The organism is Geofilum sp. OHC36d9 (assembly GCF_052400685.1).
GTDB lineage: Bacteria > Bacteroidota > Bacteroidia > Bacteroidales > Marinilabiliaceae > CAZHHH01.
In genome coordinates, this window is the sequence record NZ_JBQTGJ010000013.1 from 1 (window position 1) to 57671 (window position 57671).

Annotated in this window: 50 protein-coding genes and 2 tRNA genes (1 of these 52 running past the window's edge); 22 read left to right on the plus strand and 30 right to left on the minus strand. The window is 41.0% G+C overall.

The features are described from left to right. Positions 1-406: 406 nt before the first annotated feature. Together hemH and hemF are read right to left on the minus strand one after the other, a co-directional pair. Positions 407-1420 carry a ferrochelatase gene (hemH, locus tag ACT3CD_RS12330; RefSeq protein WP_444645938.1) on the minus strand — a complete coding sequence of 338 codons (1014 nt, stop codon included), beginning with the start codon at positions 1418-1420 and terminating at the stop codon, positions 407-409. A 77-nt stretch (positions 1421-1497) separates the two neighbouring features. Further along, on the minus strand, positions 1498-2403 hold the full coding sequence (gene hemF, locus ACT3CD_RS12335) for an oxygen-dependent coproporphyrinogen oxidase (RefSeq protein ID WP_444645939.1): 906 nt from the start codon (positions 2401-2403) through the stop codon (positions 1498-1500). Positions 2404-2514: 111 nt separating this feature from the next. Between hemF and ACT3CD_RS12340 the strand changes: the two genes are divergently transcribed. Continuing rightward, complete coding sequence (locus tag ACT3CD_RS12340; RefSeq protein ID WP_444645940.1) at positions 2515-3096, plus strand: thioredoxin family protein; 582 nt, start codon at positions 2515-2517, stop codon at positions 3094-3096. Between the two features lie 12 nt (positions 3097-3108). Here ACT3CD_RS12340 and ACT3CD_RS12345 read toward each other — a convergent pair whose 3' ends face one another. Beyond that, positions 3109-3834, minus strand: a complete 726-nt coding sequence (locus ACT3CD_RS12345; RefSeq protein WP_444645941.1) for an SDR family NAD(P)-dependent oxidoreductase — start codon at positions 3832-3834, stop codon at positions 3109-3111. A gap of 741 nt (positions 3835-4575) precedes the next feature. Beyond that, positions 4576-5139 carry a hypothetical protein gene (locus ACT3CD_RS12350; RefSeq protein WP_444645942.1) on the minus strand — a complete coding sequence of 188 codons (564 nt, stop codon included), beginning with the start codon at positions 5137-5139 and terminating at the stop codon, positions 4576-4578. 306 nt (positions 5140-5445) lie between these two features. Between ACT3CD_RS12350 and ACT3CD_RS12355 the strand changes: the two genes are divergently transcribed. Further along, positions 5446-5521: transfer RNA gene (locus ACT3CD_RS12355), tRNA-Gly, on the plus strand. Between the two features lie 273 nt (positions 5522-5794). Here the strand turns inward: ACT3CD_RS12355 and ACT3CD_RS12360 are convergent. From ACT3CD_RS12360 to guaB, 5 genes are all read right to left on the minus strand, one after another. Next, positions 5795-7378, minus strand: a complete 1584-nt coding sequence (locus tag ACT3CD_RS12360) for an OstA-like protein (RefSeq protein WP_444645943.1) — start codon at positions 7376-7378, stop codon at positions 5795-5797. Between the two features lie 40 nt (positions 7379-7418). Beyond that, positions 7419-8780: a peptidylprolyl isomerase gene (locus ACT3CD_RS12365; RefSeq protein WP_444645944.1), complete on the minus strand. Its 1362-nt coding sequence runs from the start codon at positions 8778-8780 to the stop codon at positions 7419-7421. Positions 8781-8811: 31 nt separating this feature from the next. Then, positions 8812-9672, minus strand: a complete 861-nt coding sequence (locus ACT3CD_RS12370; RefSeq protein WP_444645945.1) for a hypothetical protein — start codon at positions 9670-9672, stop codon at positions 8812-8814. Between the two features lie 52 nt (positions 9673-9724). Next, positions 9725-11650, minus strand: coding sequence for a peptidylprolyl isomerase (locus ACT3CD_RS12375; RefSeq protein ID WP_444645946.1), 1926 nt, complete (start codon positions 11648-11650; stop codon positions 9725-9727). Between the two features lie 177 nt (positions 11651-11827). Continuing rightward, a complete protein-coding gene (guaB, locus tag ACT3CD_RS12380; RefSeq protein WP_444645947.1) occupies positions 11828-13297 on the minus strand; it encodes an IMP dehydrogenase in 1470 nt (489 codons plus the stop codon). Positions 13298-13587: 290 nt separating this feature from the next. Between guaB and ACT3CD_RS12385 the strand changes: the two genes are divergently transcribed. Continuing rightward, positions 13588-14397 carry a hypothetical protein gene (locus ACT3CD_RS12385; protein WP_444645948.1) on the plus strand — a complete coding sequence of 270 codons (810 nt, stop codon included), beginning with the start codon at positions 13588-13590 and terminating at the stop codon, positions 14395-14397. Between the two features lie 168 nt (positions 14398-14565). Here the strand turns inward: ACT3CD_RS12385 and ACT3CD_RS12390 are convergent, their stop codons facing one another. After that, positions 14566-14940 carry a DUF3127 domain-containing protein gene (locus tag ACT3CD_RS12390; protein WP_444645949.1) on the minus strand — a complete coding sequence of 125 codons (375 nt, stop codon included), beginning with the start codon at positions 14938-14940 and terminating at the stop codon, positions 14566-14568. A gap of 13 nt (positions 14941-14953) precedes the next feature. Further along, entirely contained in the window at positions 14954-15412 is a 459-nt protein-coding gene (locus tag ACT3CD_RS12395; protein WP_444645950.1) for a peptidylprolyl isomerase, read from the minus strand. Positions 15413-15747: 335 nt separating this feature from the next. On the opposite strand from ACT3CD_RS12395, the gene ACT3CD_RS12400 reads away from it, so the two are divergent. Continuing rightward, positions 15748-16332: a plasmid pRiA4b ORF-3 family protein gene (locus ACT3CD_RS12400; protein WP_444645951.1), complete on the plus strand. Its 585-nt coding sequence runs from the start codon at positions 15748-15750 to the stop codon at positions 16330-16332. Positions 16333-16704: 372 nt separating this feature from the next. Here ACT3CD_RS12400 and ACT3CD_RS12405 read toward each other — a convergent pair whose 3' ends face one another. The 5 genes from ACT3CD_RS12405 to ACT3CD_RS12425 form a co-directional block, all read right to left on the minus strand. Continuing rightward, positions 16705-17517: an FKBP-type peptidyl-prolyl cis-trans isomerase gene (locus ACT3CD_RS12405; protein ID WP_444645952.1), complete on the minus strand. Its 813-nt coding sequence runs from the start codon at positions 17515-17517 to the stop codon at positions 16705-16707. A 37-nt stretch (positions 17518-17554) separates the two neighbouring features. Then, entirely contained in the window at positions 17555-18139 is a 585-nt protein-coding gene (locus ACT3CD_RS12410; RefSeq protein ID WP_444645953.1) for an FKBP-type peptidyl-prolyl cis-trans isomerase, read from the minus strand. Between the two features lie 72 nt (positions 18140-18211). Next, positions 18212-18892, minus strand: a complete 681-nt coding sequence (gene mnmD, locus ACT3CD_RS12415) for a tRNA (5-methylaminomethyl-2-thiouridine)(34)-methyltransferase MnmD (RefSeq protein ID WP_444645954.1) — start codon at positions 18890-18892, stop codon at positions 18212-18214. Between the two features lie 76 nt (positions 18893-18968). Next, a complete protein-coding gene (locus ACT3CD_RS12420; protein WP_444645955.1) occupies positions 18969-20360 on the minus strand; it encodes an MATE family efflux transporter in 1392 nt (463 codons plus the stop codon). Between the two features lie 151 nt (positions 20361-20511). Then, the gene (locus ACT3CD_RS12425) at positions 20512-21072 is read right to left on the minus strand and encodes a hypothetical protein (protein ID WP_444645956.1); all 561 of its coding nucleotides are present in this window, start codon (positions 21070-21072) and stop codon (positions 20512-20514) included. 478 nt (positions 21073-21550) lie between these two features. Here ACT3CD_RS12425 and ACT3CD_RS12430 point away from each other — a divergent pair, with 478 nt between their 5' ends. Next, positions 21551-21901: an RNA recognition motif domain-containing protein gene (locus ACT3CD_RS12430; RefSeq protein ID WP_444645957.1), complete on the plus strand. Its 351-nt coding sequence runs from the start codon at positions 21551-21553 to the stop codon at positions 21899-21901. Between the two features lie 72 nt (positions 21902-21973). On the opposite strand, the gene ACT3CD_RS12435 is transcribed toward ACT3CD_RS12430, so the two are convergent. From ACT3CD_RS12435 to ACT3CD_RS12445, 3 genes are all read right to left on the minus strand, one after another. Next, positions 21974-22201 (minus strand): cation transporter dimerization domain-containing protein, encoded by a 228-nt coding sequence (locus tag ACT3CD_RS12435; RefSeq protein WP_444645958.1) that lies wholly within the window; start codon positions 22199-22201, stop codon positions 21974-21976. 6 nt (positions 22202-22207) lie between these two features. Then, complete coding sequence (locus ACT3CD_RS12440; protein ID WP_444645959.1) at positions 22208-22456, minus strand: cation transporter; 249 nt, start codon at positions 22454-22456, stop codon at positions 22208-22210. 156 nt (positions 22457-22612) lie between these two features. Beyond that, the gene (locus ACT3CD_RS12445; RefSeq protein ID WP_444645960.1) at positions 22613-22819 is read right to left on the minus strand and encodes a cation transporter; all 207 of its coding nucleotides are present in this window, start codon (positions 22817-22819) and stop codon (positions 22613-22615) included. A gap of 816 nt (positions 22820-23635) precedes the next feature. Here ACT3CD_RS12445 and ACT3CD_RS12450 point away from each other — a divergent pair. Beyond that, complete coding sequence (locus ACT3CD_RS12450; RefSeq protein WP_444645961.1) at positions 23636-23851, plus strand: hypothetical protein; 216 nt, start codon at positions 23636-23638, stop codon at positions 23849-23851. 554 nt (positions 23852-24405) lie between these two features. Here ACT3CD_RS12450 and ACT3CD_RS12455 read toward each other — a convergent pair. Next, positions 24406-24478 (minus strand) — tRNA-Gln (locus ACT3CD_RS12455). Positions 24479-25011: 533 nt separating this feature from the next. Here ACT3CD_RS12455 and ACT3CD_RS12460 point away from each other — a divergent pair. After that, a complete protein-coding gene (locus tag ACT3CD_RS12460; RefSeq protein ID WP_444645962.1) occupies positions 25012-25947 on the plus strand; it encodes a mechanosensitive ion channel family protein in 936 nt (311 codons plus the stop codon). A 107-nt stretch (positions 25948-26054) separates the two neighbouring features. Here the strand turns inward: ACT3CD_RS12460 and ACT3CD_RS12465 are convergent, their stop codons facing one another. Next, positions 26055-26426, minus strand: a complete 372-nt coding sequence (locus ACT3CD_RS12465) for a DUF1304 domain-containing protein (protein ID WP_444645963.1) — start codon at positions 26424-26426, stop codon at positions 26055-26057. 509 nt (positions 26427-26935) lie between these two features. On the opposite strand from ACT3CD_RS12465, the gene ACT3CD_RS12470 reads away from it, so the two are divergent. After that, positions 26936-27364 (plus strand): Lcl C-terminal domain-containing protein, encoded by a 429-nt coding sequence (locus tag ACT3CD_RS12470; RefSeq protein ID WP_444645964.1) that lies wholly within the window; start codon positions 26936-26938, stop codon positions 27362-27364. Between the two features lie 30 nt (positions 27365-27394). After that, the gene (locus ACT3CD_RS12475) at positions 27395-28426 is read left to right on the plus strand and encodes an Lcl C-terminal domain-containing protein (protein ID WP_444645965.1); all 1032 of its coding nucleotides are present in this window, start codon (positions 27395-27397) and stop codon (positions 28424-28426) included. Between the two features lie 669 nt (positions 28427-29095). Here ACT3CD_RS12475 and ACT3CD_RS12480 read toward each other — a convergent pair. The 4 genes from ACT3CD_RS12480 to ACT3CD_RS12495 form a co-directional block, all read right to left on the minus strand. Further along, on the minus strand, positions 29096-30313 hold the full coding sequence (locus tag ACT3CD_RS12480; protein ID WP_444645966.1) for a DUF4861 domain-containing protein: 1218 nt from the start codon (positions 30311-30313) through the stop codon (positions 29096-29098). Between the two features lie 171 nt (positions 30314-30484). Then, the gene (locus ACT3CD_RS12485; protein WP_444645967.1) at positions 30485-31291 is read right to left on the minus strand and encodes a gluconate 5-dehydrogenase; all 807 of its coding nucleotides are present in this window, start codon (positions 31289-31291) and stop codon (positions 30485-30487) included. A gap of 406 nt (positions 31292-31697) precedes the next feature. Further along, on the minus strand, positions 31698-32537 hold the full coding sequence (gene kduI / locus ACT3CD_RS12490; RefSeq protein ID WP_444645968.1) for a 5-dehydro-4-deoxy-D-glucuronate isomerase: 840 nt from the start codon (positions 32535-32537) through the stop codon (positions 31698-31700). Positions 32538-32608: 71 nt separating this feature from the next. Next, the gene (locus tag ACT3CD_RS12495; protein ID WP_444645969.1) at positions 32609-33637 is read right to left on the minus strand and encodes a LacI family DNA-binding transcriptional regulator; all 1029 of its coding nucleotides are present in this window, start codon (positions 33635-33637) and stop codon (positions 32609-32611) included. Positions 33638-33943: 306 nt separating this feature from the next. On the opposite strand from ACT3CD_RS12495, the gene uxaC reads away from it, so the two are divergent. The 13 genes from uxaC (at position 33944) to ACT3CD_RS12560 (ending at position 47923) form a co-directional block, all read left to right on the plus strand. Next, positions 33944-35338, plus strand: a complete 1395-nt coding sequence (gene uxaC / locus ACT3CD_RS12500; RefSeq protein WP_444645970.1) for a glucuronate isomerase — start codon at positions 33944-33946, stop codon at positions 35336-35338. 43 nt (positions 35339-35381) lie between these two features. Then, positions 35382-36416, plus strand: a complete 1035-nt coding sequence (locus ACT3CD_RS12505) for a PfkB family carbohydrate kinase (protein ID WP_444645971.1) — start codon at positions 35382-35384, stop codon at positions 36414-36416. A gap of 109 nt (positions 36417-36525) precedes the next feature. Continuing rightward, a complete protein-coding gene (locus ACT3CD_RS12510; RefSeq protein WP_444645972.1) occupies positions 36526-37197 on the plus strand; it encodes a bifunctional 4-hydroxy-2-oxoglutarate aldolase/2-dehydro-3-deoxy-phosphogluconate aldolase in 672 nt (223 codons plus the stop codon). An 83-nt stretch (positions 37198-37280) separates the two neighbouring features. Next, entirely contained in the window at positions 37281-38129 is an 849-nt protein-coding gene (locus tag ACT3CD_RS12515) for an SDR family oxidoreductase (protein WP_444645973.1), read from the plus strand. A 63-nt stretch (positions 38130-38192) separates the two neighbouring features. After that, complete coding sequence (locus ACT3CD_RS12520) at positions 38193-39272, plus strand: sugar kinase (RefSeq protein WP_444645974.1); 1080 nt, start codon at positions 38193-38195, stop codon at positions 39270-39272. 66 nt (positions 39273-39338) lie between these two features. After that, entirely contained in the window at positions 39339-40613 is a 1275-nt protein-coding gene (locus ACT3CD_RS12525; protein WP_444645975.1) for a lactate racemase domain-containing protein, read from the plus strand. Positions 40614-40716: 103 nt separating this feature from the next. Then, positions 40717-42171 carry a decarboxylating NADP(+)-dependent phosphogluconate dehydrogenase gene (gene gnd / locus ACT3CD_RS12530; RefSeq protein ID WP_444645976.1) on the plus strand — a complete coding sequence of 485 codons (1455 nt, stop codon included), beginning with the start codon at positions 40717-40719 and terminating at the stop codon, positions 42169-42171. 19 nt (positions 42172-42190) lie between these two features. Further along, positions 42191-42520, plus strand: a complete 330-nt coding sequence (locus ACT3CD_RS12535) for a hypothetical protein (RefSeq protein ID WP_444645977.1) — start codon at positions 42191-42193, stop codon at positions 42518-42520. 58 nt (positions 42521-42578) lie between these two features. Continuing rightward, the gene (locus tag ACT3CD_RS12540; protein ID WP_444645978.1) at positions 42579-43586 is read left to right on the plus strand and encodes a TRAP transporter substrate-binding protein; all 1008 of its coding nucleotides are present in this window, start codon (positions 42579-42581) and stop codon (positions 43584-43586) included. A gap of 50 nt (positions 43587-43636) precedes the next feature. After that, positions 43637-44119, plus strand: coding sequence for a TRAP transporter small permease (locus ACT3CD_RS12545; RefSeq protein WP_444645979.1), 483 nt, complete (start codon positions 43637-43639; stop codon positions 44117-44119). A gap of 9 nt (positions 44120-44128) precedes the next feature. Then, complete coding sequence (locus ACT3CD_RS12550) at positions 44129-45427, plus strand: TRAP transporter large permease (RefSeq protein WP_444645980.1); 1299 nt, start codon at positions 44129-44131, stop codon at positions 45425-45427. Positions 45428-45603: 176 nt separating this feature from the next. Further along, positions 45604-46650, plus strand: a complete 1047-nt coding sequence (locus ACT3CD_RS12555) for a substrate-binding domain-containing protein (RefSeq protein WP_444645981.1) — start codon at positions 45604-45606, stop codon at positions 46648-46650. 22 nt (positions 46651-46672) lie between these two features. Further along, the gene (locus tag ACT3CD_RS12560; protein ID WP_444645982.1) at positions 46673-47923 is read left to right on the plus strand and encodes a tagaturonate epimerase family protein; all 1251 of its coding nucleotides are present in this window, start codon (positions 46673-46675) and stop codon (positions 47921-47923) included. Between the two features lie 249 nt (positions 47924-48172). Here ACT3CD_RS12560 and ACT3CD_RS12565 read toward each other — a convergent pair whose 3' ends face one another. The 5 genes from ACT3CD_RS12565 to ACT3CD_RS12585 form a co-directional block, all read right to left on the minus strand. Beyond that, positions 48173-49510 (minus strand): pectate lyase family protein, encoded by a 1338-nt coding sequence (locus ACT3CD_RS12565; protein ID WP_444645983.1) that lies wholly within the window; start codon positions 49508-49510, stop codon positions 48173-48175. A gap of 147 nt (positions 49511-49657) precedes the next feature. Continuing rightward, positions 49658-51091, minus strand: coding sequence for a pectate lyase family protein (locus tag ACT3CD_RS12570; RefSeq protein WP_444645984.1), 1434 nt, complete (start codon positions 51089-51091; stop codon positions 49658-49660). Between the two features lie 126 nt (positions 51092-51217). Continuing rightward, the gene (locus tag ACT3CD_RS12575) at positions 51218-52771 is read right to left on the minus strand and encodes a DUF4957 domain-containing protein (RefSeq protein WP_444645985.1); all 1554 of its coding nucleotides are present in this window, start codon (positions 52769-52771) and stop codon (positions 51218-51220) included. Between the two features lie 25 nt (positions 52772-52796). Next, positions 52797-54599 (minus strand): RagB/SusD family nutrient uptake outer membrane protein, encoded by a 1803-nt coding sequence (locus ACT3CD_RS12580; protein WP_444645986.1) that lies wholly within the window; start codon positions 54597-54599, stop codon positions 52797-52799. Between the two features lie 12 nt (positions 54600-54611). Next, a protein-coding gene (locus ACT3CD_RS12585) for a SusC/RagA family TonB-linked outer membrane protein (RefSeq protein ID WP_444645987.1) crosses the window boundary here: on the minus strand, positions 54612-57671 show its 3' portion. The gene runs 135 nt beyond the window's last position; 3060 of the gene's 3195 nt are visible here — the last part of the coding sequence; the start codon falls outside the window, past its right edge; the stop codon is at positions 54612-54614.

The window sequence follows — 57671 nt, forward strand, 5'->3', positions numbered from 1 at the left end:
AAAAAGGACGCCGTGTAGATACCTACATGGCTTCCCAGACAAAAAAGGACGCCGTGTAGATACCTACATGGCTTCCCCGGCGAAAAAGGACGCCGTGTACGTACTGACATTGTTAAAATATTGAAAAATGAAGCTTTGTACGTATGTAAACCTTATCCAACCAAATCAGTTTTTTAATGCTTATTCATACTGTTTATCGGTATGAAGTTTGGCACCAAACGTTGAAAATCCAGAGTTACGTTTTTGATTGATTGGATGAATTGTACGACCTCTTTGAGGTCGCAGGTTTGTAGCCAATATTTGGCTACAAACATCAGTACTCCGGCGGAGTCCGACAATGGTAAACGATCATTTAGAGGACAAACATAACACAGAAGTTGCACTTTTACTACAAACACTTAGTTTGTTACAAGCACAGTTCAGCCACCGCTTGCGCCCACATGTCATTATCGTTTAAACAGGGGACAGTATCATACTTTTTTCCGCCGGCTTCCATGAATGTCTCACGGCCTTCCACATGAATTTCTTCCAATGTTTCAAGGCAGTCGCTCACAAAGGCCGGACTTACCACCAACACTTTTTTAATGCCCTTTTCGGGGAAATGAGTCAGCACATCACTGGTGGCAGGCGACAGCCACTTATCGCGCCCCAACCGGGATTGGAAAGATAGCGTAAAACGATCATCAGACAACCCGAGTTCACGAGCCACCAGGCGGGTGGTTTCGAACACCTGATGCCGGTAGCAGGTAGCGTGTGCCGGCGATGCAACGGAACAGCAATCCTGTCCCTTCAGACAGTGACTGCCGGTTGCGTCACTTTTTAAAATATGCCTTTCGGGCACGCCATGATAACTAAACAACACCTGATCGTACTGCTGGTCTTCCAAATACGGGCGTATGGTTACAGCCAGCGAATGAATATATTTTGAATGGTTGTAATAAGGCGCTGTGGTTTTGAGGCGAAACTTAAAACGACCTTCATTATAAACATTTTCGACATGGGCCACGGCAGTTTCATAACTACTCATGGCATAATGCGGATACAGCGGGAACAAAATCACCTCTTCGGCATCGGGGTGTTCAGATTCAATTCGTTTTAAAACCGACATGGGCGTAGGATCACCATAGCGCATACAAAAATAGACAGGGCGCTGCGCAACCTTTTCTACTTTTTTAGCCAGCTTATTGGTGATAACAATCAAAGGAGAGCCTTCGTCAGTCCATATCGTCCGATATTTAGCGGCACTTTTAGGCGCCCTGAATGGCGATATAATACCCCGCACCAACAAAAAACGACCGATAAAAGGCAAATCAATGACCCGTTCGTCCATCAGAAACTCATTCAAATAACGACGCACATCTTTTACCGACGTCGAATTAGGGGAACCCAAATTGGTTAATAATATTATTTGTTTTGACATCCGACCATTCTATTAAAAAAAATAAAGATAAAATACTTTTCAGGGTTTTATCCACCTACAACCAATAATTCTATGAATCATCGTTTCAAGGCAAGCAATAATTTTTCTTCCGCACTGCCGGGTTCCGGTACAAAATCATAATCCCAACGTACCCTGGGTGGCAGACTCATCAGTATGGACTCTGTTCGGCCATTGGTTTTCAAACCAAACAGAGTCCCTTTATCGTAAAGCAGGTTAAATTCAACATATCTGCCCCGTCTTATCTCCTGCCAGTAACGTTGCTTCTCGCCATAGGCCATCTCCTTTCGTCGTTCAACAATGGGAATGTATGAATCAATAAATTCATGGCCCAATGAAGTAACAAATTCGAACCAGAACGATCCGCTGTGCTCTTTATCAGCACGCAGATAATCGTAAAACAGTCCGCCAATACCCCGTGCTTCGCTGCGGTGCTTGTTATAAAAATAGTCATCACAAACCGCCCTGTAACGGGGATATAAATTCAAGTCCAAACGATCACAAACCGCTTTCTGCGCCAAAATAAAATGCGCTTTATCGTCCTCAAAGAAATAATAAGGCGTCAGGTCGCTGCCACCCCCAAACCAAAAGTCAACCACTTCCCCGTCATTATCGTACAGCTCAAAATACCGATAATTAGCATGGACAGTTGGAACATAAGGATTTACCGGATGCAAAACCAGAGACAGACCGCAGGCAAAAAAATGACTAAAATCCGTCTTCAGGTACTTCATCATCGACTCAGGAAGCATGCCATGTACCGCAGAGGTGTTAACCCCACCTTTTTCAAAAACAGCCCCATTGGCAATAATACGGGTACGTCCCCCGCCACCGCCTTCACGTTGCCATAAATCCTCCTTAAACCGGGCTTTACCGTCTATGGTTTCCAAAGTAACACATATCTTATCCTGTAAATCATTAATAAACGTTTCAAACTCAGTTTTAAACCCTTTCATTACTATCATTTAAAAACCATTAATCTTAATCTATTGTGTACCCCTATGCCTTCTACAACTTTTTTTGGGCAAACTTGTTTACCAATCAGTACTAATTTCCTTCTAAAAAATGGTTTAATTATGGCTTTTACATTAGATCTTAAACAGAAAGCACCCGACTTCAACCTCCCGGCTACCGATGGGAAAAATTATACCTTAAAGGATTTCTCACAAGCAGACTGGCTGGTCATCTTTTTTACATGTAATCACTGTCCGTATGTAATTGGATCGGATGAAATAACACGCGCTACAGCCGAAAAATACAGTTCGAAAGGGGTTTCATTTGTGGGCATCAATTCCAACAGCGCAAATACCTATGCCGAAGACAGCTATGAAAATATGATTAAGCGCATGGAAAAGCATCATTTTCCATGGATATACTTACGCGACGAAAGTCAGGAAGTGGCAATGGCCTACGGGGCATTGCGTACCCCTCATTTTTATGTGTTTAATAAAAACAGAGAACTGATATACACGGGACGCGGCGTTGACAGTCCCCGCGACACCACAAAAATGAAGGAAAACACCCTCGATATTGTTCTGGAAGCGTTAACCTCTGGCAAACCGGCGCCATTTTCAGTCACCAACCCCATTGGCTGTAATGTTAAATGGGATGGTAAAGATCCACATTGGATGCCTGTTGATGCCTGCGATTTAGTATAATACAATGCTCAATTACAAATAAATCATTTTACGGGTCATACCGCCGTCTACGCGTATTTCTTCTCCATTGATAAAATCACTATCGGGTTGACATAAAAATTTCACCACAGCAGCTATATCTTCAGGCTTTCCAACGCGTCCTGATAAGTGCTGCGCATGGTCAGCGCGAGACAATTCGGCGTAATCGCCGGTATGAATCCAGCCGGGAGCAATACAATTCACCGTAATTGCGGTTCCTGCCAGTGAGTTGGCTAAAGCATGGGTTAACGAAACAAGCCCGCCTTTACTGGCCCCATACGCCTCCCCGCCGGGCTCCGACATAACATAGCGCGTAGAAGCAATATTCACAATTCGCCCAAATTGCTGACGCGGATGCCGACGGGCAAACTCACGCGCAAAAATAAAAGGAGCCCTTAAATTCACATCCAAAATCTCATCCCAATTATCGGTACTGGTATCCGGCAAACTGGTGAAACGACTGATCCCTGCATTATTAATCAAAATATCGCAATACCCCCACTCCTTTTCAACAGCCGACCAGACGTGCAGTATTTCTTTTTCGGAGGCAACATCCGCAACATGAATCATCATGCGGGGGTACTTATCTTTCATATAAGCCAACCCGCGCTCATCCTTATCCACTATTCTCACCAGACAATCCTGACGATAAAACATTTCCGCAATAGCTCTGCCAATCCCGTTGCCGGCACCGGTCACTAACACTTTATATTTTGTCATAAATACTTATTTTATAAACACTATTGTCCGGTAAAAAATATATTTTCCATTTAAGTGCTCAAGCCGCACGGGCTTTTACTTTTTTTCTACAGCAAAAAAAAGTAAACAAAAAATGCCGCCGCTGCAAGTAATTTCCTAAAAATCAATTTCATTGTCTAAAATCCGGGAACTCGCTTCGCTCAGACAGCCCGGATTTCTTTACGCCAATAAAATTGATTTTCTTAACGGAAATTCCTTGAGGCGGAAAGCAACCCCAATATCTCCTAAAATATCTGGCTCGCACATTGGAGCTGGGTTCTAATCATTTCTCTAAATTTTTACCGGACACCAATGTTTTATAAACTAATAATTAATGCTTGCAAAGAAAATCATCGTCGGCGCTCTGCCAGTTTTTAAAATGGACATTTATCACAGTAAACAAACATTTTTCAAACCCGGTAAGCCTAAAAAAATGGAACAATCTTACCGGCTACAAAAGTTTGCGTGCAGGCGCCGGGCAATAAGGTTTATTTTAGCGCAGGCTAATCTCAACCACATAATTTTTGATAAATCAGAACCAGCCAAATATATAAAAAAGGCCGTTGACATCAATTTGTCAACGACCTCCAGTCGTCTGCTAACACCAAAATCCGCAGAAAATATTACGTTTAACCGATGGTCAGGCTTGCTCTTAAGTTGAAAAATGAAGCATCCCTTCATTTATCGAAGCGTCCGGCCTGACAAATTTTAAGGCGTATTAAATTATTCAACAAAAAAAGAATTCAGCATCCAATCTTCCACATCAATCAAACGATCCGATTCTTCAATATCCTCGGCCAACATCCAGTCAGCAACTTCAATTTCATACTCCACTTCCCCCCAGCCATCTGCGACATCCACCATCCAGGATTCTATCGTTATATCAGACTGAAAATTCAACAAAGCCCTCTCAACCTCAGGTTCAAAGCCAAGCATCCATTCCATAACAGGCTTGTTAGCCGAATTAGCGGCCATTGAATAATCCTGTATTAACCAGTCCGGTATTTCCTGATGATCGTCAGAATTACAAAAACAAGGAGTGCCCATATAGACATCGAGCCATTTCAGATCAGACGAAGAAAAAGAATCATCTTGTGAACCGGAGAAAGAAAGCATCCAGTCCTCAAGTTCAATTTCAGGTTCCGAAAAGAGATAACGATACTCAAAAGAATAGTATAGAGGTTCTGGCAAAAAAGAAAAACTATTCTGAGAAACGCCGGTAGCACCTGCTGAAAGCATAAACAGCAGGCCCGCCCACAAACCAATAAACATCGCTTTAGTTTTCATATAACATCCTCCAGTTAATATTCGGATATTAACGATGAATCAATTTCGATGCCACAACCTACAAACAAAAACTAATCAAGCATTTAGATCGAATCATCTTAAAAAGGCTATTGGCTAATCCGTTCAAAACGAACGCCATTCTGTTCATATACGAACACCCTTCTTTCACGTTTCAAATAAAGGTAGAACGAAAACGAGGAGAAAGCAATGATTTTTTACACCGAAAGAATTGCTAATTTCAACAAAGCGGTTAATTTTGCAGTCGCAAACAATACCTGTTTCAACAAAACAAAATTTAGTTGTTATGCGGAAGTAGCTCAGTTGGTAGAGCATCAGCTTCCCAAGCTGAGGGTCGCGGGTTCGAGTCCCGTTTTCCGCTCCACAAAACCCTGCATATCCTGTGCAGGGTTTTATTTTTTCATCCCATTAAAAAACTATTAAACTTCGTTTCGCCACTAACAAAATAAACGCTTCCCGAAAAGAAACAAACAGAGATATTTAAAGACAGCCAAAAGCGCAACAGGAGAAATAATCCGCCACATAAAGACTTCACATTATTCAAGTGGCGAAACGAACAGGCTTGCAGAAAAGGTCAGCCTTGTATTCACAAAAAGAATTGACACATCAAAAATAAGAACCCAAAACTGCGCTATCGCTAAGGTATATTTCGGTCGAAGATAAACTCACTGTAATCAACCTGGTTAATTGGCTTCAGGAGCTCGTTGTGAATAAAAATATCCTCTTTTGATTTGGGTCGAAAATCATCAAGCCACCTGAAACCATTTAAAAGCCGGTTCGCTTCCTTGACCAAAAACGGCGGATTCAGATTCCCTGCCGGCTGATTTCGAAGGATAATACCTACAACCTGTTGGTTTTCGAGCAATATGGACAAACTGGACGACTCTGCTTTATTCATCCCAATAATCATCCCTTTATCCTTGGGATAATAAATGGCCTGTCCGTTACCATCCACATCAATACGATACAACTTATTATTTCGAATATGCCCGATCATGTCACGACCTTTGATTTGATTATACAACCCGAGTGAGTCTTCGGGCGCAATAACAAATGCATTATCTTCAAGCTCGGCTTTATAAAGCGCCCTATTGCGTGTAAATAATTTAATAACACTGGCACTCAGCTGATTTCCCATGGCCCATAATACCGGATCTTTATAAAACGTATTGATTGAATCCTGAAGGTTATAGACCATTGAGTCGCATCGTCCCTGAAAATCGTGACGGAAAAACTTCACATTATGAAAGGCTCTTATCATCTGAAATTCTGTGCTATCGATGGGATCAACCCGCAACGTATCGGCATGTAAAAACAGCGTATCAGCACCATAAATCTGCATCATCACGGCTTTTTTGGTTGCTACACCAGTATGTTTAAGCTCATTGTAATAGCCATAATTGCCCGTAACAATAACATGATTCGTTGTGTCATGTAAAGCCATACGGGAAAAGACCTCGCCAAAGCCACTCATACGATCATAAAAAATAGTATCGCCGTATAATTCCTGCTCCCCGCCTTTCACAGAACTATTGCGTTCAAGCTGGGCTACATTATTTTGGGTATCGTAAAATCCGGCTTCCGAATAAATGGTATTGCGCTGACTAACAATGGAAGTAGGACCAACAATCTTAACAATTTTAGGGATGGTAAAATACTGAAGCGTATCCGAATACATCGTATAATCAGGATTAACCACCACCACGCTGTCGCGAAAATGCGCCTCTTCGGTACGCGGATAGTAATAGCCCCACAAACTGGTCAACCGATTGTCTCCATTCGTTATCTCACCCCCATCATAATAATAAGCCACATCGTTTTTACGGTCGTAATCGAGAAATTGAGTGGTCAACACCACATCCTTATTCACAAGGCGCACATCTTCGCGTACCATTGCTTTATCCTCATTGCCCAAATAATTGAGCCGTTTACCGTACAGATGTATTGAATCGGACTGGATAACATGGATAGAACCATACGCCTGAACCATATTCGAGTCACGATAAAAAAAGGCACTGTCGCAGTACATCACAGTTTGAAGATGCCGGAAACGAACGGCCCCAAAAAGCGCCTGAACACCCTTTCCAAAACGCTCCGATCCCTCCATATAGTCGGCATGTTCAATATGGACCTGTGCTTTCTTTTGTCCATTAACCGATAATGAACAACCAACCAACCAAATGGCAGTCAGTAAGCAGCCTGACAAATTCAAAAACCTCATTCCAGTATATTTATGGGGCCTTGATAAAAATACAATAGGATTATTTAAGCCAGCCATCAAATTCGAACTGGCAGTTGGCCCAATTTGGGCTGATGGTAATATAGGTCTCTTTCTGTTTATTAACAATCCACTCATTAAATGCTTCTTCACGTTTTACATTTTCGAGCAACGTTTGCAAAAGCTGATAGTCATCGGTCGAATTAGCCCGGTGAGGTGGTGTTTTAGATTTCAGCTTGACCACAGCAAAATAATCTTTTCCTAAACGTTCATCTTTCATCATAAAAGCATTGGAGATATCTCCCTGCTCCATATTTTCAAGTTTTTTATTGATGGCTGGCGCAATCGACTGAATATCCATTTTAGTGGACTGGTCATAAGGATTAACCATTAATCCGCCATTCACCCGGGTATCTTTATCCATTGAAAACCGCAAAGCCGCCTCTTCAAACGACATTTTTTCTTCACGGATAAGATCGGCAATGGAATCGGCCCTCGCCTGAGCAGCAGCAATGGCCGCAGGCTTAGGCTTAGGACGCATCAAAATATGGCGCACATTAACCCGGTCGCCTTGCCGCTCAATAAGCTGAATAATATGATATCCAAATTCAGACTCCACAATTTTAGACACCTTGCCGGGCTCCTGCATATTAAAAGCCACCTGTGCAAAAGCAGGGACCAGTTCCCCGCGTGTCATAAAGCCCAATTCGCCACCTCTGGCAGCGCTGCCCGGGTCTTCGGAATAAAGGACTGCCAGCGTCGCAAAATCACGACCTTCATTCACTTGTCGTTGAAATTCACGAAGGCGACTCTTCACACGATCCACTTCTTCCACATCAAGTTCAGGATATATCGTTATTTGCTGCACTTCAAACTGCTCAGGAACCATAGGTAAACTATCGGGCGATGTTTTACGGTAAAAGGCACGTACGGCAGCAGGCGTTACCTTAACATTTTCGGTAATTGAAGCTTGCATCTGCTGCGTCAACATCTGGTTTCTTACAATGATGCGTTGCTCCTGTTTAATTTGGTGCAAAGGCTTATTGAGCCATTCTTCAAGCTTTTCTTTTGACCCTGCCCGGTTGATAAATTCGTTTATCTGGCGGTCAACCGTCATGATAACATTATTTTCACTGACCTCAATACTGTCAATTTTTGCTTGTTCCAGCAATAAATTCTGAAGCAACAGTTGCTCAAAAATATGACATTTCAAGTCACCGGCAAACGAAGACCCCTGCATCATAGCTTGCTGATACTGATATTCAACATCAGAACGCAAAACCGGGTTATCACCCACTACTGCAATAACTTCATCAATCACACTGCCTGATTGACAATAAATAAGAGATGCTCCGGGAATTGAAAATAACAGTAAGCTAAGAAAAAAACGTTTTATTGACAGCATATTTAATTATTTGAGTCCAAAATTAAAAAAACTAATGAAATATAATGAGTTTATCTTTCAGGGCTTTATCATACAAATCGTCGCCCAAATGATTAATAAACTCCAATCGCTTCTGGTTTAAAAGAATAGCACGTACCCGCTCTTTCACAAAGCTTAAAGGCGCTTGCTGTCCTGCCATATGATAATTATAAATAACTAAATAATAGTTGTACAACGAATCGGAGGTCTCATAGTACTTATTGTACTTCAAAAATCGTTCTTCGTTAAGAATCGGCTCGGGAAGCGAGCTATTAATACGACTAAAAGGAATCCATTCTTCAATAAACTGATCATATTTACGGGCGTACTGAAATGCGTATGCCTCCAAATTGACCAGATCCTCCGGTTCGCGCGAACGGTACCATTTTTTAAGATCTTTTTGATTAGGCACGCCGACGGGGATTTTCAAAAAAACCCCTTGAACAATATTATTCTGCAGTTTAAAATTATCCTGCATATCATTATAGTAAGTCTCAATTTCCTGATCGGTAACTTCCGGCAAATGCTTTTCCTGAAGCATTTTCTGCTGATACAAGTGTACCAATAAACTGGTTCGATACTCTTCTAATAATTTGTCCACATCCCTTTCCTGTGGCGTAAGATTCATCTCAGCCTGATGAAGCAACAATCGGGCCCTAATCCAACGGCTTATATAATCGTCGGCCAAAGCAACGCTATCCTGTGGACTGAGATTATCGGGGATAGCCTCATTCAACTGTTTCTGAGTCAGACTCCAGTCGCCCACGCTCACCACCGGCACATCACCCGGCGCATCAGGAACCGGGGTACAAGCTTCAAAAAGTACCACCCCACTCAAAAACACCAAGCGACCCCATTTCCAACTTTTTATCATCAATAAAATCTCCTTTTTCCCTGGTTATTATATTTCCGATTACAAAAAGAATCTATTTCTTAATTAACTTATAGTTGAACACCGGCCGATACTTCGTCCTCAAAGCTTTTACCCACTCTTCTTCAAGTTCTTTTTGCCAAGCACTCATAACCTTCCCTCTTACTTTCTGAAATGGCAGAGGATCAGCTCGTACCACTGTTCCACTCCAAACAACAGCCGAAGCATCGTGAAACGGATTTGTGTCAGGTAACAAATTACCCTGAGTGACTGGTGACAAATCATTCGCAAAATCAAAACGACCTTCCAAACACTCGAAGTCATCCTGCGAACCTTTCTCTTTCAATATTTGTACCACGTTTAACGATGGGTTTCGTTTTAACGCCTTCTGAACTTTTTTTGTCAACTTAGCTGAATTGATCCGGCACATCTCTCCTTCCAAAACAGGCGTTGGTTCAAATTGCGACAAATGCGTATCGTAATACTTTTGTAAAGCCAACGTATCATCGGCCACTTTTGACCATATTTCACGATTGGTCAAATCAAAAATCAAAAGTCCATCAAAATACTCATTTGACAAATATTTATAAGCTAAATTATTTGATGCCAATTGTGCACGCTCAACATCTAAAACCGATGCTTCCAAAAATCCATCCAATTGATGCCCAGTTACCAAACCATTGTTGGACGCTGCACCAGTCGCACCTCTTTTTGTTAAAAAATCATTGAGGGTAAAAGCTTCACCACGATAGGTTAAAAGCACAGTCTGTAAATCGGCGGACAATTTGATCCGAAGACTATCAGCCGTCATTTTGCCATTGGCGAGCAAACCCAATATCTCATTTTGAAGATCTTTATTAACAATATATTGATCCGAAGCCATACACTTTTTCACAAAAGCAACCTGCCCGGCTTTATCGCGGCCATCGCGGCTAAGCATTGACATAATATATTTTCTATCTCCCGAAGGTTGTTCGTTGGGAATCTTCTCCAGCAGCTTAATAATATGCCAACCATAATCAGTACGAACAGGTTTTGAGAATTCACCAACCTGTTTAAGCTGAAATGCGGCCTGTGCAAACTCAGGCACCATATTATCCAATGAAAAGGCATTCATCTCCCCACCATGCGAACTGGTGTATTCATCGTCGGAATATTGATTGGCCAAATCGCTAAAGTCGGCACCGTTAGCCAGCATTGAATAAACAGAGTCAACACTCTGTTTGCAAGCCAATTTTTGTGCTTCGGTAGCATTGTGAGGAAACATTTTCATGATGTGCGCAACCCGTACTTTCCCCGGATGCGGAATGCGTTTATGAACAAACAAAATATGATAGCCAAAATCGGTTCGAACCACTTCCGAAACCTGGCCGACTGGAGTTTCAAAAGCCATTTTTTCGAAAGGATAAATCATCCGAAAGGCGGAAAAATAACCCAGATATCCCCTGTTATTTTTGGCTGAAGGATCCTGTGAATAGTTTTCGGCCAGTTGATTAAAGTCAGCCCCCGCGATAGCCCGATTGCGCAGATCATTAATTTTATTCCACGCTTTCAATGTATCCGCGGGTACAGCGTCTGACGAAAGTGATATCAAAATATGACTGGCACTCACCATTTGCTCCATGTGGCGGGCAGCTTCATCAATCACCGCCGTTAAAGCAGACGAATCAACCAAAAAATCAGCTTTTAAATCTTCAGAGTATTTACCATACTCCTCTTTAAAACTGGCGGTTGTATCTAGCCCCTGATTAATAGCGTCAACCACTTTAAGTTTATAATTGATAAATCGCTCAGCAAAATCTGCCGGACTCTCATCAAATCCCGGAAGATTTTTGTTTTTGTTATATACATACCAGAACTCTCCTTCGGTATACTGATAATTAGCGATGGACAGAATTGTTTTGCCGGCATCCTGAGCTACAACCAATAAAGTTGTAAACAGCCAGAATGATAAAAATAAGAGACCTCGGTTGCGAAGCATTTGATTTTAGTTAAAGATTAATCAATAAATTAATTCACGACTGATAACGATCAAAGGCGATCATCAAAAAACGCGAAAAATTAATCAAATTAAACGTTTGTTGCAATTAATTTCATGGGTTAACGACATAAAAAAAAGGAAGCGAATGTGTGCTTCCTTTTTTTTATGAACCTCTAACTACCTGGAATAATTAGGTGCTTCGCTGGTAATGCTGACATCGTGGGGATGCGACTCGGCAACGCCCGCATTGGTAATACGTGTAAAACGGGCCTGATGAAGATCCTCAATATTTCGGGCCCCGCAATATCCCATTCCGGCACGCAAGCCACCAATCATTTGATAAATAACTTCATAGAGCGTTCCTTTATAAGGTACACGAGCCGAAATTCCTTCAGGAACCAGCTTTTTAATATCATCTTCAACATCCTGGAAATAACGATCTTTAGACCCTTTTTGCATGGCTTCAAGTGATCCCATTCCACGATAGGTTTTAAACTTACGACCGTTATATATAATGGTTTCACCCGGTGATTCCTCAACACCGGCAAACAATGAGCCAGCCATGACAGAGTGAGCACCGGCAGCCAGCGCTTTTACAATATCTCCACTGTAACGCAGTCCGCCATCAGCGATCAAAGGCACCCCGGTACCCTTCAATGCCTTTGCCACATCGTAGATGGCAGACAATTGCGGAACACCAACGCCGGCAATAACACGCGTGGTACAAATTGAGCCGGGCCCAATACCTACCTTAACGCCATCAGCACCAGCCTTCACTAAGGCAAGAGCCGCTTCGCCGGTAGCAATATTCCCCACCACCACCTCAAGCGTTGGATAACGGCGTTTAGTCTCCTTAAGCGTTTCAATAACCCCTTTTGAATGCCCGTGCGCCGTATCAATAACAATGGCATCAACATTTGCCTTAACCAAAGCATCAATACGTTCGTAGGTATTAAAAGTAACACCTATTCCACCAGCTACCCGCAAACGACCTTTTTCATCCTTGCAGGCCATTGGCTTATCTTTTGCTTTAGTGATATCTTTATAAGTCAACAAACCAATGAGTTTATTATCCTTATCAACCACCGGGAGCTTTTCTATTTTATATTCCTGAAGAATGGCAGCAGCACTTTCCAGATCGGTTGTTTGATTTGTCGTCACCAAATTTTTAGAAGTCATCACCTCATCAATGCGGCGCGCCATATTATTTTCGAAACGCAAATCCCTATTGGTAACAATACCAACCAGATAGCCATTTTCGTCGACCACCGGAATGCCTCCAATTTTATACTCGCTCATTAACTTAAGAGCATCGGCCACCGTTTTACCTTTGCGAATGGTTACGGGGTTGTAAATCATACCATTTTCAGCACGTTTTACCACCTCAACCTGCCGGGCCTGCTCTTCGATGGTCATATTTTTATGGATAACACCAATACCACCCTCACGGGCAATAGCAATAGCCATACGCGCTTCTGTAACAGTATCCATAGCCGCCGAAAGAATCGGAGTATTAAGAATAATGTTACGGGAAAAACGAGATACCAAAGTTACCTCGCGGGGCAATACCTCCGAATAAGATGGGATGAGTAAAACATCATCAAATGTTAATCCGTCAGAAACAATTCGATCTTCAATAAATGACATGGGAGAAGCTTTTGGATGTTTGAAATAAATTTTGGCAAAGGTACAAAAAATAGTCAATCGTCAGCATCCTGCCGGCAGTAACTTCGACGACACACTTTAGATGTAACACTTTTTCACAGTTTGCCCTATAAACAGTGGCTTTGAAGAGGCTATTAATTCAATTTTCATATATTTGCACACTGGGGAAACATTCAAACAAAAGTATTTCAGTTTTTTAAGCAACGTCATAATCATTACCACATCCTGATAATATAAGGATACAAATCGCACTCAGTCAATTGTAATAAATTATGAAACAATTAAAAACGGCAGGTCTAATTTTTCTTAGTTTGATGATTAGTTGTGGTCCTTCGCGGGAGGATGCCGCCAACGAACGCCTTCAGGAAGCGGAACAACTAACCAAAGAAGGGAATTACAATCTGGCAAAGCTAAAACTCGACACGCTGCTTTCACAATACAAAGATCAACAGACACAGGCTGAGCAGGCCACAAGAATGCTTAACCGAATCATTCTGAAAGAGCAGCAACGTAACGTCAGTTTTCTTGACAGCTTACTATCCGACGAACAAAAAAAGCTGGAACCCATGATGAAAAACTTCATTATCTCCGACGAATATGGTTCAGAAAAAATATTGATACACAAACGACAACGACCGGAAAATAGCTATAACAGAACATTCATAAGAGCGCATCCTGATTTAAAAGGAAATTTCTTCATATCGAGTCGGTATCATGGAACCAAATGGATTTCGCACCACCAGATAAAAGTTTATTACGATGGGAAATCTGCAACAACGGAATCGGTCCCTGAGGATGGATTTAACAACAGGCGTTTTGAAGACGGTGATTTTAAATGGGAAATAGTTAATTACAAGGATGGAAAAGACAACGGCGTCATTGATTTCATAGCAAAAAACTGGCAGGAGCCTTTACGGGTTCAGTTTATAGGGAAAGGTTACGAATACATCATTATGGAAAAATACGACCGGGAGGCCATACGTGATGGGTATGAGATATCATTCATCCTGAAAGAAATAGACCGGCTTAAAGCTGAAAAGAAAAAAGCGTTAAACACAATCAACCATTTAAAAAATAATTAATGTCATCAGTCTAAAAACTCTATTTCCCCCTTCACTCCCACTTTCAAAACAGTTTTTTACGACAATAAACTCACATTTTCGATTATTGTTATATTGATTTACCTTAAGGGCACATTACAAACGAAGGGTAGCCAAATACAGCTACCCTTCGTTAAATAATTTTTTTTATTAAAAAGGTAAATCATCACCCGATTCAGCCGGAGGAATTTCGGTCTCGGCAAAAGGTGGTGCAGGTGCATCCTGCGGAGCTTCAACGCCTGAGCTTTCAACACGCCATGCTTCAAGATTGGTAAAATAACTAACACGTCCATCTTTCTCCCATTTCCGTCCTCTAAGATTGAACGTCACCTTAAGACTATCACCCAGATTAAAAGAATCGAGCAATGCACATTTATCCTGCGTCAGCTGAAATTTCACAAAATCATTCCAATCACTGTTACGTTCATTGATGACTTCAATTACAAATTCGCGTTTTTTAAAGCTGGCAGTAATATCAACGGTATCATCCTTAACAATAAGATTACCGGTTATTTCGAAACTCATATATAACTATTTATTATGATTCAACAATTACAATTTTCTCAATCAGATCACCAGCACGAATGGCGTCGATGACATCCAACCCATCAACCACTTTTCCAAAACAAGTATGCTGACGGTCTAAATGGGCCGTGTTGCTGCGGCTATGACAAATGAAAAACTGCGAACCTCCGGTATCGCGTCCGGCATGAGCCATACTCAACACGCCCCGGTCATGAAACTGGTTCTCACCATCTAACTCACAGGGAATAGAATATCCAGGGCCTCCGGTTCCAACCCGTGGGTTGCCCGGCTCTTTGGAAAAAGGACACCCTCCCTGAATCACGAAATCAGGAATAACACGATGAAACCTTAGTCCGTCATAAAACCCTTCTTCCGACAGTTTAATGAAATTTGCCACCGTCCCGGGTGCATCATCATGATAAAACGCCACTTTCATAACACCTTTAGGGGTGTGTATTTCAGCACTCTTCATATATTCAATTTAAAAATTATGCAAATAGAAAAACAGCAGTAAAAGTAATGATAATCCCTCTATCAAACAAAAAAGAAAAAAAGGGAACCATTTCACATCAAAAAATAAGTATAATTGCCACCAGTAACAAGAACCATAATTTACTAAAAAAAACTACCTTTAACCCTAATTTAAAAGCTTGATGCCTTGGTCAAATTCAGACCATAACTATTTAATATATAGTCAAAAAAGACATCTGTAATCCAGGGCCGGGGTCGACAGACAAAAAGTGACAAAAACGCATTTTATAATGACAACTCACAAAAGTAGAGACATCGGCAATAACACAGTACAACATGAAAATGACACCTTTAGTATACCAGATTAAAATAACACTCGAAGGCATCCAACCCGATATATGGAGAAGGTTGTTTATTCAGGGGGATCTGTTCTTGCACGACTTTCATAAAATCATACAAACAGCAATGGGATGGGAAAATATTCATCTCCATCAATTTTTAAAAAACGACCGCATTTTTGGTATTGCAGACAACGAACCCGAATCACCGGAATTGTTCATGGATTACACATCAATCAGGGTAATGGATCTGTTAAAAGCGGAAGGTGACACACTACACTATTTATATGATTTTGGCGATTCATGGCTTCATAAAATAGATTTGGAAATTATAGAACCATACGATCAGGACATGTTTTATCCGATTTGTATTGATGGTGAACGGGCCTGCCCGCCGGAAGATTGCGGAGGAGTCCCGGGTTACAATGATTTGACACTTATAATGGCACATCCGGGGCATCCACGCCGCGATGAAATGGAAGAGTGGCTGGGCGATGACTATGATCCGGAAGAATTCGATGCAAATACAGTAAACGGCTATCTTCTAGAAGATGATTTCGGTTGTCTTCCATATCTGGACTAAGTAGTGTTTGTCTATAAAGTCAACTACTTCGTTACGCTTGTCATAAAAACAGTCATTTACAAAAAGTAAACTCCTTGATTTTGATGACTTCGCAAGCCTCGTATTTGAACTTTATATTTCAAACACTTAGTTTATGGACAGGCACTAAGTAGTGTTTGTCTATAAAGTCAACTTCTGCGTTATGCTTGCTCCCAAAATGATTGTTTGCTGGAGCAAGCTCCTATTTTTCGAACGGCACAAACCTTGATGTTAAACACCTGACTTTATCAACAGTCACGAAGTATAAATGCACTAAAAAAGCTCAGACAGGATGAAACCAAATCTGAGCTTTTTTTATGACAGATGAATCTAAATTCATCCATTCTGTTGTTATTATTTTACTATTTCAAGCAACTCAACCTCAAATATAAGGGTTGCACCTGGGCCTATTTTACCACCAGCTCCCTGATCGCCATAAGCTAAATCAGCAGGAATATAAAGTTTCCATTTGGATCCAACAGGCATCAGTTGCAAAGCTTCGGTCCATCCCTTAATAACCTGACTAACTCCAAAAGTTGCAGGTTCGCCACGGTCAACAGAACTATCAAACACTTCGCCATTGATTAAGGTTCCATGATAGTGACACTTAATACGACTGTCGGCTTTAGGCTTTGGACCATTACCTTCTTTGAGTATTTCGTACTGAAGTCCGCTTTCCAAAACAGTGACTTCAGGACGCTTGGCATTCTCAGCTAAAAAAGCAGCACCATCTTCACTCATCTTGGATGCGTCCTCTTTAGCCTGTGCATTTTTAGCCTCACGATGAGCGGTAAAAACCTTATTCAAATATGCATCGGCAGAAGAATCGTCAAAATACGATTTCTCATAAGCTACCTGGTTAATGTAAGCCGCTTTAAACACCTCAGCATTAAAACCGCCAAACTGGGAAGTCCGCTGCTCAATATATGCCTCCTTAAGCGCTACATCGGCAAAAATACGAGCTGCCTTTTTTAAATCCAATGTATCAAAAGGAGTATAGTTATTCATCATCTTCTCAAATTCTTTCCCTTCAAGATAACCTAATGCATAACTCAAACTATCCACTGAATCCGTCATTTTAACTTCACCAGCCCCGGGCACCCGGTCACAACTAATGCCAGCCAAAACCATTATTGCAAGGGCGGCTGCAAAAAAACTTCTTTTCATAAAAAAATCTTATTAAATTTTTATTCCAATAAAAAAACTAAGCAATAGCTAATAATTCAACTTCAAAAATAAGAGTGGTGTGAGGACCAATAGCCCCGCCGGCACCACGGCTACCATAAGCCAATTCAGATGGAACAAACAAACGCCATTTGGAGCCAACCTGCATCAGCTGAAGTGCCTCAACCCATCCCTGGATCACACCATTTACAGGAAATTCGGCGGGTTCACCACGTTGCACCGAACTGTCGAAAACAGTGCCATCAATAAGCGTCCCGTGATAATGACATTTCACTTTATCGGTAGCCTGAGGCCGTTCGCCATCGCCAGAGGCAATCACTTCGTATTGAAGCCCACTTGCTAAAGTGACCACTTCGTCCCGTTTTGCATTTTTCTCCAAAAAAGCTTTGCCCTCAGCAATTGCAGCTTCATGTTTTTTACTCTCCAGTTGGGTAAAAAACGTTTGAAGTAAATTGTTCGCTTCATCCACTGACATTTCGGTCTTACCACCATTTAAAACAGCTTTCAGGCCGTTAATAAATGCGTCTTCATCCAATTTCTCAAGACCCGAATTAGCCAGATTTTGAGCTATATTCATGCCCAGCGCATAACTAATATTCTTCATTACAAATATTTAAATTAAAAAATCGCTGAAAGTTACAATAAAAATTTGTGGCGACACAAGGGTCATACAAAATTACACCGGCTTTATAGCCCGAATCATTTCTCTTTTTCCGGGAGGGCCAGGCAAACGATCCACAACATAGCCAGCAGCCGCTAAAGCTCGTCGCACAGTCCCTTTGGCCGAATAAGTAGTAAGAATACCACCCGGATTTGTGGCCTCAGAAAGCTTAACAAACAAATCAGGCGTCCACATTTCAGCTTGTTTATCAGGCCCAAAAGCATCAAAATAAATAAGGTCGTAGCTGGCATCAAACTGAAACCGATTAAAATCTGTCTCTATCTTACGCAGAAAAAAACCTGATTGAATCAATTGCTCTGATTCCCAGGCACACTGATGCATTCTATCAAAGAATTCACGAGCGCCTTGAAACGGATAAACTTCAGGATAATTAATAGCCTTACCATACTCCTTAGGTAAAGGGTATTTCTCCAACGAATGATAATGACACTCGGAATTCCCGTTCATCGAAGCCAATGTCAGATAGGCATTAAGGCCTGTGCCAAAACCAACCTCCAAAAGATTAAATTTAGATTTATTGATTTGCTTCAAACCCGCATTAATAAATACGTGCAACGATTCCTGCACCGCCCCGTGAACCGAATGATAATGTTCATCCAAATCAGGCCGGTATAACGTAGTACTGCCGTCTTCCGACACCATCAGCTCTATTTTTGGAAAATCTTCCTCACTCATCTGTTTAAATATATTACCTCAAAAAACAACTCTTAAGAAATCGTTCAATCAGTTTATCAGACACAATCGACTCCTTCTATTTCTTTTTAATAAACCACTGTTGTCGTAAACGTGAAGGCAGCAAAACAATCAGACGAGAAGCAGGAAACCCTGCCCCTTCCCCATCGTGATGATTTAACACCCGCCGAAACCATAAAGGAGATATAGTACCTTTAAAAACACTGGTTATTGAAATAGCCCACCAAATACCAAATAAACCGAGCGTTGGAATCTGCATCAACACATAAGCCAGCGGGATTCGTAGCCCCGTAAAAATAATTCCTGTTAACGCCGGAGGAATTGTTCGTCCAACCCCATTAAAAGCCCCGCGAGTGGTTATTTCGTAAACCATAAACAACTGTGATACCGACAAAATACTTAAATAAACACCACCCAGATACTGTGAATTTTCCTGATCAAAAAACAAAGAATAAATATCGTCTCCAAAAAATATAAAAACTAAAGAAACGGGTAAAGCAAGACAGGTACCTATAAACAGAGTATAGCGGTATCCTTTACGAATGCGATCCCAAAACCCGGCGCCGAAATTCTGTCCTGTAAAACTACCCAAAGCGGTTGCAAAACCTGATGCCGTCATCCACGACAGCGCTTCAACCTGCCCACCAATACTTTGAACAGCAATCGCAACCGGCCCATACTGGGCTACAAAACGTGCCAATATCATTCCAAATATGGCAAACAGCCCACTCTCGGCAGCTACCGGAAGGCCCAAAGAAAAAATACGTCTGGAAATAATCCGGTCAAAATTAAACTGTCGCAGATGAAGCTTTCCCATTTCTTCTTTAATAACGAAACGGTACACAAAAGTAACAAACACGATCATTTGCGAGCCAAAAGTGGCCCAGGCAGCCCCCTCTATTCCCATGGCCGGAACAAACTTCCATCCAAAAATCAGCAGCGGATCGAGCACCAAATTCAAACCTACACCAATGGTCATATACCAAAATGGCAAACGGCTATTGCCCATACCATTATATATACCTGAGAAAGTGGGGTTCACAAAACTAAAAATAAAAGCCAGTGATACAATTCGCAGATAAGCCGCCCCATTCGTATTTACGGAAACAGAAGAAATACCAAAAAAACGGATCAACGAAGGGGCAAAGATATAGGTCACAGTTGCCATAGCAGCAGTAATAATGATAGCCCATAACAGAGCATGACGCACAAAACGCATAGCCTGTGGGGTATCTTTTCGTCCCAACGCCTGCGAAACGCCAACCTCAGCGCCAACCCGGGTAATCAACAAAACCGATATTCCCAGCCACACAAAAAAACCGGCAGCTCCAACAGCAGCGACCGCATTCTCACCCAAACGACCCAACCAAAGCATATCGGTGAGATTATAGGTCATTTGCATGAAAGAAGCACCGATAGTTGGTACGGCCAAACGAAATAAATGCCCCATGATAGGGCCTTTTGTCAAATCAGATTGTCGGATATTCATATAAAATAAAAAAGACACCCTTAAAAAAAGAGCGTCTGCAAAGGTAAAATAATCCTATTTAAAGCAAGAGAATAAAGCGTCCCGATAAAATGAGTAACGCATTAAAAGAACATCAACCAAACACCTTATTAACACGTGGTTGTATCAACCAAATTCCTATGGGAAAAATTAAGAGCCACAAAAAATCCATATAAAAATCAGAGAATTTTGCATTTCTTTTTAATTCGACCGATTTCAACCATTTTGCCACATAGAAAAAACAGTAAATTCTTGACAAAACAAAAATTATCTGCATCGGGATAATCACGTTTAAGGAAGCCATAAGCCAATTAGCCATGGATATTTTACCCATTCCCATCACTAATGAAGCAATCAACCAGGCTATAAAAACCAATAAAATTAGAATCATGGGCAGGATTACCAACCATTTAAACAATCGAAAACGTTTAGCCGAATGCGATTCGATACGTTCCGACAGAAACTGACCGCCTTTCCAGAGCCATAAATAAATGACTAATTCAGATATAACAACAGCTAAAGCACCAGAAATGAACACCATGGCCCCATTAAAAACATAAAATGGCACATTAAATCCCACAAACAATATTACAAATGGCAAAACAAAACCGCCCACAAAATAATGCCAATGCCTGGCCAATAAATATTTACTCATGATTTTTTAGCTCGTCAAACACCCCTACACAATTAAAATCTATCTCTCTAATCAAAGTCTGCGTATAAAGTCCAACTTCTGCCTTACGCTTGCTCTAAAATTGCGGTTTACACCAGTAAATACATATTCCCAGAGCAACACAAGCCTTAAATTTGAACATTTCTTATCAAACACTTGAGTTTTCTTGTGATACTAACTAACCATAAATGCCGTTATTGATTCGTTTTGTTAAGCAAAATGGCCATATGTTCTGTTATAACGTGAAAAACAAGGTTCGGTTACAATAATTACAGACAAAAATAACCTCAACGACAGTCAAAACAAAAAAAAATTATTAATTTAAACATCTGATTTCACAATACATAAAAACATTCTTTCCAAGAATTTTTAGAAAAAATGTTTTTTCCATCTAAAAAACATCAATTGTTTAAAAAAGAATTATCTTTAGACATTATTTTAATACTTTAAATACCTATAAATGAACATTTTTGTTGGCAGCTTACCCTTTCGGTTGGAAGAAGCTGAATTAAAAGAACTGTTTGAGGCTTATGGTGAAGTGGCATCGGCCCGTATTATTACCGACAAATTCTCAGGCAGAAGCCGGGGTTTCGGTTTTGTTGAAATGCCCGATGATGCAGCGGCTCAAAAAGCCATTGACGAACTTAACAATGCCGAAATTAGCGGACGTACCATTGTTGTAAACAAATCAGAAGAAAAAAAAGACTCTGACCGCAAGCGCTCCTTTGGGGGCGGCCAAGGCGGTGGCAACAGAGACGGAAACCGAAGAGGTGGCTTCAACAGAGAAGGTGGTAACAGAAGAGACTACTAATCGTTCAACAACATAAAGAAGCTTTAATTCTTTTGAAACGGGCAGGGATTTGAAATCAAATCCCTGCTTTTTTTACGCATCGCAAGAGTGACACGCCTCCTCTTCAAACTCAACAGCAATAGTAGGGTGATTAATACCCGCCTCCCGAATCAACACTTCGGCCTGCAAACGAAGCGCTTTCATCGTATCTGATAAGACTGCATCGCCTACCACCAAATGAAGACTCATGATATGATACGAGGCATCCATACTCCAGATATGAACATCGTGAATGTCATGAACTCCTTTTATGGCTAACAATTTAACCTACAGGTCGTCGTAATCAAATCCTTCAGGGGTAGACTGCAAAAATACGCGAAAAACACGTTTCAAATTACCCACCACATTGTAAAGAATAAACGCTGCAACAACCAATGAAAGCAAAGGATCGATGATATACCAACCTGTAAAATGAATCAAAATACTTCCAACCAGCACAGCCACCCAGCCTAATACATCGTCCAACAGATGCAGCATGACTGCCCGGTTGTTTAACGATTTCCCGCCACCCTGCAACCGTAATACAGCTATTCAGTTAAACACTATTCCAGGAACGGCCATCAACATCATGCCCGTCGCTTTCACTTCCTGAGGTTGGATAAAACGAGGGAGTGCTTCAAAAATAATAACAACACTACCAATCACTAATTATAATACTCGTTATTAAAGCACCTAAGATAGAAAAACGCTTATAACCACAGGTAAATCGTTTATCTCGTTTACGATCAGCAACTTTTTCGAGCCATAAGGATCCCCCCCAATGGCAACAGTGTCTCCTAAATCATGTATTGCATCCGATAAAATTGCCATTAAATTTGTAAAAATACCTCCAACAAATTCAATGACAGTAAACAATAAATTCAAAGCAAAAACCACCATAAGACGCTGCCTTACTGTTGTTGTTGTTTTTGATTCTCAACAGAATGATGAATATGCGCCATAAGAAAAACATTAATAACATCAAAACCAACAACCACCATACACCGCTATCCTCGTCAATCCTAATTGTTGTCTATTAATTTGATAAAAACAAATGATGAAATAAATAATTGTTAAAATGGTGAAAATACTAAGTAACGGTTCAATAACACCCGTATTCTTCCATTTAGTAACGCAATAATAAACCAGTTCTCAATTGGGAAAGCATTATAGCAACATATGTCATTGGCAGCCGGTTTTAAGCAAATAAAATATGGCATTGAAAGTATCACACAAAGAGTATTTACTATTACTTTTGTATTTTAAACAGCCATTAAATAGCCTTCACGGGCTATCAGAAAAACTGGTTGGATTGTGATTTACACAACACAAACAGACTGTAAATAAAAAGTTATAAACATAAACTCAATTAAATTACTTATAGTCACTATTTTACTTACTAAATTCATAAATTTAACAGCTACTAAGACTTAAAAGAGATGAAACGACCATGATAAAGAATTTTTCACACAGGGAGATGATTATTTTCATGGGAGTTCCATTTGGCAACTAAAATAAAATATAAACAAAAACGAACATGAATTTTAGCATTCTAAAATACACGGAGGAGAATGATTAAAATTCATCGAGAGTTCCATATGACCTAAAAAAACAAAATATAATCATATGAAACGAGCCATGAGAGTAAGCTCTCACACAGGTGAATGATTATTCCGGCGAGTTCCATATGGCAATTGAGAAACAAATTATAATCATATGAAAAAGAGATCTGAGAAAAAAATTCTTGACGCAATGAGTAAAAATCCGGATAATTGGAAAGGTATTTTTTATTATAATCGCAAGGACCCAAGGTTAATGGTTCCAAAGTACTATTCAAAATTTGGTTGGACTTTTAACTTTGCAAGTCCCTACAGTTATATTTTAATACTTTCCATTGTTTTGATAATTATTGCAGCCCAATACTTTATGTAAAAATCCATATAAAATACTTCTCTGCATAATTGTATTTCAAGCTTTTTCCCATTGCTGACGTTTATTTTCTGTAACCCAAGCGGCGACGCCGAGCGGTAATCTGTGCCACATCTGGCACACGGTTCACAGTTTTACCAAGGCTGAAAGAACAACAGACAAACATCTGACAATAAAATACTTTCAATTGAATAAAAGAAAGTTATGGCCTTAAGATCCGGTCAAATATCGATAGTAATGCTGGGGGCAAGTGGTGCTGTTGGCACAGAAACTTTACAAGCGTTACTTCAAGTAAAGAACATTCGGCCATTGACATTACTTGGCAGAAAGTTCATTTCAAATATAAATGTTGATTTTGTGAAACAGCACAAAATCAGCATATTCGAGAACAGTTTTAGTGCAAGTCGAGTAACTTATTTGTGCGAAACGAAAATCAAAAAGGTCAAAATTACTATTGATCATATATGAAAAAGAGATGAGCGAAAGTGGCTTTTAAAATGAATTTTTGGGGTAAGCATGAAAAAAAAGGAGTTGCATTTATTGCAACTCCTTTTTTGTTGTCCTGCTAGGGCTCGAACCTAGGCTCTTCTGAACCAGAATCAGACGTGTTGCCAATTACACCACAGGACAATATTTCAACAAGCTCAACGAAAATTCGTTCTTCTAAACAGACAACCGGACTACCGATAAGCAATGTGGTTGCAAAAATAAAGAAAAGTATGAGAAAATAAATATTCTCTTTAAAAAAAATGTGACCTTCACCAATATTATTTGCATCATTGGCCGACAGAAGCAATAGCCACAACAGGCATTGTTTTCATAACTACAAACGAATTGCTTCAAAAACAAAACAATACAGCACGTCGTTAATTGAAAATACAATACACTACTTTTTCGTAAAAAAAATTATCGCGAAAATCAGGATTAAGTTTAGGAACAACTCGGTGACCTGCAATGAAAAAACTGAACCAGGAGGCGATTCCTTTTTAAAATTAGTATTTTTAGATGATCGCATTCAAAAAATTTTAAAAGATTGTGTAAAATTTGGGGCGATGTTATGAAATGGGTAGTGTTTTTACCTTTTTTTTATCAAAGACATTTAATCACAATAACTTTCTGAGAACGTTGTGTTTCATGCATAAAGAGTTACAAATAATAAATTTATGAAGAAATTTATTAGATTAATTTTAGGCGCGATAATACTGGCTTTTCTGGCATTTTACAGACCTATTTTTAGTTTTTTAGACGAATCCAATTTCTGGGTTAGTGACATCATTATTTCCTTGAAGTATATTTTAATGCTAGCCTGTTCTTCTTGGATATTGATTGAATTTGTTAGAATTCTAAAGAATCGCCTGCTTAAAAAATTTGACATCACCTATGAAGACAACCTTAAATCAAGGAAACTGCAAACACAGATAAATCTACTTGAAAAAGTAATCGTTTTTGTTATCATCCTTATTACAATAGGGTTAATGCTGATTTCCATTGATAGTATAAAAAAAATTGGAATTGGAATTTTTGCATCAGCAGGAGTCGTCGGTATTATTTTAGGTTTATCTGCTCAAAAAATTGTTGGAGCCATATTGGCCGGTATTCAGATCGCAATAACTCAACCATTTAGAATAGATGATGCTGTTGTTGTTGAAAATGAATGGGGCTGGATTGAAGAGATTAATCTGACTTATATTGTTGTTAGAATTTGGGATAAAAGGCGTTTAGTTTTACCAACGGCCTATTTTTTAGAAAAACCTTTTCAGAATTGGACAAGAACAACGGCCGATATTCTTGGAACTGTTTTTATTTATACCGATTACACAATACCTGTTGAAACCCTGAGGGTAGAGTTGTCTCGTTTGTTAGAAGACTGTGAATTGTGGGATAAAAAGGTAAATGTCATTCAAGTTACGGATTCTAAGGAAAATTACATGGAAATTAGGATTTTGGTTAGTGCCAAAAATTCCCCCACAGCTTGGGATTTAAGAGTCTACATTAGGGAAAAAATGATTGAATTTATTCAGAAGAATTATCCGGAAAGTCTACCAAAAACAAGGATAAACATTGAAAATAAAAATACAAGGGAATTCAACAATTTATAAAATAACCGCCGATATAGAATTATATTAAAGGATGCTAGCTTGCTTTATGAATTGCTTTTTTCATTGATAAGTGCTACCGGGTAAAACAACAGATAGAGAATTCCTTATCAGCAGCAGAAATTGATCAGCAGCAAAACGATGGTTACAATGGCAGGAGCAGCCTGCACAAAAAATATTTTTCGCGCTATGGTAAATGCTCCGTATATGCCTGCAACAAACACGCAGCTTAAGAAAAACAACGATACGTACATGTGCCAATCAGCATTTTGTATAAAAAATGTCCAGATTAAGCCCGCTGCTAAAAACCCATTGTAAAGGCCCTGGTTGGCTGCCATTTCTTTTGTTTTTGCAAATAAATCATTGGGGAAACGGGTGAATATTTTTTTGCCTTTCGTTTCCCAGGCAAACATTTCGAACCACAATATGTAGCATTGAATAGCTGCTATTAATCCTACCAATATTTTAATTACCATTTCCATTATTATCGCTTATTTCCTTGATTATTATATACGTCTTTTCGTGTTTCAATAATTTCCTTCTTAAGGAAGTACATCCAGGTTGCTCGTTCGATGTTTCATTTTCCCAGTTCCATTTATCAACCGGAATATTATCAAGCAATTCCGGATCTAAAAATTTCAATTGGATCTTGTTTTAAATTCGTTACTGTTTAGCTATTTCGGTAATGTGAGTGATAAAGAAAGTGGTTTTCAGGACATTTGCAAACTATTTTAAGGTTAGAAGCGAATCACCTGTACTTCCAGCGGTTGTATCCCGTCGAAAAAACACCTAATCCTCTGGGTAAAAACGCCAACCTCGTCGAATTGTTTTTTCGTCAACTTTTATTTCGTCTATTTTCGTACGTAGATAAATAATATTAAAGGAGCACCTAAATCCATTTTTTTCACATTCACGATTGGGATATTGGATTTAGGCCTGCAAACAGGCAAGCTATAGTGCTTTAGAAACAGACAATTAAACACATTCAATTATGAAATTGGTACAAACATTTAAATCATTTAAGGGATTTCTTTTTTTTACCTTATTGTGTTCCACGACATTTTTTTCGGGATGCAAAAATTCTGTTACCAGAACAGGTCTCACGTATCCCATTGTGGATACCCAACAGGGGTTTTGTTACGACAGTTCCAAGCGAATTGATCCTCCGAAAGAAGGAGAAGCATTCTTCGGACAGGATACGCAATACACCGGAAACGTTGCCAGTTACAAAGACAACGATGATGCAACGATTACGGATAATGTCACTGGCCTCATCTGGGCGCAGGAGTTATCCACGTCATCCTATTCCTGGTCTGATGCTGTAAAATACTGCGACACCCTAACACTTGGCGGTTATTCCGATTGGCGCTTGCCTAGCGTTAAAGAGTTGTGGTCCATCCGCGATTTTTCACAAGGCTGACCATGGGTAAATACCGATTATTTTCATTTGGTGGGTGATGGTTCCGATCAGCGCCAGCAGCATACCTGGACCAGTAACCGCTACCTCGTTGTAAGCGAATATCAGAACGATCAGGTCAAGAGGGATCCTTCATTCATTGTCAACTCCTGGACAGGACACATCAAAGCCATGGATGGAGCCCGGTTTGTGCGTGCGGTTCGCGGCAATCCATCCTATGGGATAAATGCCTTTGTTGACAACGGCGATAGCACAATTACCGACAACGCGACCGGTTTGATGTGGAGCCAGAACGACAACGGCAAAGGATTGAGCTGGCAGGAGGCACTAGCTTATGCCGAATCGGCTACCACTGCCGGTTACGAAGATTGGCGACTGCCCAATGCCAAAGAATTGCAAAGCATCGCAGATTACTCCGGTGCTTTTCCGGCAATGGACACAACCGTGTTCAATTTGACAGAACTCACAAATATTAAAGGGCAGGTAGATTATCCTTTTTATTGGTCCAGCACGTCCAACCCCGTTGAAGGAAGTGATGGTGCCGTTGAGGTTGGTACGGTGTATGCCTGGGTGCTTGCTGCAGGCTATAACACAGACCCTGATGGGAACGATTTGCATGGAGCCGGCTCTGTCGTGTTCACACCAAAATCGGAAGAGGACTTTTCTGAGAGAGATCCCGAAATTCACCGTTACAACTATGTGCGTCTGGTAAGAGGAGGTAATGTAACTGAAACGTCCAATGGTAATCCTGACTGTATTAACCCCGACCGCGTTGTATCCTTTCCGGAAGGCATTACCAGTCGAGGAGGCAGACGTGGACCCGGTCACGAAGATGTATCTGACCGCGAAGGAGCACCCGATGGCGAAGGAGGTCCCGATTTTTCTCCTGCTGTCAACTATCTTTCAACCATTGGGATAACAGGAACTTCAGAAGAATTGGTAGCCATTGTGGCCGGACCTCCTGCTCCTTCGGCATCTGAACTTGTGGCTAATTTTGCAGCAAAAAAACTTGTTGTTACTGAAGTGCAGGCACAAGCCATGTTAGACCTACTTAAATTGCGATAAGCAAATTAAACGATTGCGGGGAAGGACATTTTTTATCAATAGACTTAAAAAGGCTATGTTCTGTGCGAGCATAGCCTTTACTTTCATTCCCGTTTTTCGCGAAACTGTGAGGCTGTCATGCCTGTATTACGTTTAAAAAATTGATTAAAATTAGTGCCTTCGCTAAATACTAAAGCATCAGCAACTATCGGTTTATCCATTTTGCTTTCTATCTTGAGGTACTTTTCGTACAACTAGACTTATTAAGTGCGCAACTGTCCGAAACAAGCATCTGGTTTGAGCAGGTGCAAGCTGTGATTAATCTGTATCAGGCGCTGGGTGGCGGCCGAGAAAAATAATTGGTTGCAAAGGGTTTTATATTCGCATAAAAATTGTTTTTTGCCGAAGCGATAGACACCTATGGCGTGTTTATTATGATTCAAAATAATATGAAACGACCATGATAAAGGAATTTTCACACAGGGAGATGATTATTTTCATGGGATTTCCGTTCAGATTAAAGATCTCCCCTAAAACCCTTGCCATTCTAGCAAGCCGGCACAGGCAGAGACTTGCACTCTCCTAGTTTATTAACATGCCTCACATATAAAAAAAATCGCATTTCCGAAATTTCGGAAATGCGACTAACCACATAAAACAAATAAAAAGGTAGCTGAAACGCCTTTTAAACTAATTAAAAAGAGCCAATTTTACAGCCGCTTTACGCATCATTTCCGTAAAATATTCCTTATCAGCAAATTTAGGATCCTGATATTCCCAACCTGAAAAGAAAGCATATTGGGAAGCAGTATCAGCACTCAGGCTGATGGCAGCCAAGTGAGTAAAAGTAACCCCATTGCCAACTTTTGGCGCCTCCTTATATTGTATGAATTGATTTTCAGGAATCAAAAGTCCCAGTCCCAGGTTCTCGCCTTTATAAGCCTGAGCGCCAAGAGTGGCATAAATTTTAAAACCGCTCTTTTCGGCTTCAAAAGCAGGCAGTTCGTGCAGGTCAACAATACCTGTAAACAATACCTCATCACCTTGCAATCCGTTCACCTGAACCGAAGAACGATAAAAATGGTCACCGGCACAAATTGAGATACGGTGAACCACATCATACTTACGATCACCAGCCGGAACGCCTTTAAACCAAAGTTCTATCACAGACCGGACAGGTCCTTCAGCCAACAACTTATAGCCAGCTTCATCACAAGGTCCAACGCGATAAATTGAGTCGTTAATACCAATGGCAATAGCACCGGCGCCCAAGGAATTTCCAACTTTAAGAATGTCCATTCCCCAATCGTCCAACTCGTGATAATTTTGTCCGGCAATACCAGCTTTATCCAATGACATGGCAGTTGTGCGCTTTCCGAATATATCAATACCATTACGAGCATCGTAATAATTTCTGAAACCGACCAGATCATTTTCCCAGGTAGGTCCTTCCATCTGATACACTGCTGAAATAGTAGGGCTATCAACTGACTTCAAACGAAGATCGGTTGAGACCTCCTCATAAGGCTCTGTTTGACGTCCAAACCTAACATTGGTTCGCACCGGAAACTGAGGCGCATCAGAAGGCTTTACTTCCGAAAAATAAAATTCTTTGGCTTCCCGAGCATCAAAATCAGCCAGAAAGACAAGTTCATCCCACTGTCCGTCTCCATCAAGGTCATCACATTGAGACGGCAGGATATTACCTTCAGCATCTTTTACCAAAACAACCAGTTCATCATTAGCAGAACCGTTTAAAGCCAACATTTCAGCTCTGGAAACAATCATTGCCTTTCCAGAAACAGCCTCATCAAATGGGTTAGCTATTTCCAACGGTTTTTGGGCCGATTGGGAGCAACCAGCTAACAAAAGCACCGCAACAACAGGTAATAATTTCATCTTTTTCATAAATCAAAATATTTGAAAACGAATAAAGTAAAATAAAAAAGATTAGAACATTCTGTTTCAAAAATACAGTTTAAATATCAACCCCTAAATCCTCTGAAAAGGGAAGATTTAGGGGCAATAAAAATTCATTTAATCAACAAATGAATTTCGGTGTTCTACTCCACACAAGCATTAAATATCATTCTCGCCTTTTACATAACCAAAGTTAGCGAGAATTCCGCCATCTACATACAAAACGTGACCATTAACAAAATTACTGGCGTTAGAAGCAAGAAACAAAGCTGCTTTTGCAACATCTTCTGGCTCACCCCAACGACCTGCAGGTGTACGAGTCATAACCAAATCATTGAACGGATGTCCGTCTACACGAATCGGGGCTGTTTGAGAAGTAGCAATATAACCAGGACCAATGCCATTAATCTGAAGGTTGTACTTAGCCCATTCGCAAGTCATATTGGCTGTTAAAAGTTTCAATCCACCTTTAGCAGCAGCATAAGCTGACACAGAATTACGGCCATAAACACTCATCATTGAGCACATGTTGATTATTTTACCGGATCTTTTCTCTATCATTTTAGGAGCAACACGCTTAGCCACGATAAGAGGGGCAACCAAATCCACATCAATCACTTGTTGAAAATCTTTTACAGGCATATCGAGAATGGGGATTCTTTTAATAATACCGGCATTATTAACCAAGATATCAACGTCACCCACTTCTTTTTCAATTTGGCTAATTCCGCGATCCACCTCTGCTTCATTAGTCACATTAAATACCAAGGTATAAGCATCAATACCAACTTTGGCATATTCAGCCTTTGCAGCGGCCAATTTCTCTTCAGAAAGATCGTTAATGCAAATTTTAGCGCCGGCTTTTCCCAGCAATTTTGCTATAGCCATACCAATACCGTGAGTACCACCGGTAATCAACGCAACCTTACCATTAAGGTCAAACAATTCATTAATAGCACTATTCATTATATAAAAATTTAGTTGTTTTTTTAATTTGCCATTCAATGGCCCAAAAATCAAATACAAACGGTCAATTACTAACCCGTATTTAAACTTTTTAAAGATGGATTTTTAACGACTTATAACACCGACTCCCACCAACAATTAAAAGAGCACTTGCTTACGATAGTTGAGACATCAGGCCAACCACAACTAAGCCTACAATACGTAGAATACAATTGCCATTTAAAACTCTTAAATATTTGGAGTCAAACCAGTGCCATCCATAAAATCAGAAGTTTGAGTTGTAGCATTCAAATTCAAGACATATGCAGCCCGAAAAATGTGAGTTTAATTAGTAAATGACCACTTTTCGAGCAAACATAATACAGAAGTTGCACTTTAGATACAGACTCTAGCTATTCTGCTATATTTATTTCAATTCATCAGGACGACGGATGTCCATATCACCATAGTCAAGATTCTCTCCGGCCATACCCCAAATAAATATATAATTGGATGTTCCGGCGGCGCTATGAATACTCCATGATGGAGAAATTACGGCCTGTTCATTTTTCATCCAGATATGGCGAGTTTCATCAGGCTGCCCCATGAAATGACAGATAACCTGATCCTTGGGAACTTCAAAATAAAAATAAGCTTCCATTCTGCGATTATGCGTATGCGCAGGCATCGTATTCCAGACACTTCCGGTCTTTAACTCGGTCATGCCCATTTGCAACTGACAAGTTTCGACCACACTATTAACCAGCAACTTATTAATCTGACGATGATTAGAAGTCTCCAGACTACCCATAACTGCCACTTCTGCATCAGCCAGGGTTACCTTTTTATTGGGTAATTGTTTGTGTGCCGGGGCCGAGTTAATATATAGCTTGGCAGGTTTTGAAGCATCTTCAGAAGCAAGCGTTACTTCCTTGTTTCCACTTCCTAAATACAAAGCCTCTTTATAGGCCAATTTATATTCCTTACCATCGGCCTTAATAACGGCGGCACCAAGCCCAACATTAATAAAACCAATTTCGCGACGCTGAAGGAAATATTCTGCCTTAAGCTCTTCAAAAGGCTCCAGCTTAAGTGCTGATTTCACAGGCATAGCACCTCCAACAATAAGACGATCGTACATGGAATAAACCATTTTTATATCGTCTTGCGGAAACAGATCTTCGATGAGAAAATCATGGCGCAGACGCTCAGTATCATAACTTTTGGCATCGCCGGGATGAGCGGCATATCTTAATTCCCATTTCATAATAAAAAAATTTAATATTTAAATTTTACCCTTACATTAAAAAAAGATGTGTTAAAAGAAACAAATCCGTTTCACTCCATTTTGACCTCACTATTGCGACTTGACGACTCACGAACCAATAATCGGACAGGAACAGTCTCTTCATCATTAACAATTGAAGAATCCTGCTGAATAACTTGCAACAAAGCCGTAGCAGCCTTATGTCCTAAGTCGTAAGCATTTTGTTCAACCGTTGATAATCGCGGCGATACCAAATCGGCAAACGGCTCATTGGCAAATCCAACCAATCCTAACCTACCCGGGATAGAGATTCCACACTCACGTGCAGCCTGCAAAACTCCCATGGCACTATAATCCCCGGCACAAAAAAAAGCATCAACCTGTTGACTCTTTATCAATGCAAATGCGATAGCATAACTCGTTTCGCTTGTTATTGTACCTTCAAAGACCAATGATTCGTCAAAAGGAATACCAGCCTCCTCAAGCGCATAACAATACCCTTTAAAACGTTCATCATAAACATTAACCCTTAATGAACCTGTAAAATGAGCAATACGACGGTAATTACTACGAATCAAATGCTTCACAGCCATATAGCCGCCGTTAAAATTTTCATTCACCACACGCGGTCCGGGCACCATTTTCGAAACACGATCAAACTGCACAACCGGGACTTTTTCGTTAACAGCTTTGATTATGTGATCAAATCGTATCGTTTCAACTGAATGAGACATAATAATGCCGGCTACACGGTTCTTCAACAATACATCAATGCACTGCACCTCTTTCACCAACCTTTCATGACTCTGACAAATTAGCAACGAAAAACCAGCCGGATTAAGAACTTCTTCGATAGCTCCTACTACATGACTAAAAAAATGACGGTTAATACGCGGAACCAATACCCCTATTGTATCGTTACGTCCCTTTCGTAATGACGAAGCCACCATATTAGGCTGATAATGTAACTCCTCGGCCTTCTGCTCTATACGTTTACGTGTTTCTTCATTCACCCGAGGACTACCAGAAAGCGCCCTTGAAACAGTGGATGGCGTTATGCCCAATGCATTGGCTATATCGATAATAGTAGTTCGCTTCATCAACTATTTTAAACGTTCTCTTTTTTAACTCAGGACAAAAATACAAACGTTTGCACAAAAAACACAATTATTAGATAAAAAAGTTATCATCTCATCCCCGCTTCATGCCTTATCCAAATTCATTAAGAAAAAAGTATAAATTCACCCTAACAGCAACCAACAAAACACACAACAACTTAACAAACAGAATTTTAAATAAAAAATATGAAAATTCAAAAAAGACTTTATCATAAATTGTGTAAAAAAACATTTGGAAAACGAACAAACCCTTTATATCTTCGTGTCCGTTAACGACAATTAATAATTATGGCAAATTTCATTCATCCAGACTTCGCTTTAGAAGGAAAAACAGCGAAAAAACTTTATCACGACTATGCCGAAAAGCTTCCCATTGTGGACTTTCACTGTCACTTGTCGCCCAAATTGGTTGCCAACAACCATAAATTTGAAAGCTTAGGCCAAATTTGGCTCGAAGGCGATCATTATAAATGGCGGGCGATGCGCACGAATGGTATCGACGAAAAATATTGCACTGGTGATGTTTCATTTCGCGACAAATTTCAAAAATGGGCCGAAACCGTGCCTTACACCATTGGTAACCCATTGTACCACTGGACTCACCTGGAATTAGCCAGATACTTCAATATTTATGAGGTGCTTTCGCCGGCTAATGCCGGAAAAATTTACGATCAGGCAACTGAGATGCTTCAACAAGACGAATTCAGCACACAAAACATTCTAAAAACAATGAATGTTGAAGTCGTCGGAACCACTGACGATCCCATTGATTCTTTGGAATATCATAAATCATTAAAAGGCTTCAGTGTTAAAATACGTCCGACATTCCGTCCCGACAATCTATTAAAAACAGAAAATGGTCAATTTTTTCTGGACTACATTAAAAAACTTGAATCGGTATCAGGTAAAAGCATCAAAACGCTTCATGATTTAATTGAAGTCGTTGATCAGCGTCACGCCTTCTTCGATTCAATGGGTTGCCGCGCGTCTGATCATGGATTAGACAGAATATACTACACCAAAAATTTCCGTGTAGAATCAGAAAAAGCCTTTACCCGTTTGCTTGCTGGTGAAACGCTTAGTGATGAGGAAACAGAAAGCTACAGAACCTTCATTATGTACGAACTGTGCAAAATGAACCATAAACGAGGCTGGGTACAACAGTTTCATTTGGGAGCCATGCGTAACAATAACACACGGATGTTCCAAAAATTAGGTGCCGATGTTGGCTTCGATTCCATTGGAAACTCTCAGGATGCGATCAAAATATCCCGTTTCTTAGATTTACTGGATTCCGAAGACAAATTGACCAAAACCATTTTATACAATCTGAATCCAGCAGACAACGAAATGTTTGTGACCATGCTGGGAAACTTTCAGGACGGCCGTACGCCCGGAAAAGTTCAATACGGTGCCGGCTGGTGGTTCCTTGACCAAAAAACAGGGATGGAAAAACACTTAAAAGACCTTTCAGCACTTGGATTATTAGCCCGTTTTGTGGGTATGGTCACCGACTCACGCAGTTTCTTGTCCTATCCACGTCACGAATATTTCCGACGAATACTTTGCAACCATCTGGGAAATGAAGTAGACAAAGGAATGATCCCCAATGATCAGGAATTGCTAAAAACAGTTATTCAAGATATTAGCTACAACAATTCCATGAAATATTTTGGTTTTTAACCACTCATAAAATCTAAAACTTAAATAACAAACACAAATAAATATGACACCACGAGTAGTTTCCTTTGGCGAAATTATGTTACGTTTATCCACACCCGGATATCAACGCTTTTCACAGGCAACTTCTTTCGATGCCTGCTATGGCGGAGGAGAAGCCAATGTAGCCGTTTCACTAGCCAATTATGGCCTTGACTCTGCATTTGTAACAGCACTGCCTAAAAATGATATAGGACGTAGCTGCCACATGGACCTGAAAAAATATGGCGTTGACACCAAAAACATTCAGTTTGGTGGAGAACGTCTGGGGATTTACTTCCTCGAGACAGGCGCTGTAGCACGAGCAAGCAAAGTTGTATACGACCGCGCTTATTCTTCATTTTCGCAGGTCAAAGAAGGACAATTCAACTGGGATGAAATATTGGAAGGTGCATCATGGTTTCACTGGACCGGTATCACTCCTGCTGTTTCACAAGGCGCAGCTGATGCATGCCTGGAAGCTATAAAAGTTGCCAACAAAAAAGGCATAACAGTATCCTGTGATCTCAACTACCGCAAAAACCTCTGGAAATATGGAAAAAAAGCCAGCGAAGTCATGCCTGAACTGGTAGCTGGCTGCGATGTTGTTTTAGGTAATGAAGAAGATGCCGAAATGGTATTGGGCATCCGTCCTGAAGGTGTTGATGTAACCGGTGGACATGTAGACGCTGAAGCTTACCGAAGTGTTTCAGAACAAATCATGAAACAATTTCCACGCGTAAAAAAAGTGATTACCACTCTTAGAGGTTCTGTAAGTGCCAACCACAATTCCTGGTCAGGCGTATTATTCGACGGAAAAAACCTTTATACAGCACCAACCTACCAAATTACTCACATTGTTGATCGCGTGGGTGGAGGAGATTCTTTCATGGGTGGTTTAATTTATGGTTTACTATCGTATAAAGACGACGAAAAAGCATTGCGTTTTGCAACAGCTGCCTCATGCCTGAAACATACCATATCGGGTGATTTCAATCAGGTAACTGTTGACGAAGTAGAAAAACTAATGGGGGGTGATGCCTCCGGACGCGTATCAAGATAAAAAATAACTGGTTGTCGAAAAGGGTTAAAACAACTTTTCGATGCTATCAATTAGCAAACAAGAAATTTAAAAGTCTTATTTCTTTCGATAACTATTGATAACTATAATAATGGCAAAATACAGTAGAAGTGAAGTATTTACGGCAATGAAAGCCACGGGAGTTGTTCCTGTATTTTTCAATGCCAATTTGGAAGTCAGCAAAAACGTGCTAAAAGCATGTTACGATGGAGGCATCCGCGTCTTTGAATTTGTAAACCGGGGTGATTTTGCCCACGAAGTATTTAGCGAACTCAACAAATTCGCATTAAAAGAACTTCCAGGAATGATTTTAGGCGTAGGTTCACTGGTCGAACCAGCTACGGCTGCGTTATACATTCAGGCAGGTGCCAATTTTGTGGTCTCTCCCCTTTTGAATGAAGAAATGGCCAAAATTTGTAACCGTCGCGGAGTAGCATGGGCACCAGGCTGCGGTACTATTTCTGAAATCAATAAAGCTCAGGAGCTGGGCGCTGAAATCGTGAAGTTGTTTCCAGCATCAGAAATAGGAGGTCCTTCGTTCGTAAAAGCCGTTAAAGGTCCAATGCCATGGACTAACATCATGCCAACAGGTGGTGTAGACACATCCGAATCAAACCTACAAGGCTGGTTCAATGCGGGCGTTACTTGTGTTGGCATGGGATCAAACCTTTTTCCGAAAGATATAATAGAAAAAGGCGATTTCAAGGCTCTGACACAAAAAGTAAAAGAGCTGATGATTACCATTGAAAAAGTAAGAAAATAATAATTTCTGGCCGTTGATTTAATTAAAATCAGCGGCCACCCTTTTAATTTTTCAAATAAAAACCTATTTAAATAATTAGTATCATGACAGCATCTGTAAAAGCGTTAAATGTAAAAGATAAAGTCGCTGTAGTAACTGGTGGAGGCGGCGTTATATGTTCCACCATGGCCAAAGCATTAGCTGTCCATGGCGTAAAAACAGCCATTCTTGATTTAAATCTTGATGCTGCTCAAAAAGTAGCGGCTGAAATAAAAGCCGAAACAGGCGTTGAGTCTATTGGCTTTTCGGCCAACGTACTGAACCGCGAATCGCTTGAGGCCGCAAAAAAAGAAATAAATAACCAACTGGGCAAAATAGACTATCTGATAAACGGTGCAGGCGGTAACGCTGCTTCTGCCACGTCAAAAGTTGAACAAATGACTCCCGGTGACAAGCTTGAAGACACCTTTTTTGGTCTTCAACTGGATGGATTTGACAAAACCTTCGATCTGAATTTTAAAGGGACCCTTCTTCCCACACTGGTATTTGCAACCGATATGGTTGAAAAAGAAAAAGGCGGTATCGTAAATATTTCATCCATGAATTCCTACCGGCCGTTAACACGTATTCCGGCCTATTCAGCTTCAAAAGCAGCAATCAATAACTTTACACAGTGGCTTTCGGTTCACTTCGCAAAAACCGGCGTCCGTGTCAATGCCATAGCTCCAGGTTTTTTGCTTACTAACCAAAACCGCTTTCTTCTGGTAGATGAAAAGACAGGACAATCAACCCCTCGTGGGCAAAAAATCATGAACGGAACGCCTATGGGACGTTATGGCGTACCCGAAGAACTGACCGGAACGCTTCTCTATCTGCTGTCCGACTGGTCCGAATTCATCACTGGTATAGTGATTCCAGTAGATGGCGGATTTAGCGCATACAGTGGTGTATAAAACAAAGCGCCAAAAATTGTTCTGTCGTATATTCCAGTCAAGAAACCCTAAAATTGTATAACCATGAGTATCGAACTGAAAAAAAAATTCAAATGGTCGTTAATAGTCCCCACAAGCATGGGCGTACGCATTACCCCAGCCAACGGACAGCCAGTTCATAGCAGCGACACATTCACCATGCAGGCAACCAGTGCTGAAACCAATGTTGCCAGTATCTCATCATATCTGGGACTCCCGGTTAAAGTGCTAACGACATTCGTAAAAGGTAGTCCCATTGCCAGTTTCATAAAAAGCAATCTCAAAAACCGTCACATGGATTTTGAAGGTGTGGAAGTGGAACAAGGTGATCCTTGGGGTTATCGTCATCAATTTAACATTGCCGACAGTGGTTATGGCTCGCGGGGGCCGCGCGTACAAAACGACCGCGCAGGTGAGGTTGGACGTACCCTCAACGTAAAAGATTTTGATCTGGATCGTATTTTTGGTCAGGAAGGCGTACAAATCATTCACCTGTCGGGCCTGATTGCTGCCCTGTCACCCGACACCGGGACCTTTTGCCTTGAGTTAGCACGTGCCGCCAAAAAGTACGGGACAAAAATCTCTTTCGATTTAAACTATCGCGCTTCATTCTGGAAAGGTCGCGAAGAAAAATTACATGAAATATTCGCCGAAATAGCTTCTGTTTCAGATATTCTAATCGGGAATGAAGAAGACTTTCAATTGTGCTTAAACATTAAAGGCCCCGAAGCCGGCGGTAAAGGTATTAGTGACAAAATCGACAGTTTCAAAGAAATGATTATGCGCGTAAAAAAAGCCTTTCCAAATGCTTCTGTATTTGCCACCACCCTTCGTCAGGTGACTAACGCCAACGAACATTTATGGGGTGCCATTATGCTCGAAGGTAACAACTGGGAAGTAGTTGACCCCCGTCCTATACGCGTGCTCGACCGCATTGGTGGTGGCGACGGCTTTGTTGGCGGTATGCTCTACGGTATTTTAAAAGGCTGGGAACCTCAAAAGTGGGCTCAATTTGGCTGGGCCAGCGGTGCTCTGGCAACGACCTTCCTCACCGACTACGCACAGCCGGCCGACGAAGAAATGGTGTGGAGCGTATGGAGTGGTAATGCAAGAGTAAAAAGATAATTAAGCACAAGCTGAGTCACCGACAACAAAAAACAATTCGGACACTCAGCAAAAAAAAATACAATCATGGTACTATATCAACGTGGTTCGGAAAATGAGGAAATTTCATCCGCCGATTTAAAGTCGGCGTTGTTTGAAGCCCTCCAAAAGCTTGGCCCCCGCCAAAAAGTGCTGGCTATTCCGCCTGATTACACACGTTTTCATTCACGTGCAGGCGAACTAACCTCTTATGCGTATCAATTTTATAAAGATAAAATGACTGATGTGTTGCCTGCCTTAGGCACACACACGGCTATGCGCGAAGAAGAAATAAAGCACATGTTTGCCGGCGTACCGGAAAAGCTATTCAGAGTACACGACTGGCGCAACGATGTAGTAACACTGGGTATTGTTCCGGGTAGTTATATCTCAGAATTAACCAACGGACGCATAAGCTACGACTGGCCCGCTCAGGTAAATAAATTATTGGTGAATGGGGGACATGATCTGATTCTCTCCATTGGGCAAGTGGTGCCTCACGAAGTGATTGGCATGGCCAATTACAATAAAAATATTTTTGTGGGCACAGGCGGCTCCGAAGGTATCAACAAAAGCCATTTTATTGGGGCGGCTTACGGCATGGAACGCATTATGGGACGGGCCAGTAACCCTGTACGTAAGGTGCTGAATTATGCTTCAGAACACTTTGCCAAAGATATGCCAATTATTTATGTACAAACCGTTGTGGGTCGTAACGACAGCGGACAGCTTGTTACACGCGGCATATTTATTGGCGATGATGAAGAAGTATTTAATCTGGCAGCCGACCTATCCATCAAAGTAAATTTTGAGATGGTGCCGAAACCTCTAAAAAAAGTGGTGGTTTACCTTGATCCTTCGGAATTTAAAAGTACCTGGCTGGGAAATAAAAGCATCTATCGTACCCGTATGGCTCTGGCCGATGGCGCCGAATTAATTGTTCTGGCCCCTGCCCTGAAAGAATTTGGTGAAGACAAAACCATTGATAAACTCATTCGGAAATATGGCTATTGTGGCACACCGCGGACTTTAGAATATGTGGAAAAAGAAACAGACATGAAAAATAATCTGGGCGCAGCAGCTCACCTCATTCATGGTAGTTCCGAAGGACGTTTCTCCATTACTTATTGTCCGGGTCATTTAACCAAAGAAGAAATAGAATCGGTTTACTTTAACTATGCCGATTTAAAAGAGATGACCAAACGTTATAATCCTGAAACTTTGAAGGACGGATTTAACAAGATGCCCGATGGTGAAGAAATTTTCTATATTTCAAATCCGGCCGTTGGCTTATGGGCACATGAAGACCGGTTTAAAGATTAATTATCTATTTTTAGGGCCGCAACTTTCATCTAAAAATGATTGATAAAGGTTCTAAAACAAACATCGTGTCTCCAATATTTAAGTAATAAAAAACAATAGTAATATGAAAGCATTATCAGACATAGGTCTTATAGGCCTTGCAGTTATGGGAGAAAATTTGGTACTGAATATGGAAAGCAAAGGTTTCCAGGTATCAGTATTTAACCGCTCAACCAATAAAGTTGACAACTTCGTTAACGGTCGGGCCAAAGGCAAAAATATTAAAGGAACGCATTCTCTTAAAGAATTGGTTCAGTCGCTGGAGCGGCCACGCAAGGTCATGATGATGATAAAAGCGGGCAACGCTGTTGATACAACCATTGAGAGCCTTATCCCTTTGTTGGAAGCAGGCGACATCATTATTGACGGTGGAAACACCCACTATCCCGACACCAACCGCAGAACTCAGTTGGTTGAAAGTAAAGGACTGCTTTATATTGGTACCGGTGTGTCAGGTGGTGAAGAAGGCGCCTTGTTAGGACCATCAATCATGCCGGGCGGATCACCCAAAGCATGGCCTGCTGTAAAACCAATTTTCCAGGCTATATCAGCTAAAGTAGAAGATGGGACTCCCTGTTGCGACTGGGTTGGCGAAAATGGTGCCGGACATTTTGTGAAAATGGTTCACAATGGCATTGAATATGGTGATATGCAGCTCATCAATGAGGCTTACCATATCATGAAAGATGTTTTGGGCATGTCGGCCGATGAGATGCACGAAACATTCAAAACATGGAATGAAGGCCCGCTTGATTCCTACCTCATTGAGATAACACGTGATATTTTAGCCTACAAAGATGAAGACGGTGCCCCATTGGTTGATAAAATACTTGACACCGCAGGACAAAAAGGGACGGGTAAATGGACGGCAGTGACGGCCCTTGACCATGGCATTCCGTTGACATTAATTGGCGAAGCTGTTTTTTCCCGCTGTCTGTCAGCACTCAAAGAAGAACGGGTTGCCGCATCAAAAACGCTAAAAGGTCCAAAACCAGAATTTAAAGGCGACAAAAAACAATTTCTCAAAGATATTGAATCGGCTTTATATGCCTCAAAAGTTGTGTCGTATGCACAAGGATACGCCTTGATGGCAGCCGCGGCCAAAGAATATGGCTGGAAACTGAACTACGGCGGCATTGCCTTGATGTGGCGTGGTGGTTGTATCATCCGCTCAGCCTTCTTAAGTAAAATTAAAGACGCATTCGACAAAAACGAAAATCTCACCAACCTGCTGCTCGACCCATTCTTTAAAGATGTGATGGACAAGGCACAGCAAGGATGGCGTAATGTGGTGGCTACGGCAGTAATGAATGGTATTCCTACCCCAGCTATTGCAACGGCTCTCAATTACTTCGATGGCTATCGGAGCGAGCGTTTGCCAGCCAACCTGCTTCAGGCCCAACGCGACTATTTTGGGGCTCATACCTACGAAAGAGTTGACAAACCCCGCGGTGAATTTTTCCATACCAATTGGACCGGTCGTGGGGGCTCTACAGCTTCAACCACGTATAATGCCTAAGTAATAAAGTAACGGTTGTATGCTTCAAGGAAGCGTACAACCGTTACTTTTATTAGTGCCAGCAAGAAACGTCATTTTTTTCGTCATACTCGCTTTCAAAATGATGATTTACAACAGTAAACTCACATCTTTCAAGCCTGGAAACGAACATGCTTACAGGAAAAAAATTATAGAGTTAATAAAAAGGGGCATGTGTGCCATTCAACCTATGAAAAAAATATTTAAGCATGAAAGTCTAAAAAATGAAACTTTAGTATCTGCCACAGGCGTTTCCCCGGCACACACTAATTATTTGAAAAATATTTGTCTGAAAACACAAATCATTTACTATTCCGCTTTAGGTTGTTAAAGTTTTAGGCATGACCATACAAGCCAAATAGTGCAACTAAATACCAAAATATTATAAAATGAAAAAAATAATAGCCATAACGACGCTGGCTATCAGCATACTAACAGGATGCGGATTAAAAAGCGACGTTAAAGTCCTTAAGCTGGGGCACAACCTTGACACCAAACATTCCGTGCACATTGCCATGGAATTTTTGGCCAAAAGAGTCGCCGAGCTCTCCGACGGAAAAATACAGATCGAGATATACCCCGGCGGCGTTTTGGGCTCCGAACGAGAGAGTCTGGAACTGCTTCAGTTGGGAAGCCTGGATTTGACAAAAGTCTCCACAGCCACCATGGAAGGCTTTGTTGAAGAATACAAAATTTTTGGTCTACCCTATATTTTTCGCGATAAAGCCCATGCTTTTACTGTACTTGATGGACCAATAGGCAAAGCAATGTTAGCTAAAGGCGAACAATACTGGCTACGTGGACTATGCTTTTACGACGCAGGCGCTCGTAGTTTTTATGCCAGCAAACCCATTAATACACCCGCCGATTTAGCCGGTCTTAAAATCAGGGTAATGCAGAGCATCACTGCGGTAGAGATGATTAAAGCAATGGGCGGGTCAGCCACGCCAGTATCGTGGGGTGAACTTTACACAGCATTACAAAGTAAAGTTGTCGACGGTGCCGAAAATAATCCTCCCAGTTTCTATTTGTCGCATCACTACGAAGTATGCCACTATTACACCCTCAATGAACACACGATGATTCCTGATGTACTGTTGATGAGTACCCATGCGTGGAAAAAACTGAATGAACAGGAACGCAAATGGATGGATCAGGCGGTGAAAGAATCGGTCGTTGTTCAACGTAAAGAATGGCAAAAATCGGAAGACGAATCGTTGGCCGCCCTGAAAAAAAACGGGGTTGAAATCATTATCCCCGACAAAAAGCCCTTTATGGAAGCGGTTAAAGGCGTGTATGATATTTACAGGAATAATGATAAAATCTATCCTCTGATTGAACAAATCAGAAACACACAAGTGACTGAAGTTGATACAACCACTGTTCAACCAAACTAACTATTACAATGATTATCCTCTCCTTGATTGGGAGTTTTAATATTATTATCATGACTATCAGAAATAAAATAGATAAAGCACTGGAATTTTTACTGGTGATACTGATGGGATCACTGGTACTTGACGTGGTGTGGCAGGTAACCAGCCGTTTCATTTTCAAAGACCCCAGTTCATTTACCGACGAACTGGCCACATTCCTGCTCATATGGGTCGGGTTGGCCGGAGCCACCTATGTAAAAGGCAAAAATGAGCACTTGGCCATTGACATACTTCACACCAAATTGTCGCCTCGAAATTTAAACCACATGATGATCTTCATTAACCTATTGGTTATTGCTTTTGCGTTATCCGTAATGGTAATAGGTGGCATATGGCTTGTTTACACCCGTTTTGTACTGGGACAACTATCCGCTGCTCTTCAATTGCCGGTAGGATATGTCTACATAATTGTCCCCATCAGCGGTTTGTTGATGTGCTATTATGCCATCGATGACATTGGTCTATTAATCAAAAAATATAAAACATTAAAATAAAACGCTGTTATGGATGTATTAGGAATTGTTGTTCTGGTACTATCGTTCGTCTTTTTTTTAACGATAGGTGTACCTGTTGCATATAGTATTGGATTATCAGCTCTGGCGACTATGCTGGTAAGTTTTGATGCCCTACCGGCATTTTCAACATTAGCCCAACGAATGGCCACGGGTCTGGAAAGTTTCTCATTATTAGCCATCCCGTTCTTTATATTAGCGGGGCAGTTAATGAACTCAGGTGGAATAGCGTTGCGACTAATAGAATTTGCAAAAGTTATGGTAGGCCGTTTGCCAGGAGGATTGGCTTTTGTAAATGTAATGGCCAATATGTTATTTGGGGCTATCTCGGGTTCGGCCGGCGCTTCAGCTTCAGCCATAGGGTCAATCATGGGACCGCAAATGAAAAAATCAGGCTACGAGGACAACTTCTCAGTTGCCATCAACGTCACCTCTGCCACCACAGGATTAGCCATACCACCCAGTAACATTTTAATTGTTTATTCGCTGGCCAGTGGTGGGGTTTCAATTGCCGCTTTATTCATGGCAGGATATGTTCCGGGTATTCTAACAGGACTGGCACTTATGCTGGTTGGTGGAGTTTATGCTTACCGCAAAAAATATCCTTTAGGCGAAGTTATTCCTTTCAGAGCAGCTGTTAAGAAGTTTTTGGACGCAATCCCCAGCTTAATGTTACTTGTTATTGTTATTGGCGGGATCATAGCCGGTTATTTCACAGCCACAGAGGCATCGGCCATTGCAGTCGTTTATTGCTTAGTTCTGGCATTTATTTATAAGGAAATTAAGGTAAACGACATACCCAACATACTTATAAAAACCGTAAAAACGACTGGTATTGTAATGCTCCTGATTGCCACTTCTATTGGTCTGTCATGGGTTATGTCATTCGAAAATATTCCACAAACGGTAAGCAACGGCTTGTTAAGTTTATCTTCGAATCCGTTCGTGATTCTTCTGATGATCAACCTTATTCTGTTATTTGTAGGTGTTTTCATGGATATGACCCCGGCGGTTCTTATTTTCACGCCAATCTTCCTGCCTATTGTAACCAGCCAGCTTGGTTTGGATCCTATTCACTTCGGTATTATCATGATTCTGAACCTCAACATAGGGTTGTGTACACCACCGGTAGGTTCGGTATTATTTATCGGATGTAGCGTGGCCAATATGAAAATTCAGAATGTCATAAAACCGATGATACCATTTTATATTGCGATGATTGTCGTGTTAATGATTATTACCTTTTTCCCATCAATAACCATGTTTGTTCCTCATTTGTTTGGTTTCTAGCATACCTTTCAAACATAATTAATTGCGTAGCGCTTTTTGCGCTGCGCAATCTAACAGGAATAACACAATTCTGGAGATCGTGTATCTCTTCATAGATAATTTTACCATCTGGCTTACAATGCTAATAACCATAAAAAAGCACTGCCGGAAACCTGTCAAACAAATAGAAAGATCGAATGAAACAGGTTCGCATCAAAGATATTGCCGCTAAGGCCGGAGTCTCCATTGGAACAGTCGACAGGGTTTTACATAACCGTGGCGAAGTAGCCGAAAAAACCAAGGAAAAAATTCTGGCTATTGCCCGCGATATGAATTACCAGCCTAACATAGTTGCACAAGCCCTCACAGCAAAAAAACAGTACCATCTGGCTGCTTTAATACCACGCGGAGGCAACGATAATGTGTTCTGGATATCGCACCCCCAAGGCATAGATAAAGCGCTAAAAGATTTGCGTCCGTTTCTGGTCGACATTAAATACTACTTTTTTGAATTGCACAACGAAACCGATTTCATGCTGAAATCGCAGGAAATGATGAACGACAACCCGGAAGGAGTCATTTTCGCCCCAATCCTAAAAAAAGAATCGGTATCACTATGCGCAGAATTGGATCAACGATGTATTCCATACATATTCATCGATACTTACATCGAAAATGCCAACTGTCTCTCATTTATTGGAGAAGATGCCTATCAAAGCGGACGTGTGGCTGCAAGCCTGATTGATTACGGTGTAAATCCCCAAAAAGATATTCTGATTGTAAACATAGCCAAAGATCTGGAAAACACACAACATCTAAACAGGCGTAACCAAGGATTCATGAGTTATTTCCTCGACACCGGGAAAAACCGGGGTATGAAAATAACCGTTGAAATACCCTCGACCGAACGCAGCATTGTGGACCAAAAAATGGACTATATTCTGCAATCGAACCCCAATATTAGCGCAATTTTAGTGTCGAGTGCCAAGACCCACGTAATAGCCCGGTACATCCAAAACAAAAAAATGAAGGATATCCTGGTGGTTGGATACGAACTGACACGTAAAAATGTAGATTACCTCAAAAAAGGTGTTATTCAGTTCTTAATAGGACAAAAACCGATGGAACAATCCGAAAAAGCAGTGAAAAAATTATTTGATTATCTGACGGCCCGTCAAATGCCGGCCAAAAGGGAATTTCAGCCCGTAGAAATTATCAACGTTGAAAATGTGGATCTATTTTAATATCAATTAAAAATTAACAACCATGAAAAAACTTTCTAAATATTCGGTCGGCATGGGTGACCGTTTTGCCCATGAGGCCAAATTTCAACTAAAAGCAGTGGTTGAAGCCTCCCGCAAAGGCTACGACATCTCCCCTGTTTGGAACAAATCAAACCGGGAGCATACAACTATAGGCAGCGAGCCCATAGATGCGCGTAAAGCCGTAGATAAAACCATTAAAGAAATGGCCTGGGACAAGCCCTACTTTGTAGATGCCGATCACATTAACCTCGACACAGTAGATCGCTTTATGGATTCTTCGGATTTCTTCACCATTGACGTAGCTTCATACATTGGAAAACAAGGTGACTGTGGCCAAAAAGAGGCATTCATAAAATCTATGAAAAAATACATTGGAACATTCACCATTCCTGGAATTGACAAGCCCGTTAATATAACCGCACAACAAGTCGATGAAATTGTCGACCAATACTTGTATGCTGCTTGTATGGCAGGCGAGACCTACAAAAAAATTGCGGCAGCTAAAGGTGTTGGTAATTTTATCACTGAGGTTTCGATGGATGAAGTGCCCAACCCACAAAAACCCGTTGAGTTGTTTTTCATACTGGCCATGCTGGCTTATTATAATGTACCGGCACAAACTATAGCGCCCAAATTTACCGGTCGTTTCAACAAAGGGGTTGATTATGTTGGTGATATAAAAGTATTTACCGAAGAATTTGAAGCCAACCTGATGGTTATTGATTTTGCTGTAAAAACTTTTGGTTTGCCTGATGAACTAAAACTTAGCATCCACTCCGGTTCCGACAAATTCAGCATCTACGATCCGATCCGTGAGCTTACAAAAAAACATGATAAAGGATTTCACCTAAAAACAGCCGGTACTACCTGGTTGGAAGAAGTGATTGGTCTGGCTTTGGCCGGTGGCGAAGCGCTTGACTTTGTCAAAGAAATATATGCCAAAGCACTTCAAAATGTAGAAAAATTATGTGCACCATATGCAGATGTGATTGATATAGACGAAAGTAAACTTCCTTCAGCCGCTGAAGTAAACAGCTGGAGCAATGAAGATTTTGCCAATGCCATTCGACACATTCCGGGACATCCGCAATACAATCCGAATATGCGTCAACTGGTGCACGTTGGCTACAAACTGGCAGCCGAAAATATTAATAAATACAATGCGCTACTCGAACAACATGCCGATATAGTAGGTAATTGTGTCTTCGAAAACATTTACGAACGCCATCTAAAAAGATTACTGGCGCTGTAGTGAAATTAAAATGATAAAAAACTAAACGTTTGTCAAAAAACACGTTAGTAAATTAAGCATCCGGTGAGACTTGTTTCACCGGATGCTTTTATTTTATAGACAATAGATTCCTTTTAGGTTGACAGTATAAAAATAGAATCAACTAGAATACATATACTCTCAGAATACATCAATAAGGACCTTGAGTGAAACAAACTTATTTGCAAAAAAATAACATGGTTGTTTCATTCAAATTTTAGTTGTAGAATACTACATCATCACCAGACCGTTAATATACATTTCAATATTAGTATACTCTCTGGAAAGAGAATATAAGGACTGGTCGTCATCATTTTTGGGATTTAGGCCATTCACTATTTCCCACTCATCAGGCATCCCGTCGCCATCTGAATCAGAGGCAATCGTATCAGCCGACAAAACAGGCCATCCCCCAACGTCCTCCTGACTGTTAATAATTCCATTATTCCCGCAGGATGACAAACCATCGGCGACTTCGCGGACTATACGAGAATCCACGGTATCCCTCACACGACTTGCTCCAGCAGATTCTAAAACTTTCTGATAGGCTACCGACGCCTCTTCAATAACTAAATCAGAAACGGTAAACGGTTCTGAAGCAACAGCATGGGCACGTTGTCCCTTTTTATTGTTCATGCCCAAAACATTATTTTCAGTTACTGTCATAGATCCGTCCATCACATTTCCCTGCAAATAAAAATGACCACACGGAAGATATGGCTCTATAAATAAAACACGCTCATCCTTAGCAGTGGCAGGACCCGGCTTAAAATAGTTGGCAATCATATTATAAGAACCCCCTTCACCTGCATAAGCAGCTTTTTGACCCCAATTATAAACCACATTATTAACCATCTCCACCAATTCCATTTGTCCCTCTTTCAAACTACGGATTCCCTGAAAACGAGGATTTCGACTTTTATGATGCGCCAATAAATTGTGATGAAAAGAAGCTTTATTGCCGCCCCAGATTCCGCCGTAACCGTGCTCGCCTTTATGATGATACGACAAATTCAGACTTTCACTAATAATGCAGTATTGTAATGTTAAATTTTCATTATTATACAGGGAACACGCCTCATCGGTACTCCAACTCATACTGCAATGATCAATTATAATATTTTTATTGCCTATCGCAGACAAGGCATCCTGCTCCTCAGCATAAATATCGCCCGGTCTGATACGCAAATAACGCAAAATCACCTCATTGGCTTTAATTTTTATGCCATATCCCTGCAAACAAATACCATCCCCTGGCGCCGTTTGTCCGGCAATAGTGATACTATCCTTATTAATATCGAGCGATCGCTCCAAATGAATTGTTCCCGCAACAGCAAAAACGATGGTACGTGAACCACTTCTATGAACCCCCTTTCGAAGACTCCCTTCACCATCATCATTCAAATTAGTGACCACATAAACCTGACCGCCACGTCCACCGACAGTGTACTTTCCTGCCCCCCCGGCACCAGGAAAAGCCAATGATTTATCATTAAACTCCGTCTGACTGTTAACGGCACATGACAAAAACAACATAGATGCCAACAGTACTTCAACTTTCCTCATCATCGTAATATCAGTTAAATTAAAATTCTCCCTTACTTCATTCCGCTTGTAATGACATCTATAAAAAATAACGTCACTACCATAAAATCATTCTCACCCAGGATTCATTGCAATATCCAAAGAACGGTTATCTGAAGGTATTATTTCCCATTACAAACCGTCTACTTCATCTGCTACGCCAAAATCAATTTGATCGCTTACTAAGCTATTTAAGTAGATTTCAAGATTGGTATATGAATCACTCAAAGTATATTTCTTACCGTCGGAAGCATCCTGGGCATCAAGATCATTTTTTATTTCAAAATCGTCTGACATTCCGTCGCCATCGCTATCAACGGCAGCTTCTCCCGAATCATATACAGGCCATCCTCCAACAGTTGACTGCGTATCAATAATACCCATTGCATCACCCCAAACGCCGCCGTAAGTAGCCGTTCCTGATTCAACTTCATTAACAATACGCAAATCAACAGCATCACGAGCTAAACTCATCCCGGCATGTAAAATCACATTTTGATAGGCCTCTTCAGCCGTTTCAGGGCTCACCTGAATAATATCAAACCGACTTTCAGCAATGACATCATCCACCGAACCTCCGGCATTTAAATCAATTCCTAAAACATTGTTATTGGTAACATCAGCATAACCATCAACATAATTGCCTGACACATAAAAACGACCATATACCGTTTCCTTGTAAGGTTCAAAAATTCGGTCAGGATGCTTCACCGTACCTGGGCCAGCCTTATAATAATTTGAGACAATATTATACTCGCCACCCTCACCGCCATAAGACGAATTTTCGCCCCAATTATAAATTACATTATTAACCATTTCGGCTCTTTCGCGTGTAATACCATCTCTTAACCCATAAAACCTGGGATTACGACTTTTGTGATGTGCCAACAAATTATGGTGAAAAGTGGCATTATAACCACCCCATAAACCTCCATAGCCGTGGGCTCCTTTATCGTGAACAGATTCGTTAAGACTTTCAGCAACAATACACCATTGCATAGTAAAATTCTCATTATTGTAAAATGAAGCACATTCATCAGTACTCCAACTCATTGAACAATGATCTATGATAATATTTTTATGGTTACGGCCCCAAATAGCATCTGACTCTGCTGCTGCTTCATCCCCCATCCTAAAGCGCATAAAGCGAATAATAACATTATCAGCGTCCACCCGTAGTGCATAATTTTTAATGGTAATACCATCACCCGGAGCTGTTTGACCTGCAATGGTTAAATCGCCATTTGAAATTTTCAATTCTCGGGATAATTCAATGACGCCACCAACCGCAAAAACAATCGTGCGAGGACCACTTTTGTCCAAAGCCCAACGTAACGTTCCTGTATCGTAAGTATCATCCAGGCGATTCACAATATATACCTCACCAGCAGCACCTCCTGTGATGTACTTACCACCACCCTCCGCACCAGGGAAGGCAGGAATCTCACTTCTGTCCGGAACATACTCTTCCGTAATTTCCTCTTCTTCAACAGGCGATTTATCGTCAGAACATCCTAACGCAAAAACCATTAACAACAAAAGAATCAACAAATCAAATATTTTCATTCTTAGATATTTTGTTTTTATAAAGTCGAATGTACCCCTTGCTTACCATTTTCATGAATAAACCGTGTCATCCCAAAATTAAAAGAGGGACGGATAATTCCGTCCCTCCAATTTTAACCCAAAATCTTAATCGATCCAATTTAAGCTTCCAATTTGATAATATATTAAATCTTCATTTGAAATGGTGAAGTCACCATTCTCAGCATCTGCAAAACCGGGATCGACAGTGGTGTATTTTCCAGTATCGGTAACGGTATTCTCACTATAAAACCCTTCCGCGTTAAAATAATTATTAGCATCCATTTCGACCACCGTAGTCGCAGATTGGTTGGAATAATAAGCGCCCGTCTCAGCAAAAATATTTTTATTAATATGAATGGCATGAGAAGCCAGACGAATATAAAGGATACGCTTTCCATCGTTTGAAACATTATAAAAAGTATTATTCTCGATGAAAAGCTCACTATTTTCTTCCGGGAAATTAGATGATCCGCCGGCGTCCATTCTAAAACAATCACGTGCCAAAGCACAATTATAAACCGTATTATTACGGAAAGTGAACTGCCGTGTCATGCCCTGACGGAAATCAATAAAATCGCCACCGACACATTCAACATTAGCATAGGTGGTGCCAGTAATGCTAACCGACTCAATTAAAGCTACTTTACTCACGTAAAACACCCCTTTCACATAATCAGATATTTCACAATCTTCAATTGAAACGGCAGGATAAATGTTATCAGGATCGTTATCGTCATAAACAATAACCTGATTTCCATCTGAAGTGCTACCATTCAGAATTAATTCTCTTAAACGAAGTCCTGCACCGGATTTCATCCTAAAAACAGCACCATTAATAACAGGTTTTTCAGTAGATGAAGCACTAAACAGACCCACCGAATTATTAATTTCAATATTACCGGCTACATCGTATACACCAGGTTCAAAAGCAATTTTTGACCCGGCCTCAGCATTTCCTATAATTGTTGCAACATCATCGCCAGGTTGAACAACTATTGCACTTGAAAGATCAATCCATGTTTCAAAATTTAAAACACCACGTTTACTATCACCACGATACATCGTTACTGTATAGTCGGTTTCAGCTGTTAAACCTGAGATAGTAAGCTCACCGGCTGCAATCTCATCGTCGGAAATCGGACGTTTGATCTCACCGGGCATCACCCAGAAATAATCAGCTTCTTCGCCTTCGGGCCAACTAACCGTCACGTCAAAAGTTCCGATATCAGCCTTGGTCAGGGGATTAAGAATCTGTTCAAAATCTGTGGTAAACATAGCAGCCGTCCATTTTGAATCGAGAATATCCTCTCCCACTGCTTTTACTCTAACAGCATAAGTAGTCTCGCCGTCAAAGCCCTCTACAATATAAGGCAAATCGGCATTGGTAATACCTTCTAAAACCTTAACCGACGTTCCGCTAAAATCGGTGGTATCTGCTTTATAAAATTCGACAGTATAACTAACCGCTTTAGAGTTCTTTGTCCAGTTCAACTGTACCTGTATTTGATTTTTTACACGCACCTCTAAATCTACCGGCGAGAATAGTTGGCTCACCTCCACCTCTGTAATTTCAGGATCGATATCATCGGAGCAGGCTGCGACGACCGTCAAAACCATCAATCCCAATAAAAAAACAGGAATTTTATATAATTTATTCATTGCTTAAAATTTTCGGGGTTCATAATTAATTAAAACCATAACCATCGTTATTCAACATGCCATTACTGGTATCAATAAATGTCTGCCAGATTGGCCAGTACTGTTGAGCATCAGGATCTTTCATATATAAAGCGTCCCAATACGTAATTTTATCGTCACTTGACACCATTGTCCATGTTTTATTTTCGGTATAACCGCCATCAGCACCTTTATCATCGGTATCGCCAAATTCAAGGCCATATATATCGAGTGTTTCACCATCGTCCATCGTTTTGTAATATATTTTTTCGGGCAACGACGCATACATCCCTTCGCGATTTTCGAGCTGTTGTAATTTGGTCTTTGTCTCAGCCAATTTCTCACCCAAAAGATTCCAACGAATCAAATCTGATTTACGCAACATCTCGCCTGCGAATTCAAACCCCCGTTCATTAACAATAGCGTTAAAAAAGGCGTCCTTACTGGCCGTTGCCTGCGTCATAAAAGCGTCAACTTTTTCCGGATTTTCGGAAAAAGCTCTTTCCCGCACCTCACGTAAATAAGGCGCTGCATCGTCCGGGCCATCCAATTCATTAATTGCTTCAGCCAACATTAACAGCACATCCGAATAACGCATATAAATCCAATTCAAACCATCATCATTAGGTGCGGTAACGCGGCGACCCGCTTCTTCAAACAACCACTCATAACGAAATTTCCCAAAATACCATTTCCCCAAACTGGTTGGAACCTGCATGCCTTCATTCCATTCATAAGGGATACAGGTAATATCCCGACGTACATCATCTTTGTCATAATCGTAAAAAAGAACCGGATTCGGGCCATCGGTTCCGCCTTTTGCCTGCCCGGTATAATTATCAACTGTGACGTGTTTTACGCCCAAATCATAAATAACACGACCACGCCCCTCATTAAAAGGTATTTCCCATAATATTTCTTTACCGGCCACATAATCTTCACGGTGAAGAGATCGGAATACACCTTCAAAAGTCTCGAGAGAAGCCGTTTCGCTCAAATAGATATCCATGCACTCATCTTTTACTATCTGATACATTTTTTCGGGGGCTAAATCAGGATCAACACTGCGACGTACTGTTCCATCGGCACGTAAGCCATAGCCACCGGCAGCCAGCGCCAAACGCGCTCTTAATCCTTTAACAAAGGCTTTGTTGATTCGCTGGGTTGTCGTGGTAACCTCAGTTTCACCCGGCCATGCAACAAGGTCAGCAGCCTCATCCAGATCAGCCAACAATTGTTTGTAAATCACATCTCTGTCTGAGCGAGGTAAATAGATCGTTTCGGCATTAACGGGCTCAAAACGGGCCGGAACATCTCCCCATGCTTTAAGTAAATCGTTGTAAATAACGGCGCGTAAAGTTAGTACCTCGCCAAGAATCTGGGCCATGTCCGGATCATTTTCAACGTCACCGTACAACCGCAAGCCCCGAATGGCAATATTGGCTCGTTCGATCCCTTCATAAAACTTAGCCCAGGCATTATTTTCGGTATCCATTTGGCCATTGTTTGCATTAGTGTTATAATTAGACAAACGCGCCTTGTCTTCGTCAATATTCTTAAGAGAATTATAGACCTCAACATCAGTATTCATACCATAGTAAACCAAATAACGACCACGGTATGAATTTGTTTCGCCAAAAGAATGTATAATACCGGCCAAAGCACCCTCGGCCAAACTCTGATTTGAAAAAATGACCGATTCTTCCAGCGTAGATTTTGTCTCCACCTCAAGGGTATCTTCACAGGCACTCATGCCACCGACAAGAAACACCCCCATCAATATTCTATATATAAAGCTTTTAATTTTCATAATGTACTATAATTAGAAAGTTAAATTCATACCCACCACAAACGAACGGCTCTTAGGATAAGCCGAATAATCAACACCCGGTGTTAATTGAGTCTTACGACGGGTTGACACCTCAGGATCAAAACCTGAATAATTGGTCCATAACCAGAGGTTGTAACCACTGGCATAAAAACGAAGATTACTGATTCCAACCCTCTTAACCAAATCAGATGGCAAGGTATAGCCCAATGTCAAGGTATTCAATCGAAGGAATGAACCATCTTCAACCGCCCAGTCAGAGAACACAAAACGACTCATATAAGGCGACCACATCGTTGTATTTTGATTCATTTCGGCCAACTGCACGGGATCATTGCTTATGGTACCATCAGATAATAGATTCGTCCATCTCTTGCCGTCCGCCATGGTCGTTATCATATTCCGGGAGTGATACTTACTGGTAGAAGTATACTCTATTTTATTGGCATTATAAACGTCATTGCCATAACTCCAGTTAAAAGCAGCCGATAAATCAAAACCATAAGCCCTTGCATTAATGGTTAAACCGCCGGTATTAAGCGGATTGGCATCACCAATAATAGTCCGGTCGTCAGCGTCGACAATCGTCTCATCACCACCTGCATTTTTCAGCTTCATGGTACCGGGACGCACGGTCCCAACAATAGGAGAACTATCAACCACACCATCTTTCAGCACCCAGACACCATCAATATAACCTTCAAAGTCGTCCACTTCATAACGACCATCATTCAAATACCCATACATGGCGCCAACAGAGCCATCTTTAGTCACATAATAATCGGCTCCTATTTCTGAAGAAGCCCAACCTGAAGTTCCGGTAAAGGAATCCATTAGTCCTAAGGAGACAATTTTATTGCGATTAAACCCGATATTACCGCTAAAGCTTAAACCAAAATCAGGCAAATCCAAAGCGATCCAATTAACAGAAACTTCCAACCCCTGATTTTGTGTCTCACCCATATTTCGATACTGGTTATCGTAACCGGAACCAGGTGTTAAGAACTGTATTAATAAATCCTCGGTTGTATTTCGATACAATTCCAGCGAGCCATTCAACCGACCGCTTAAAATAGTATAATCCAATCCGATATTACGTGTAATGGTTGTCTCCCATTTCAAATCGGGGTTGGCCATAGTCTTCGAAGCTGCCCAGTAACTATCGTAGCCATCGACATAATTAGTTGTTTTAACTTCTAAAGTCTGCACCAACTGGCCTGACGGAATATTATTATTACCGGCCGTACCATAGCTCAAACGAAGTTTCAAATCATCCAGCCAGGTTTTAACCCCATCCATAAATGGTTCGGAGGTAATACGCCATGCCACAGCGGCAGAAGGGAAATACCCCCAGCGGTTGTCTTTCGAAAACTTGGAAGACCCATCAGCTCTGAATGTAGCACTCAATAAATATTTATCCTGAAAGGAATAGTTCGTTCGACCAAAATAAGATAACAACACATCATCAGGACTTAAATAATTTTCAATTGAATGAGCTTTGCCTTGAGCTGAGAACGATCTGGCATCATCAAAGGTAAACGCCATTGGGAAACCATGAACAATAGTCGTATGCTCTTCCTGCTTGCGTATGATGTATTCCTGACCAACCAGCACACTCAACCGATGCTCTGCCGCTAAAAGATTATCAAAACTATAATTAACCGTATTTGTATTTCTAAAAGTCTGACGTTCCTGCTTATCAAACTCAATGGCCGGCATTCCTTTATAGTCGGCATCCGGTCGGTCTTTCACATAATAAGTCGTAACGCCGTAAAACCGGTCATCGGAACGTCGGTAATCGTCCAGACCAACATCTGTTTTAATCGTTAAATTATCTATCATCTCCCAACTCGCGCTACCGTTCATATTATAACTTTTACGCTTTTGCAAGCGATCATTATCGGCCAAGGCTTGAACAGGGTGATACAGACTAAAAGTTTGGTCTTCCTCATCATTGTCTGTTAATCCGGGAACAGGGAAAGGTGGATAAATCATGGCATATTTCAGACGGGAGTCGGCCGAGGAGACTTCATTCTGCTCATTGGCACCGCCTCCTTCAATTTCGATATCGGAATAACGAATTGAAAAATCCAATTTCACCTTTTTATGAGGCCGATTAGTCAGCTTTAGAGTCAAATTATCCCGCTTATAGCTTGACATTTGCATTATCGCCTTATCATCAATATGACCGTAGTTAAAAGCATAGGCTGTTTTATCATTCCCGCCAGTAATGCTGAGGTTGTGATTAAAAGTAAAACCGGTGCGTCCAAAAACTTGATCCTGCCAGTCATTACCATTCACTTCCTTATAAAGATCCATATCCTGATAATTACCAAAATAATCGGTATACTTCTCAGGCTCACCTGCCAGTTGAGCCCTTTCATACTGCCACTTCACATAATCGTACGAATCAAGAACGTCCAGTTTATTGGCCATTTTTTTCCAGGCAGCGTAAGCATTATAATTCACCGAAACTTTGCCTTCTGCGCCCCGTTTTGTTGTGATAATAATAACACCATTGGCTCCACGAGAACCATAAATAGCTGTAGATGAAGCATCTTTCAACACGTCGATTGACTCAATATCAGAAGGCGCAATATCAGAAATAGTTTCCACCGGAAAACCATCCACAATTAGCAGAGGTGTATTATCGCCGGTAATGGAGCCGCCGCCTCGAACCCTGATTTTCATTTCAGCATCGGGTGATCCTTCGGTGGTCGTGATCTGAACACCGGCTAGTTTACCTGTTATAGCCTCAGCAGCCGAAGCCACCGGTATTGCTTGGAGCGCTTCACCGCTTACCGAGGCCACTGAGCCAGTGATGTCACGTTTCTTAACTGTTCCATAGCCAATGGCCACCACTTCTTCCAACCCTATGGAAGAAGACTCCAATGACACATTTATGGTAGATTGTGTTCCCACAGCCACCTCCTTTTCTTTAAACCCAATAAACCGAAAGGTTAAAACAGCTCCCGGAGCATTGGATACCTCCAAACTGTAGTTTCCATCAAAATCGGAAACAGTACCATTGGTAGTGCCTCTAATAATAATATT

Excerpts from the sequence above, each read along its gene's own strand:
- ACT3CD_RS12340 (WP_444645940.1), top strand. The coding sequence starts at position 2,515 with ATGGCTTTTACATTAGATCTTAAACAGAAAGCACCCGACTTCAACCTC.
- ACT3CD_RS12535 (WP_444645977.1), top strand. The coding sequence starts at position 42,191 with ATGCTTCAAGGAAGCGTACAACCGTTACTTTTATTAGTGCCAGCAAGA.
- ACT3CD_RS12485 (WP_444645967.1), bottom strand. The coding sequence starts at position 31,291 with ATGAATAGTGCTATTAATGAATTGTTTGACCTTAATGGTAAGGTTGCG.
- ACT3CD_RS12505 (WP_444645971.1), top strand. The coding sequence starts at position 35,382 with ATGACACCACGAGTAGTTTCCTTTGGCGAAATTATGTTACGTTTATCC.
- ACT3CD_RS12515 (WP_444645973.1), top strand. The coding sequence starts at position 37,281 with ATGACAGCATCTGTAAAAGCGTTAAATGTAAAAGATAAAGTCGCTGTA.
- ACT3CD_RS12395 (WP_444645950.1), bottom strand. The coding sequence starts at position 15,412 with ATGAAGAGTGCTGAAATACACACCCCTAAAGGTGTTATGAAAGTGGCG.
- ACT3CD_RS12410 (WP_444645953.1), bottom strand. The coding sequence starts at position 18,139 with ATGAAGAATATTAGTTATGCGCTGGGCATGAATATAGCTCAAAATCTG.
- ACT3CD_RS12555 (WP_444645981.1), top strand. The coding sequence starts at position 45,604 with ATGAAACAGGTTCGCATCAAAGATATTGCCGCTAAGGCCGGAGTCTCC.
- guaB (WP_444645947.1), bottom strand. The coding sequence starts at position 13,297 with ATGTCATTTATTGAAGATCGAATTGTTTCTGACGGATTAACATTTGAT.
- gnd (WP_444645976.1), top strand. The coding sequence starts at position 40,717 with ATGAAAGCATTATCAGACATAGGTCTTATAGGCCTTGCAGTTATGGGA.
- mnmD (WP_444645954.1), bottom strand. The coding sequence starts at position 18,892 with ATGAGTGAGGAAGATTTTCCAAAAATAGAGCTGATGGTGTCGGAAGAC.
- ACT3CD_RS12385 (WP_444645948.1), top strand. The coding sequence starts at position 13,588 with ATGAAACAATTAAAAACGGCAGGTCTAATTTTTCTTAGTTTGATGATT.
- ACT3CD_RS12545 (WP_444645979.1), top strand. The coding sequence starts at position 43,637 with ATGACTATCAGAAATAAAATAGATAAAGCACTGGAATTTTTACTGGTG.
- ACT3CD_RS12495 (WP_444645969.1), bottom strand. The coding sequence starts at position 33,637 with ATGAAGCGAACTACTATTATCGATATAGCCAATGCATTGGGCATAACG.
- ACT3CD_RS12430 (WP_444645957.1), top strand. The coding sequence starts at position 21,551 with ATGAACATTTTTGTTGGCAGCTTACCCTTTCGGTTGGAAGAAGCTGAA.
- ACT3CD_RS12370 (WP_444645945.1), bottom strand. The coding sequence starts at position 9,672 with ATGATAAAAAGTTGGAAATGGGGTCGCTTGGTGTTTTTGAGTGGGGTG.
- ACT3CD_RS12405 (WP_444645952.1), bottom strand. The coding sequence starts at position 17,517 with ATGAAAAGAAGTTTTTTTGCAGCCGCCCTTGCAATAATGGTTTTGGCT.
- uxaC (WP_444645970.1), top strand. The coding sequence starts at position 33,944 with ATGGCAAATTTCATTCATCCAGACTTCGCTTTAGAAGGAAAAACAGCG.
- ACT3CD_RS12400 (WP_444645951.1), top strand. The coding sequence starts at position 15,748 with ATGAAAATGACACCTTTAGTATACCAGATTAAAATAACACTCGAAGGC.
- ACT3CD_RS12360 (WP_444645943.1), bottom strand. The coding sequence starts at position 7,378 with ATGAGGTTTTTGAATTTGTCAGGCTGCTTACTGACTGCCATTTGGTTG.
- kduI (WP_444645968.1), bottom strand. The coding sequence starts at position 32,537 with ATGAAATGGGAATTAAGATATGCCGCTCATCCCGGCGATGCCAAAAGT.
- ACT3CD_RS12570 (WP_444645984.1), bottom strand. The coding sequence starts at position 51,091 with ATGAAAATATTTGATTTGTTGATTCTTTTGTTGTTAATGGTTTTTGCG.
- ACT3CD_RS12350 (WP_444645942.1), bottom strand. The coding sequence starts at position 5,139 with ATGAAAACTAAAGCGATGTTTATTGGTTTGTGGGCGGGCCTGCTGTTT.
- ACT3CD_RS12575 (WP_444645985.1), bottom strand. The coding sequence starts at position 52,771 with ATGAATAAATTATATAAAATTCCTGTTTTTTTATTGGGATTGATGGTT.
- ACT3CD_RS12540 (WP_444645978.1), top strand. The coding sequence starts at position 42,579 with ATGAAAAAAATAATAGCCATAACGACGCTGGCTATCAGCATACTAACA.
- ACT3CD_RS12345 (WP_444645941.1), bottom strand. The coding sequence starts at position 3,834 with ATGACAAAATATAAAGTGTTAGTGACCGGTGCCGGCAACGGGATTGGC.
- ACT3CD_RS12480 (WP_444645966.1), bottom strand. The coding sequence starts at position 30,313 with ATGAAAAAGATGAAATTATTACCTGTTGTTGCGGTGCTTTTGTTAGCT.
- ACT3CD_RS12550 (WP_444645980.1), top strand. The coding sequence starts at position 44,129 with ATGGATGTATTAGGAATTGTTGTTCTGGTACTATCGTTCGTCTTTTTT.
- ACT3CD_RS12375 (WP_444645946.1), bottom strand. The coding sequence starts at position 11,650 with ATGCTTCGCAACCGAGGTCTCTTATTTTTATCATTCTGGCTGTTTACA.
- ACT3CD_RS12420 (WP_444645955.1), bottom strand. The coding sequence starts at position 20,360 with ATGGGGCATTTATTTCGTTTGGCCGTACCAACTATCGGTGCTTCTTTC.
- ACT3CD_RS12450 (WP_444645961.1), top strand. The coding sequence starts at position 23,636 with ATGAAAAAGAGATCTGAGAAAAAAATTCTTGACGCAATGAGTAAAAAT.
- ACT3CD_RS12460 (WP_444645962.1), top strand. The coding sequence starts at position 25,012 with ATGAAGAAATTTATTAGATTAATTTTAGGCGCGATAATACTGGCTTTT.
- ACT3CD_RS12510 (WP_444645972.1), top strand. The coding sequence starts at position 36,526 with ATGGCAAAATACAGTAGAAGTGAAGTATTTACGGCAATGAAAGCCACG.
- hemF (WP_444645939.1), bottom strand. The coding sequence starts at position 2,403 with ATGATAGTAATGAAAGGGTTTAAAACTGAGTTTGAAACGTTTATTAAT.
- ACT3CD_RS12565 (WP_444645983.1), bottom strand. The coding sequence starts at position 49,510 with ATGATGAGGAAAGTTGAAGTACTGTTGGCATCTATGTTGTTTTTGTCA.
- ACT3CD_RS12560 (WP_444645982.1), top strand. The coding sequence starts at position 46,673 with ATGAAAAAACTTTCTAAATATTCGGTCGGCATGGGTGACCGTTTTGCC.
- ACT3CD_RS12365 (WP_444645944.1), bottom strand. The coding sequence starts at position 8,780 with ATGCTGTCAATAAAACGTTTTTTTCTTAGCTTACTGTTATTTTCAATT.
- ACT3CD_RS12470 (WP_444645964.1), top strand. The coding sequence starts at position 26,936 with ATGAAATTGGTACAAACATTTAAATCATTTAAGGGATTTCTTTTTTTT.
- ACT3CD_RS12580 (WP_444645986.1), bottom strand. The coding sequence starts at position 54,599 with ATGAAAATTAAAAGCTTTATATATAGAATATTGATGGGGGTGTTTCTT.
- ACT3CD_RS12445 (WP_444645960.1), bottom strand. The coding sequence starts at position 22,819 with ATGGTGGTTTTTGCTTTGAATTTATTGTTTACTGTCATTGAATTTGTT.
- ACT3CD_RS12525 (WP_444645975.1), top strand. The coding sequence starts at position 39,339 with ATGGTACTATATCAACGTGGTTCGGAAAATGAGGAAATTTCATCCGCC.
- ACT3CD_RS12520 (WP_444645974.1), top strand. The coding sequence starts at position 38,193 with ATGAGTATCGAACTGAAAAAAAAATTCAAATGGTCGTTAATAGTCCCC.
- hemH (WP_444645938.1), bottom strand. The coding sequence starts at position 1,420 with ATGTCAAAACAAATAATATTATTAACCAATTTGGGTTCCCCTAATTCG.
- ACT3CD_RS12425 (WP_444645956.1), bottom strand. The coding sequence starts at position 21,072 with ATGAGTAAATATTTATTGGCCAGGCATTGGCATTATTTTGTGGGCGGT.
- ACT3CD_RS12465 (WP_444645963.1), bottom strand. The coding sequence starts at position 26,426 with ATGGAAATGGTAATTAAAATATTGGTAGGATTAATAGCAGCTATTCAA.
- ACT3CD_RS12390 (WP_444645949.1), bottom strand. The coding sequence starts at position 14,940 with ATGAGTTTCGAAATAACCGGTAATCTTATTGTTAAGGATGATACCGTT.